This window comes from Mucilaginibacter sp. PAMB04274 (genome assembly GCF_039634385.2).
Lineage (GTDB): Bacteria > Bacteroidota > Bacteroidia > Sphingobacteriales > Sphingobacteriaceae > Mucilaginibacter.
On the sequence record NZ_CP155082.2, the window covers coordinates 1 to 55,529 of the forward strand.

At 38.2% G+C, this 55,529-nt stretch carries 66 protein-coding genes (1 of these 66 running past the window's edge); 46 read left to right on the forward strand and 20 right to left on the reverse strand.

The window, feature by feature from the left end; translation table 11 throughout:
• Positions 1–80: 80 nt before the first annotated feature.
• Positions 81–302 carry a hypothetical protein gene (locus ABDD95_RS23705; protein ID WP_345952164.1) on the reverse strand — a complete coding sequence of 74 codons (222 nt, stop codon included), beginning with the start codon at positions 300–302 and terminating at the stop codon, positions 81–83.
• A 175-nt stretch (positions 303–477) separates the two neighbouring features.
• Between ABDD95_RS23705 and ABDD95_RS23710 the strand changes: the two genes are divergently transcribed.
• The 9 genes from ABDD95_RS23710 (at position 478) to ABDD95_RS23750 (ending at position 5,177) form a co-directional block, all read left to right on the forward strand.
• A complete protein-coding gene (locus ABDD95_RS23710; RefSeq protein WP_345952165.1) occupies positions 478–726 on the forward strand; it encodes a hypothetical protein in 249 nt (82 codons plus the stop codon).
• 52 nt (positions 727–778) lie between these two features.
• Positions 779–1,039, forward strand: a complete 261-nt coding sequence (locus tag ABDD95_RS23715) for a hypothetical protein (RefSeq protein WP_345952166.1) — start codon at positions 779–781, stop codon at positions 1,037–1,039.
• 42 nt (positions 1,040–1,081) lie between these two features.
• Positions 1,082–1,276: a hypothetical protein gene (locus ABDD95_RS23720; protein ID WP_345952167.1), complete on the forward strand. Its 195-nt coding sequence runs from the start codon at positions 1,082–1,084 to the stop codon at positions 1,274–1,276.
• A 9-nt stretch (positions 1,277–1,285) separates the two neighbouring features.
• Complete coding sequence (locus tag ABDD95_RS23725; protein WP_345952168.1) at positions 1,286–1,459, forward strand: hypothetical protein; 174 nt, start codon at positions 1,286–1,288, stop codon at positions 1,457–1,459.
• Between the two features lie 245 nt (positions 1,460–1,704).
• Entirely contained in the window at positions 1,705–1,944 is a 240-nt protein-coding gene (locus tag ABDD95_RS23730; protein ID WP_345952169.1) for a hypothetical protein, read from the forward strand.
• A gap of 26 nt (positions 1,945–1,970) precedes the next feature.
• Positions 1,971–2,768, forward strand: coding sequence for a Fic family protein (locus tag ABDD95_RS23735; protein WP_345952170.1), 798 nt, complete (start codon positions 1,971–1,973; stop codon positions 2,766–2,768).
• A 145-nt stretch (positions 2,769–2,913) separates the two neighbouring features.
• Positions 2,914–3,606 (forward strand): hypothetical protein, encoded by a 693-nt coding sequence (locus ABDD95_RS23740; RefSeq protein ID WP_345952171.1) that lies wholly within the window; start codon positions 2,914–2,916, stop codon positions 3,604–3,606.
• Between the two features lie 25 nt (positions 3,607–3,631).
• Entirely contained in the window at positions 3,632–4,213 is a 582-nt protein-coding gene (locus tag ABDD95_RS23745) for a hypothetical protein (protein WP_345952172.1), read from the forward strand.
• 190 nt (positions 4,214–4,403) lie between these two features.
• On the forward strand, positions 4,404–5,177 hold the full coding sequence (locus ABDD95_RS23750) for a hypothetical protein (RefSeq protein ID WP_345952173.1): 774 nt from the start codon (positions 4,404–4,406) through the stop codon (positions 5,175–5,177).
• A 46-nt stretch (positions 5,178–5,223) separates the two neighbouring features.
• On the opposite strand, the gene ABDD95_RS23755 is transcribed toward ABDD95_RS23750, so the two are convergent.
• From ABDD95_RS23755 to ABDD95_RS23805, 11 genes are all read right to left on the reverse strand, one after another.
• Positions 5,224–5,583, reverse strand: a complete 360-nt coding sequence (locus ABDD95_RS23755; RefSeq protein WP_345952174.1) for a response regulator — start codon at positions 5,581–5,583, stop codon at positions 5,224–5,226.
• Positions 5,584–5,723: 140 nt separating this feature from the next.
• Complete coding sequence (locus ABDD95_RS23760) at positions 5,724–7,250, reverse strand: FAD-dependent oxidoreductase (protein WP_345952175.1); 1,527 nt, start codon at positions 7,248–7,250, stop codon at positions 5,724–5,726.
• Between the two features lie 84 nt (positions 7,251–7,334).
• On the reverse strand, positions 7,335–8,177 hold the full coding sequence (locus ABDD95_RS23765) for a phospholipase A (protein WP_345952176.1): 843 nt from the start codon (positions 8,175–8,177) through the stop codon (positions 7,335–7,337).
• A gap of 2 nt (positions 8,178–8,179) precedes the next feature.
• A complete protein-coding gene (locus ABDD95_RS23770) occupies positions 8,180–9,301 on the reverse strand; it encodes an ABC transporter permease (protein ID WP_345952177.1) in 1,122 nt (373 codons plus the stop codon).
• A complete protein-coding gene (locus ABDD95_RS23775; RefSeq protein ID WP_345952178.1) occupies positions 9,298–10,404 on the reverse strand; it encodes an ABC transporter permease in 1,107 nt (368 codons plus the stop codon). Before ABDD95_RS23775 ends, ABDD95_RS23770 begins: the two co-directional genes overlap by 4 nt.
• A complete protein-coding gene (locus tag ABDD95_RS23780; RefSeq protein ID WP_345952179.1) occupies positions 10,405–11,148 on the reverse strand; it encodes an ABC transporter ATP-binding protein in 744 nt (247 codons plus the stop codon).
• Positions 11,129–12,097: an ABC transporter ATP-binding protein gene (locus ABDD95_RS23785; protein WP_345952180.1), complete on the reverse strand. Its 969-nt coding sequence runs from the start codon at positions 12,095–12,097 to the stop codon at positions 11,129–11,131. The genes ABDD95_RS23780 and ABDD95_RS23785 overlap by 20 nt, the downstream gene beginning before the upstream one ends.
• A 5-nt stretch (positions 12,098–12,102) precedes the next feature.
• Positions 12,103–12,699: a glutathione peroxidase gene (locus ABDD95_RS23790; protein WP_345952181.1), complete on the reverse strand. Its 597-nt coding sequence runs from the start codon at positions 12,697–12,699 to the stop codon at positions 12,103–12,105.
• A gap of 18 nt (positions 12,700–12,717) precedes the next feature.
• Positions 12,718–13,650: an HlyD family efflux transporter periplasmic adaptor subunit gene (locus ABDD95_RS23795; RefSeq protein WP_345952182.1), complete on the reverse strand. Its 933-nt coding sequence runs from the start codon at positions 13,648–13,650 to the stop codon at positions 12,718–12,720.
• A gap of 18 nt (positions 13,651–13,668) precedes the next feature.
• Positions 13,669–14,982, reverse strand: a complete 1,314-nt coding sequence (locus ABDD95_RS23800) for a TolC family protein (protein WP_345952183.1) — start codon at positions 14,980–14,982, stop codon at positions 13,669–13,671.
• A 55-nt stretch (positions 14,983–15,037) separates the two neighbouring features.
• Entirely contained in the window at positions 15,038–15,670 is a 633-nt protein-coding gene (locus tag ABDD95_RS23805; protein WP_345952184.1) for a TetR family transcriptional regulator, read from the reverse strand.
• Between the two features lie 275 nt (positions 15,671–15,945).
• Between ABDD95_RS23805 and ABDD95_RS23810 the strand changes: the two genes are divergently transcribed.
• From ABDD95_RS23810 to ABDD95_RS23825, 4 genes are all read left to right on the forward strand, one after another.
• Positions 15,946–16,443, forward strand: coding sequence for a helix-turn-helix domain-containing protein (locus ABDD95_RS23810; RefSeq protein ID WP_345952185.1), 498 nt, complete (start codon positions 15,946–15,948; stop codon positions 16,441–16,443).
• Complete coding sequence (gene dapB, locus ABDD95_RS23815) at positions 16,440–17,246, forward strand: 4-hydroxy-tetrahydrodipicolinate reductase (RefSeq protein ID WP_345952186.1); 807 nt, start codon at positions 16,440–16,442, stop codon at positions 17,244–17,246. The genes ABDD95_RS23810 and dapB overlap by 4 nt, the downstream gene beginning before the upstream one ends.
• A 35-nt stretch (positions 17,247–17,281) precedes the next feature.
• Positions 17,282–18,181: a DMT family transporter gene (locus ABDD95_RS23820; RefSeq protein WP_345952187.1), complete on the forward strand. Its 900-nt coding sequence runs from the start codon at positions 17,282–17,284 to the stop codon at positions 18,179–18,181.
• Between the two features lie 293 nt (positions 18,182–18,474).
• Positions 18,475–18,876 (forward strand): helix-turn-helix domain-containing protein, encoded by a 402-nt coding sequence (locus ABDD95_RS23825; RefSeq protein WP_345952188.1) that lies wholly within the window; start codon positions 18,475–18,477, stop codon positions 18,874–18,876.
• Between the two features lie 39 nt (positions 18,877–18,915).
• Here the strand turns inward: ABDD95_RS23825 and ABDD95_RS23830 are convergent, their stop codons facing one another.
• The 3 genes from ABDD95_RS23830 to ABDD95_RS23840 are packed head-to-tail and all read right to left on the reverse strand — an operon-like array spanning position 18,916 to position 20,983.
• Positions 18,916–19,959, reverse strand: a complete 1,044-nt coding sequence (locus ABDD95_RS23830) for an aldo/keto reductase (protein ID WP_345952189.1) — start codon at positions 19,957–19,959, stop codon at positions 18,916–18,918.
• A 50-nt stretch (positions 19,960–20,009) separates the two neighbouring features.
• Positions 20,010–20,450, reverse strand: a complete 441-nt coding sequence (locus tag ABDD95_RS23835) for a nuclear transport factor 2 family protein (protein WP_345952190.1) — start codon at positions 20,448–20,450, stop codon at positions 20,010–20,012.
• 41 nt (positions 20,451–20,491) lie between these two features.
• The gene (locus tag ABDD95_RS23840) at positions 20,492–20,983 is read right to left on the reverse strand and encodes a hypothetical protein (protein ID WP_345952191.1); all 492 of its coding nucleotides are present in this window, start codon (positions 20,981–20,983) and stop codon (positions 20,492–20,494) included.
• 563 nt (positions 20,984–21,546) lie between these two features.
• Between ABDD95_RS23840 and ABDD95_RS23845 the strand changes: the two genes are divergently transcribed.
• The 9 genes from ABDD95_RS23845 to ABDD95_RS23885 all read left to right on the forward strand — a co-directional run bounded on the left by ABDD95_RS23845 (position 21,547) and on the right by ABDD95_RS23885 (position 30,125).
• Positions 21,547–22,482: a toprim domain-containing protein gene (locus tag ABDD95_RS23845; RefSeq protein ID WP_345952192.1), complete on the forward strand. Its 936-nt coding sequence runs from the start codon at positions 21,547–21,549 to the stop codon at positions 22,480–22,482.
• 10 nt (positions 22,483–22,492) lie between these two features.
• Positions 22,493–22,774 (forward strand): hypothetical protein, encoded by a 282-nt coding sequence (locus ABDD95_RS23850; protein WP_345952193.1) that lies wholly within the window; start codon positions 22,493–22,495, stop codon positions 22,772–22,774.
• Between the two features lie 17 nt (positions 22,775–22,791).
• A complete protein-coding gene (locus ABDD95_RS23855; protein ID WP_345952194.1) occupies positions 22,792–23,349 on the forward strand; it encodes a recombinase family protein in 558 nt (185 codons plus the stop codon).
• A 275-nt stretch (positions 23,350–23,624) separates the two neighbouring features.
• A complete protein-coding gene (gene umuD / locus ABDD95_RS23860; RefSeq protein ID WP_345952195.1) occupies positions 23,625–24,107 on the forward strand; it encodes a translesion error-prone DNA polymerase V autoproteolytic subunit in 483 nt (160 codons plus the stop codon).
• Positions 24,104–25,360 (forward strand): Y-family DNA polymerase, encoded by a 1,257-nt coding sequence (locus ABDD95_RS23865; RefSeq protein ID WP_345952196.1) that lies wholly within the window; start codon positions 24,104–24,106, stop codon positions 25,358–25,360. The genes umuD and ABDD95_RS23865 overlap by 4 nt, the downstream gene beginning before the upstream one ends.
• Positions 25,361–25,535: 175 nt before the next feature.
• The gene (locus ABDD95_RS23870) at positions 25,536–26,048 is read left to right on the forward strand and encodes a hypothetical protein (protein ID WP_345952197.1); all 513 of its coding nucleotides are present in this window, start codon (positions 25,536–25,538) and stop codon (positions 26,046–26,048) included.
• A 53-nt stretch (positions 26,049–26,101) separates the two neighbouring features.
• Positions 26,102–27,196, forward strand: a complete 1,095-nt coding sequence (locus ABDD95_RS23875; RefSeq protein ID WP_345952198.1) for a DNA cytosine methyltransferase — start codon at positions 26,102–26,104, stop codon at positions 27,194–27,196.
• The gene (locus tag ABDD95_RS23880) at positions 27,196–28,230 is read left to right on the forward strand and encodes a restriction endonuclease PLD domain-containing protein (protein WP_345952199.1); all 1,035 of its coding nucleotides are present in this window, start codon (positions 27,196–27,198) and stop codon (positions 28,228–28,230) included. The genes ABDD95_RS23875 and ABDD95_RS23880 overlap by 1 nt, the downstream gene beginning before the upstream one ends.
• Positions 28,227–30,125, forward strand: coding sequence for a Z1 domain-containing protein (locus ABDD95_RS23885; protein WP_345952200.1), 1,899 nt, complete (start codon positions 28,227–28,229; stop codon positions 30,123–30,125). Before ABDD95_RS23880 ends, ABDD95_RS23885 begins: the two co-directional genes overlap by 4 nt.
• Positions 30,126–30,154: 29 nt before the next feature.
• Here the strand turns inward: ABDD95_RS23885 and ABDD95_RS23890 are convergent, their stop codons facing one another.
• The 5 genes from ABDD95_RS23890 to ABDD95_RS23910 form a co-directional block, all read right to left on the reverse strand.
• Complete coding sequence (locus ABDD95_RS23890) at positions 30,155–30,841, reverse strand: hypothetical protein (protein WP_345952201.1); 687 nt, start codon at positions 30,839–30,841, stop codon at positions 30,155–30,157.
• Positions 30,842–30,888: 47 nt separating this feature from the next.
• Complete coding sequence (locus ABDD95_RS23895; RefSeq protein ID WP_345952202.1) at positions 30,889–32,730, reverse strand: DUF262 domain-containing protein; 1,842 nt, start codon at positions 32,728–32,730, stop codon at positions 30,889–30,891.
• Positions 32,731–32,797: 67 nt separating this feature from the next.
• Positions 32,798–33,061 (reverse strand): hypothetical protein, encoded by a 264-nt coding sequence (locus ABDD95_RS23900; RefSeq protein ID WP_345952203.1) that lies wholly within the window; start codon positions 33,059–33,061, stop codon positions 32,798–32,800.
• A 5-nt stretch (positions 33,062–33,066) separates the two neighbouring features.
• The gene (locus ABDD95_RS23905) at positions 33,067–33,810 is read right to left on the reverse strand and encodes a ParA family protein (protein WP_345952204.1); all 744 of its coding nucleotides are present in this window, start codon (positions 33,808–33,810) and stop codon (positions 33,067–33,069) included.
• Positions 33,811–33,876: 66 nt separating this feature from the next.
• A complete protein-coding gene (locus ABDD95_RS23910) occupies positions 33,877–34,290 on the reverse strand; it encodes a helix-turn-helix transcriptional regulator (RefSeq protein ID WP_345952129.1) in 414 nt (137 codons plus the stop codon).
• A gap of 224 nt (positions 34,291–34,514) precedes the next feature.
• Here ABDD95_RS23910 and ABDD95_RS23915 point away from each other — a divergent pair, with 224 nt between their 5' ends.
• From ABDD95_RS23915 to ABDD95_RS24030, 24 genes are all read left to right on the forward strand, one after another.
• Positions 34,515–35,102, forward strand: a complete 588-nt coding sequence (locus tag ABDD95_RS23915) for a GNAT family N-acetyltransferase (protein ID WP_345952130.1) — start codon at positions 34,515–34,517, stop codon at positions 35,100–35,102.
• On the forward strand, positions 35,099–36,043 hold the full coding sequence (locus ABDD95_RS23920; protein ID WP_345952131.1) for a helix-turn-helix transcriptional regulator: 945 nt from the start codon (positions 35,099–35,101) through the stop codon (positions 36,041–36,043). The genes ABDD95_RS23915 and ABDD95_RS23920 overlap by 4 nt, the downstream gene beginning before the upstream one ends.
• Before the next feature lie 1,185 nt (positions 36,044–37,228).
• Positions 37,229–37,627, forward strand: coding sequence for a plasmid mobilization relaxosome protein MobC (gene mobC, locus ABDD95_RS23925; RefSeq protein ID WP_345952132.1), 399 nt, complete (start codon positions 37,229–37,231; stop codon positions 37,625–37,627).
• A 64-nt stretch (positions 37,628–37,691) separates the two neighbouring features.
• Positions 37,692–39,461 carry a relaxase/mobilization nuclease domain-containing protein gene (locus ABDD95_RS23930; RefSeq protein WP_345952133.1) on the forward strand — a complete coding sequence of 590 codons (1,770 nt, stop codon included), beginning with the start codon at positions 37,692–37,694 and terminating at the stop codon, positions 39,459–39,461.
• An 11-nt stretch (positions 39,462–39,472) separates the two neighbouring features.
• Positions 39,473–40,123 (forward strand): ParA family protein, encoded by a 651-nt coding sequence (locus ABDD95_RS23935; RefSeq protein ID WP_090504188.1) that lies wholly within the window; start codon positions 39,473–39,475, stop codon positions 40,121–40,123.
• Entirely contained in the window at positions 40,105–40,530 is a 426-nt protein-coding gene (locus tag ABDD95_RS23940) for a hypothetical protein (RefSeq protein WP_345952134.1), read from the forward strand. Before ABDD95_RS23935 ends, ABDD95_RS23940 begins: the two co-directional genes overlap by 19 nt.
• 2 nt (positions 40,531–40,532) lie before the next feature.
• Positions 40,533–40,913 carry a hypothetical protein gene (locus tag ABDD95_RS23945; protein WP_345952135.1) on the forward strand — a complete coding sequence of 127 codons (381 nt, stop codon included), beginning with the start codon at positions 40,533–40,535 and terminating at the stop codon, positions 40,911–40,913.
• A gap of 1 nt (position 40,914) precedes the next feature.
• Complete coding sequence (locus tag ABDD95_RS23950; protein WP_090504196.1) at positions 40,915–41,238, forward strand: DUF4134 family protein; 324 nt, start codon at positions 40,915–40,917, stop codon at positions 41,236–41,238.
• Between the two features lie 245 nt (positions 41,239–41,483).
• Positions 41,484–41,792 (forward strand): DUF4134 domain-containing protein, encoded by a 309-nt coding sequence (locus ABDD95_RS23955; RefSeq protein ID WP_345952205.1) that lies wholly within the window; start codon positions 41,484–41,486, stop codon positions 41,790–41,792.
• On the forward strand, positions 41,792–42,091 hold the full coding sequence (locus ABDD95_RS23960; RefSeq protein ID WP_345952136.1) for a plasmid transfer protein: 300 nt from the start codon (positions 41,792–41,794) through the stop codon (positions 42,089–42,091). The genes ABDD95_RS23955 and ABDD95_RS23960 overlap by 1 nt, the downstream gene beginning before the upstream one ends.
• Complete coding sequence (locus tag ABDD95_RS23965; protein ID WP_345952137.1) at positions 42,075–44,909, forward strand: TraG family conjugative transposon ATPase; 2,835 nt, start codon at positions 42,075–42,077, stop codon at positions 44,907–44,909. The genes ABDD95_RS23960 and ABDD95_RS23965 overlap by 17 nt, the downstream gene beginning before the upstream one ends.
• Before the next feature lie 19 nt (positions 44,910–44,928).
• Positions 44,929–45,597 (forward strand): hypothetical protein, encoded by a 669-nt coding sequence (locus tag ABDD95_RS23970; protein WP_345952138.1) that lies wholly within the window; start codon positions 44,929–44,931, stop codon positions 45,595–45,597.
• Between the two features lie 5 nt (positions 45,598–45,602).
• The gene (locus ABDD95_RS23975) at positions 45,603–46,253 is read left to right on the forward strand and encodes a hypothetical protein (RefSeq protein ID WP_345952139.1); all 651 of its coding nucleotides are present in this window, start codon (positions 45,603–45,605) and stop codon (positions 46,251–46,253) included.
• On the forward strand, positions 46,250–46,915 hold the full coding sequence (locus ABDD95_RS23980; protein WP_345952140.1) for a hypothetical protein: 666 nt from the start codon (positions 46,250–46,252) through the stop codon (positions 46,913–46,915). The genes ABDD95_RS23975 and ABDD95_RS23980 overlap by 4 nt, the downstream gene beginning before the upstream one ends.
• Positions 46,916–46,918: 3 nt before the next feature.
• The gene (locus ABDD95_RS23985) at positions 46,919–47,710 is read left to right on the forward strand and encodes a hypothetical protein (protein WP_345952141.1); all 792 of its coding nucleotides are present in this window, start codon (positions 46,919–46,921) and stop codon (positions 47,708–47,710) included.
• Positions 47,707–48,873, forward strand: coding sequence for a plasmid transfer protein (locus ABDD95_RS23990; RefSeq protein ID WP_345952142.1), 1,167 nt, complete (start codon positions 47,707–47,709; stop codon positions 48,871–48,873). Before ABDD95_RS23985 ends, ABDD95_RS23990 begins: the two co-directional genes overlap by 4 nt.
• A gap of 68 nt (positions 48,874–48,941) precedes the next feature.
• Positions 48,942–49,556, forward strand: coding sequence for a conjugative transposon protein TraK (gene traK / locus ABDD95_RS23995; protein WP_345952143.1), 615 nt, complete (start codon positions 48,942–48,944; stop codon positions 49,554–49,556).
• Entirely contained in the window at positions 49,534–49,980 is a 447-nt protein-coding gene (locus ABDD95_RS24000) for a hypothetical protein (protein ID WP_345952144.1), read from the forward strand. The genes traK and ABDD95_RS24000 overlap by 23 nt, the downstream gene beginning before the upstream one ends.
• Positions 49,977–51,227 (forward strand): conjugative transposon protein TraM, encoded by a 1,251-nt coding sequence (gene traM, locus ABDD95_RS24005; RefSeq protein ID WP_345952145.1) that lies wholly within the window; start codon positions 49,977–49,979, stop codon positions 51,225–51,227. Before ABDD95_RS24000 ends, traM begins: the two co-directional genes overlap by 4 nt.
• A gap of 11 nt (positions 51,228–51,238) precedes the next feature.
• On the forward strand, positions 51,239–52,087 hold the full coding sequence (gene traN / locus ABDD95_RS24010) for a conjugative transposon protein TraN (protein WP_345952146.1): 849 nt from the start codon (positions 51,239–51,241) through the stop codon (positions 52,085–52,087).
• Positions 52,087–52,557 (forward strand): hypothetical protein, encoded by a 471-nt coding sequence (locus tag ABDD95_RS24015; RefSeq protein ID WP_345952147.1) that lies wholly within the window; start codon positions 52,087–52,089, stop codon positions 52,555–52,557. Before traN ends, ABDD95_RS24015 begins: the two co-directional genes overlap by 1 nt.
• A gap of 10 nt (positions 52,558–52,567) precedes the next feature.
• On the forward strand, positions 52,568–52,906 hold the full coding sequence (locus ABDD95_RS24020; protein ID WP_345952148.1) for a hypothetical protein: 339 nt from the start codon (positions 52,568–52,570) through the stop codon (positions 52,904–52,906).
• Positions 52,907–52,981: 75 nt separating this feature from the next.
• Positions 52,982–54,958 carry a type IV secretion system DNA-binding domain-containing protein gene (locus ABDD95_RS24025; protein WP_345952149.1) on the forward strand — a complete coding sequence of 659 codons (1,977 nt, stop codon included), beginning with the start codon at positions 52,982–52,984 and terminating at the stop codon, positions 54,956–54,958.
• Between the two features lie 245 nt (positions 54,959–55,203).
• Positions 55,204–55,529 carry the start of a M23 family metallopeptidase gene (locus tag ABDD95_RS24030; protein WP_345952150.1) on the forward strand. It continues 331 nt past the right edge of the window, so 326 of the gene's 657 nt are visible here — the first part of the coding sequence; the start codon lies at positions 55,204–55,206; its stop codon lies off the right edge, out of view.

The window sequence follows — 55,529 nt, forward strand, 5'->3', positions numbered from 1 at the left end:
ATGAATTTTATGCACCCTTATTGAAAAATAGGCTGTAAACTGGTAAATATGGCTTCTCTGCCTTACCGGATTGATTATTATTAAAATTTATCTTTCGATTTTATAAATGAATTAAACAGCTTTATCTGTTCTTCTCTTTCCCGGTTCCTTTTGGAAGAACCTGAACCGATAGACCAGGCAAATATTATCCATACCAACAATGCAAGCGCAATTAAAAAGGTAGGATGATCTGAACCTAAAGCACCTATCATCAAAAAGAAGCTAACTATTGTAGCCACTAAGAATTTTCCGAACCCAGTCATAACCTATTGCTTTAAGTGAATAAATAGTGATATAATTATATCAAAGTATCTTTATATAAAGTTACAAAAGATATGCCAGTTAAACAAGAAAAAGGATAATATTTTTATATAAAGATATCAATATATCAAGATATATTTATATCTTTGGTTGACGTTAACCACTAATCTAATTATCATGAGCGTATTAACAGTAAGAACAACAGAAAGTGACGATCAATTAATCGAAGAACTTAAGAAAAAGTACGATATACCAGTCGCAACCAAAGCATTATTATTTGCTGCCCAAAAATGCCTTGCATTGGAAAAAGAGGTTGCAGAACTAAAGCAGGAACGCCAGCAGCTTAGGCAGAAAACCGCAGATTACAGGTCTGCCAGTTTGGATATTCTTAGCGGATTATCGCAGCTTACCAAATTAACAAGTTGATATAATTACATATTGATACATAGATATCAATATATCATTTAAATTTTATTTTATGAAAGAACATGAATTGCAAAACCATCCACTTTACAAAAAGGCCAAAAGGAGTTATTATTTCGAGCGTTGGAAATGGGTAGCCTGGAATGCTTTTATATCTCTTGCCCTATTCTATAAACTACGGCAACATTATGACACTTTTGAAATGGTACTTTTCGTTCTCACGTTACTTGCTACCATTTTTTTATTAGCTGTAATGCCGAAAACCAAGTTCGAAAATTCAAGGGAATGCCAAGAGTTAAAGGAAATATTAAAGTGATATACTGATATCATTATATATAAATATCAAAATACAAAGATCATGGACGACGAAAAATATGTATTTGAAGTAGAGCATTTCGGTAGGTTGGAAATGAAAGGAGAAAACGTATACAAGGCGTTAGAAATTCTCAAAGGCGAGTTAAGTCCCGATATTCAATTTAAGATTTTAAAAGCGCATGTTATTAAGAATAATGATTTTTTGATTGATATATCTGAATTTGTTGCAACCATTTAAATAAACAGAATGAATAAAGAAATTATCGAGGTAGCGTTTACTGATATTGAAATTGGAGATTACCTAATTAACCTGGGTGAAGTACTTGAGATTGACGACTTGAATAGTTCTTCAACATTAGTGATTAGTAGGTTTGACCAAAAATATGTATTTAAATCGACCCTTCCAAACCAATTTATTTGATTAAGAAAGTAAGTACTTTGCTATCATAGTAAGACCGGAGCATCCGCAGATCAGGGAAGCGCCCCCAGTTAAATGATAGCATTTTTTTAAGCCGGCTCGAAGATCCTCAGCTGATTTTGATAGCATTTCATTTGGCTGCAGCGAACCTGGTTAAACCAAACTGATAGTAAAAAGGAGTTATTGGTTACCTTTTTGCCTGATGAAGTATTAATGGATACCTTTGTTATATACTAAAATCTATTATTATGAAAACATCGCTTATCGCCTTACTATCAGCAATCATACTTTTAGCTTCTTGCAGCAATGATCAAAAAGCAGCAGGAGAAAACGGTACAGATACAGTTTCATCGGTTGATACATCAATCAAGGTAGATACTGTTAAAAAGGATACCGTTGCAGTAAAGAAATCTAATAGGGAAACCGAAGAGCAACGAGATCAGAAAATCATGGATGATATCCTTAAGAAAAGAAAAACAATGAAATAATGGTTTAATAATTATATTTAGAACTCATGGACTTAGTAAAATTAATAGATAAATATAATGCATTAGGCATAGCCGATGTTGTAGACCATGAGAAATTCAACCTAATTTCCATTGTTCACCACTCCACTAAAATTGAGGGTTCTACCTTAACAGAACTTGAAACAAGGGTTTTACTGGAAGATGGTTTGACACCAAACAATAAAGCTCTACATGATACCCTCATGGCTACCGACCATTATGCAGCTTTGTTATTTACCTTAAAAGAGGCCAGAGAGAAAAGGCCGATATCCTTAGAATTATTAAAAGAAATTAATTCGCTTGTCATAAGAAACACTGGTCAAGTTTACAATACCATGTTGGGCACAGTGGATGCAACAAAAGGTGAATTACGGTTGGGTAATGTTCAGGCGGGAAGCACTTACTTTCCTAACTATAATAAGGTAGTTCCCCTGTTAGACGATATGATTGGTAAAATGAGGGATTTAATGAAAAAGCCTTTAAAACAATCCGAGCAGATCAATCTTTCTTTTGATGCTCATTATAATCTTGTAAACATTCACCCTTGGTATGATGGTAATGGTAGAACATCGAGATTACTAATGAACTATGTACAGGCTTTTTATGGTTTGCCTCTTGCAGTTGTACATAATGAATCGAAGCCCAGTTACATTACTGCCCTAAACGAATCGCTCGAGAAAAAGGATATCAAATTTTTTAGGGATTTTATGAGCAAGGAATATGCAAAACTGCTAGAAACTGAGATCAGCAGGTTTGAAGAAATTGATAAGCCAAAAAAGGGCAGGGGATTTACACTTATGTTTTAAATGATATCAAAATATAATGATATGAAAATATAATGATATTAAAATATCATTATATCAAACTATCCCCTAAAAACAAATAAAAAAACTTACCTTTTGATATCAAAATATAAAGATATCTTTGTATCTTTATATAAAATATTACAATATGGTACAGTTAGCAGTTGAACCCATACAATTACCGAACCTTACGGCGCAGGACTTAATTGAAGAATTTACCTATAATCTTGGTAGGTATTCCTGGGCAGACCTATTTAGCGTTTTAGACTACGAAATAACCCCTATAGTAAAGGTTATTGTTCGTGCTGCCATCCATTCAAAGGAAAGTGAAAAGCCTTTCAAATTAACCTTAGAACGTGCTATAAGCCGTGTTAACCAAATCCAATATACTAAGCGTAAAAACTTTGTTCGCAGGACATTTAAGAAGTGGGGCTTATTCAGTATGCAGGAAATTTTAAAGCAATATCCTGAATATCTCGAGGCCATGCTACCCGTAGATTTAGTTATCAAAAGAAAAAAAGTTAAAGAGAAAAAGACTAAACCAAGGAACGATTTTAGGGGAAGGCAATTGGCAAAGTACGACATAGCTTATCATACCACCGACAGCAGCAGCAAAGAGTTTAATAAGATTTGTGAGCGGATTGCCTCATTGACCTCTGCCGATCTAAAGAGAGCACCAATACTTTTAACGGTTACATTGAGCGGAGAAAAATATCAATATCCTTTTCAGTGGAATACTGATGAAAGAGAAATTAAAGAATTTCATGCGCTTGCAAATATACCAGGCATTACACATGCACAATTGCGTGAGTATAGAACAAATGCGTTAATTAAATTCTAAATTTATAAACCTTAACATATAAATCATGGGAACTACAAATTTTCGGTGCAGGGATATATTCAGCTTTTCCAATCAGGAAATAGTTGAGTTGGTTGATTTCCTTTTTAATGATACCAACTTAGATAGATTAGCAGGGCATCTTTATGAAGAACGGCCATCACTAACCCGGACATTCAATTATCGTAAAATTGAAGTGTGTTCCTCTTTTTACGACTGGGCTTACATCGTGAAGTTGACTTATCAATTTGAAGGGTTAGACAGGGAGGTCACAACAGGTTTTTTAATTGGCATGGAAGGTGGCCCAGGTGACGAGCAAATGTACAGCAGAGATATTTATATCCAGTCAGTCGCAGGTTTTTTTAAAACAATGGAAGGTTATATTTGGGAAAAGGGTGTAGCAGATGATTTTGCTATAGAAGTAGATTATTCAGTTTTTCAGGTTTACGTAAGAAAGCTTCAAGATTTTTTAAACGATACGCTGAAAGTTTGGAATGATCAGTTAGCCGATGATAAATATCAATGGAACCCACAGCTTAAGGATATGTTTAAAGACAACCCAGTAAGAACCTTTATCGTTGACGAAGTTACCATTTCTGAAAGTGTTTAGATGCCAGCTTATTATTAAAGACAAATTCACCATTATAACATTTCGACCGTATGCTGTTAATGGGATGCTTTTAAAAACAAAAGTCAAAGCTACGATCAGTATAATGCTTATAAATTTAACAATGATTAAATTTTAAAAATATCGATGGCAATAACCTATTATAGTATTTCGACCGCTAAACAATCATCACATGCATACAGAAAAAATATTTGACGAAAATGGACAGGGCTTTACTCGTGTTTTTTCAACTGATAAAGTAGAGAAAGTCAATCCAATTGAATTTTATAAATCCGCTGAACTCGAAAAAAGAGCTATTGTTTTGCATGACTTATTAAGTGCTAAAGACCCATTTTTAGCATCAATGGTGAGCAGAGATTTTTATATAAAGAATGCTAAAGTGGGTTTGGAAGAGCTTTTTGAAGCATTTGAAAAGACAGAGGTGGATGGTAGTTTATTAGTGCTACTAAAGACAAGTCGCAAAAAAGACCAAATAAGATTATTAAAAGGTATCAAATTTAATCCAGACGAACTCATGTCGCTCATTTTTAAATCGTATTCTGATTTCGGATTACTATACAGTAAGTATTTATTTGAAAATTTACCGGCAGGATTGGAAGGGAAGAAACTGCCAAAAATGTTTCGGATGAAAGAAGACGGTTCTATTGATAAGGTAGGCGAAACAGATCTTAGTGATGGCGAACTAAAAAATGTTATTGAGCATCGAAAGGTGATCGTTTCCCATTTCTTTGAAAATGATGATCTATGGCACTGCTTTTTTATAACATATAATAGTATTGGCGGAAAAGAAAATTGGAAGGATGGCCAAGCGCATTTTCATTATATCTCCAGTGCGTTCGGCATATCTAAAGAAGATTTTATAGAAAGTATGAAATCAGGAAAATATAAGTCAACCTCAGTCCATATAGATTTATTAGATTATGGAAGTCAAACCAAAATAGATTAATAGGATTCATTTATACTCTGGTTCCGTCTGTTTCACCTGTAGTACTTTAAGAAAGAATGATCGTTTCCCTAATTAATAATAAAAAGTCTTCAATGTCAAATGGTTTTTGTATGTGAGCCTCAGCGAAGCTTTCTTCCGCTATTTGAGGTAAGTCATTACGAGTTGAACTCATGATAATTGGAACGTGCTTCGTGTCAAGGTTACCTTTGATTGACTTGCAAATTAGCGAACCCTCATTGTTCAAGCCATTATGTAATAAAATAAGTGCAGGTTGATAATCTTTGACTTCTTGAAGATCAAAAGGCTTTTGAGAAACTAAGAAATCATAACCTTCATCTTTTAGCATAAAAGTGATTACATCGATAATTGCAGGGTCTTTATCAATCACTAACACTTTTTTTTTCATAGATAAGCTTTTTGGGTGTAAATGTAACTCAGGAATTGAATAAAATATTATTTATAATACCAATTTGGATAAAGCAAAGGCAGTATTGTATACCTGCCTTTGCTTAGTAGAACAACGCTCTTTAAAGTCTTTGAATTGGTTTATACATTCAAAGTAATTTCGCGCTCTCTAAAATATTTATCAAGAACCTCCACTGATCCCAACGAATCTGCCAAAGCAACATAAGTATCTGGTCGAAGCAAGTAAATTGCGTTTTTTTCCAGACCAGCTTTGTGATGTAAATCATCCCAGGCAAAGATATGAAGTGGAATGTTTCTTTGATCACACCAAGCTTTTAGATCGGAATTTGCCTCTCCATAAATATGCACCTGCCAGCAGATTTGTTTAAGAGACTCATAATTGTCTGCGCCTGAAACTGGTGCCCATGGAAGCCGATCACCGCCCTGAACGTTACCCGCTTTTCCAGAACTTAAGCGGCTTTCATGATAACTGAGGGTGGTCTGCGAAACGATTCGAAACATATATTCACGTACGTTTTCAATTCTATAGGCTACACTGATAAAAATGGGCGCAATACGATTTCTCACAAAATCTGCGAAACCACCTTCGGCAGTAGCAAAAGTAAATAAACGATCTGTCGTCTCCACCAATTTATGAGCGAATGCCTGACGTTCCTGTTCATAACTGTCAAGCAAACTCTCGGCTGCTTCTCCTTTTAAAACAGCTGTAAGTTTCCACGCAAGGTTAATCGCATCCATGATCCCGGTATTCATACCCTGGCCGCCTGCAGGACTGTGTACGTGCGCTGCATCGCCAAGCAAAAATGCACGACCACTACGGAAATGATCTGTGACGCGATGATGAACCCTATAAGTAGAAAACCAGTTTACCTTTTCGATGTTAATATGTAAACCGTCAATTGCTTCATGTCCTACATCTTCGAATGTCAAGTTTTCAGGATGCTCTGCACGTTCATCACGGACTATACCGATTATCCGGTATTGATTGGTTGATGTATAAGGCATCAATAGAACAAATTCAGACTTATCAAAGGCAATCTGGGCTTCGCCCGCAGGTTCAACCCCGCTGGCTGTAACATCTGCAACATAAAATAATTGCTTATATGTGCCACCTTCAAAGCCACTGCCGATCTGATGACGGATCGGTGAACGTGCGCCATCACACGCTGCAAGATATTTAGCTTTGCAGGTTTCTTCCTGACCATCTTTATGCTTCAAAACAGCGGTAACATGATCTCCTTTATCTTCAAATGACATGAATTCTATCTGCCGCTCGACTTCAACTCCGAGAGACTTTAGTCGCTCCACCAGTGTCTTTTCGTGGCGATCCTGAGGATAGACAAGTACGAAGGGGTAAGGTGAAATATCACCTCCGGCATCCAGCAATTTAATCTGGGCCTGACGTTTTCCACGTGCCCACATATTCATCGCCGGGGTTTTATACCCGGCCTCAACCACTTCATCAGCCATGTCAAGCTGACGATAAAACTCCAAAGTGCGTGCCTGAACTGCCATGGCACGAGAGGTTTCACCAGGTCCGCTGCTTTTATCGATTATCCGCACCTTTGTGCCTTGTTTGGTTAACCATATTGCAAGCGCCAGGCCTGTTGGCCCTGCGCCGATTATCAAAACTTCTGTTTGTGCCATATCTATTTATTTAAGTTGATTATTATTATTGTTTACTCAAAACCAAATGATGTCTTAATATCTTGCATGTTGGTCAGATGAATTTTAATAAAAGCGAAGGAGTGTAGGTTTGATCACAATACCAAAGCGGAGCATGCTTCGGCTAATTCTATAATCGATTAAGCTTTCTGCATATCCCTGCCACCATTGGAGCATAAGATATTGGTTTGCATTTTTACGAGGTTTAAAGCTTATACCGGTCATCAGACTTCCTTTTGTATCCCACCTGGAACCCTTCCTCCCCAGAACGTCCAATAGAAGTTTATCCTTTTTAATTGTCCAGCTAAATTGGGCTTCCGTATAACCGACATAACGGGCGATATCCGGATTATCATCAATTGCAAATGGTAGAATAACTTTTAATGAACCTGTGACATAAGGTGAAAAGATATGCGCATAAGTTAGGCCTGCATAATTCCAACTCCGCGAGTTGATACTATCACGGCCATTAGATTCATGTTCAAGACTTAAAGAGAAAACACCGATAAAAGAACTATTTTTAAAAATAGGCCGAATTAATTGCAGAGCGGGATTATAATTTGTTTCCTCAAATGGGCTGGATGATCGGTAGATATCCCAAAATGATTTTTGGGTATAGGTTAGATAAAAGTAGGCTCCTGCGACCAGCGGTTTGTTTAAAAGCCTTTGTTTGAAGCTAAATTGAAACTTCACATCTGAATTATATTTCGAAGGTTTTTCATTTAAAGCTGTTCCTGTAAGTAGGTAATTGTCTTTGTAAATGGAAAATGCAGGTGATTTGCTTAAGATAAGTGTTACAGAATCTTTGGTTATCAAAGATTGGGCATCCGCTCCAAATGAAACACACATTACGAAAATTACGAGCGTCAGCCGAGATAGCTGTATGTAAATTAAATGAATACGATTCATACCTAATTTGTCTTTTTGTAGTTCAAAATTGCCAGGGAATTCAGTCCAATAGCAAATGCGATCAAATACAGAAACTCCCACTTAACCTCTGCCATTCCGCTACCTTTAAGAACAATCAGCCTTACAACTGTAATAAAATGTGTGACCGGCGTGAAGTTGGACAACTGCTTTGCCCAGCCAGGCATACTATCGGTACTGGTGAAAAGGCCACTCATCAGCATAAAGACCATCATGAAAAAAAATGCGATAAACATTGCCTGTAACTGGGTATCGGCAAAAGTGGAGATCAGTAGTCCCAAACCGAGCAGGGCAATCAGGTATACTGCTGCAAACAGATATAATACCAGTAAACTGCCTGCTGGGAAGATGCCATAGACCACATACATCACGATCAATCCCAGCGTAAATACAATCATGCCCACTATCCAGAATGGCACCAATTTACCTACAATAAATTCCCACTTTTTAATAGGTGTCACATTGATCTGTTCAATGGTGCCGATCTCTTTCTCCCGTACAATGTTAAGAGCAGTTATAAAACCGCCAATTAGGGTTAGTAGGAGCACTAATATGCCTGGCACCATATAATATTTATATTCTGCACGCGGATTAAACCAGTTCTTGCTTGTTACAGTAATAGTTTGCATAGGAGCTATTGTACCGCTGGGCGTTTTGATATTTACATCAAGGCTGGTATTAAAGTCCGCGATCACCGCCAGTAGGTAACCGCCTCCAATAGCTGATTTGGTACCATTAATTGCATCGACTGAAAGGTTCACTTTCTGACTGCCTTCCCTGACGAGGTTCCGCTCAAAGTCTGCGGGAATTTCCAGCACTACGTCCGCAGTACCATCTTCAATCAAATTTAAACCACTTTGATAAGATAAAGGTGCATCTATGATACGGAAGTAACCCGAAGAGGCTACCTTATTTATGAGTTCACGTGAATAGCTGCTATGGTCGTGATCGACATAAGCTACATTGATGTTCTTTACCTCAAAATTAGCTGCTAAGGGCATAATGATAAGCTGAAAGACAGGCATAAAAAACATCATTGCCAGTATGGTCTTGTCCCGGGAGATTTGCCTAAATTCTTTTTGCAGGATAAATCTTAATGTCTTCATGATAAGCGGATCTTAAAGTTTTTTAAAGCGAGACCTAACAGAGCGCCTGTCATCCCGATCAGGATCAGTGTTTCCTTCCACACGTAACTGAAGCCAAGCCCTTTTAGCATAACAGCCTTTATAATAATATAATAATACCTTGATGGTATTATACGCGATACTGCCTGGAAGATCCAGGGCATATTCTCTAAGGGGAACATAAAACCGGTAAGCAACATCGTAGGAAGCATCAATCCCATCATTGAAATAAGCATGGCCGTTTGCTGGGAGTTAGTGACATTGGATATTAAAAGTCCAAGTGATAAACAGGTAATAATGAATAATATACTTTCTGCGAATAGCAGTATGAGGCTACCTTTGATCTGTACATCCAACAAGAAAACCGACATTAATAAAATTATAACCAGATTTATCAATGATAAGGCAAGGTAGGGTACTGCCTTTGCGACAAGAACCATAATAGGCTTGAACGGTGATACAAGTAGGATTTCCATAGTACCCAGTTCTTTTTCACGTACAACAGCCACTGATGTTAAGGCAGTACTTACGATCATAAAAATCAACGCGATTACCCCTGGTATAAAATTTAGTGAGCCATTTTGTTCTTCATTGTAAAGCTGGCGAATTTCGGGAATGATCTGGTAGGGAACATTTGCACCTGGATTTAATTGTTGCTGGTAGTTCCCTATAATAGCAGTTAGATAATTGGTAACGGTTGTTGCAGTATTAGGGTCGGCTGCGTCAGCTATAATCTGTACCTGGCCTTTTCCGGTATGATATAGGTTGGAACCAAAATTGGGAGGGAAAATCAAAGCGCATCTAACGCTGCCTTCTTTAAACATCCGTTCGATATCTGTATAGCTACGGGCAGGTGCCTGCATTTTAAAGTAACTGCTTGTAATCACCTTGTTTACGATCTGCTCTGAATTGATATCATGCGCATTGTCGAGTACCGTGATACCAATATTCTTTACTTCACTACTCAATGCAAAACCGAACAGCAAAATTTGCGCAACCGGCATCCCAAACAGGATCAACAGTGTACGGCGGTCGCGGAATACATGGTAGAATTCCTTTCTTATAAATACCAGTAATTGTTTCATCTAATCTCCTGATCTTTTGGCACGTCGTGCCAGTTCGTAAAAAACGTCGTCCATGGAATTGGTGTGAAATTGTGCTTTTAGCTTTGTAGGGGTATCCAGAGCTTCGACCTTTCCATCGACCATAACCGTAATGCGGTTGCAGTATTCTGCCTCATCCATATAATGCGTAGTCACAAATATGGTTATTCCCGTTGCCGCGGCAGCGTAGATCATATCCCAAAATTGTCGCCGGGTAACCGGATCGACCCCACCTGTAGGTTCATCCAGAAAAACTATCTTAGGCCGGTGGAAGATTGCAACTGAAAATGCCAGTTTTTGCTTCCAGCCAAGCGGCAGTTCACCCACCAGCTTTTTTGCCTCTTTTTCAAGTCCCAGGGTAGCCACAAGTTCATTGCTTCGGATTTTGATGTCAGGCCGGGATACCCCGTAAACCCCACCATAGAACTCAATATTTTCCAGGATCGTGAGGTTATCATATAGTGAGAATTTTTGGCTCATATAGCCAATATTTTTTTTGATCTGTTCCTGCTGCTTGTACACGTCAAACCCTGCTACCCGAGCCTCACCTGATGTCGGATAGGACAGGCCACATAGCATACGCATCGCAGTGGTTTTGCCAGCTCCGTTTGCGCCGAGAAAACCAAATATTTCACCCTGATCAACATCAAAGGTGATCTGGTCCACGGCTTTAAAATCCCCGAACTGTTTGCTCAGTTCTTTGCACTCAATTGCCTTTTCGCTCATCTGCTACAGGTTTAATCGTATCTTCAACACCATGTTGTTCTCTCATCATGCGGATAAAACTATCTTCAATGGTTGGTATAATTTGTTTTACTTCCAAGCCGTCACTCTCATACTGCGCGGCAATCTTTTTCACGCTTTCCAGCTCGCTTCCATCGCTTATAAGGGTGACGTGCATAAACTCGCCAAAGGCATAGCAACTCTCTACCTGGGGATCATTCCTTAGTCCCTGCAATAAAGCGTAGATGTTATCTGCTTTGACCGCAAACAGAATTTTGGGAAAGCTTTTTACGATATTTTCCGGCTTGTCAACGGACATCAGTTTTCCGTCTTGGATCAGCGCGATTCGGTCGCAAAGTTTGGCTTCGTCCATATAGGGAGTTGATACCAGAATGCTAATGTTCTGCTGCTTTAATTTGGCCAGCATTTCCCAGAATTCCTTACGGGATACTACATCTACACCCGTTGTCGGTTCATCTAGGAACAGCACGGTAGGCTTATGGATGAGCGCGCAGCACAGAGCCAGCTTTTGCTTCATACCACCAGAAAGCTTGCCTGCCCGCCTGTCGCTGAAAGGCTTGATCTGATCGTAAATGTCTTTGATCAAGTCATAATTTGCCTCAATGGTTGTTCCAAACAGCGTAGCGAAAAAATTAAGGTTTTCTTGCACGGTCAGATCCTGGTACAATGAAAAGCGACCTGGCATGTAGCCTACCTTATTCCTGATGTGCTGGTAGTCCTTAACGACATCTGAACCTTCAACGGATGCCGATCCGCTGTCAGCCAGCAGCAATGTCGTAAGAATGCGAAAAATTGATGTCTTGCCAGCACCATCAGGGCCGATCAGGCCAAACAGTTCACCTTGTTGTACCTCAAAAGAAACATCGTTTACCGCTTTCACTTCGCCCTTATTGTAGGTAATGCTGATATTTTTTAATTCGATACTAGCCATTCCATTTATTTTTTTAGGTCAATTGCATTTACAAAAACATGATCTAAGGGAGAAATTGAAGGGCCAAAATAGTGGGTCAAATTTCCCTTATCATCGATCAGATATTTACCAAAGTTCCAGTCAGGTGCATGATCATTCCAGCCATTTAATGTACTCTTGGTAAGCCATTCGTAGACTGGATGCTGACCATTATTTTTTATTACCGTAGTTTTTTTTACTATTGGGAAAGTAACTCCATAATTAATCTGGCAGAACTGGGCAATTTCCTGATCATTTGCCTTTTCCTGTTCTTTAAAATCATTGGAAGGAAAACCAACGATGACAAGATTTTGGCTAAATTTTTCATGTAAGGTCTGCAGCTCGGCATATTGTCCCGTATAGCCACAGTTTGAAGCTGTATTGACAATCAGGATCATTTTCCCAGAATAGGATAGGATGTCTGGTTTGCTACCGTTAATCAATGTTACCTGATCTAAGGGAAATGGTTTTTTTGCCGGTATTTTTCTTTCATTAATTAGAACTGTTCCGTTTTTTCCATTTCGTCCAAGTCTTAGAATCAGGGGATATAGATACCGTGCTATTTTTTGTTTGAATGATCCCATATGCTTTATATATATGCACTATTTAAATAGAAGTTCTCCGTACATGCCTATTTTCAGATAACCATCATTTTTGACCCGTACTTTAATAGCATAAACCAGGTTGGCCCGCTCATCTTTTGTCTGGATGGTTTTTGGGGAAAATTCCGATTTATCAGAGATCCAGGTTATCCTGCCTTCATAGTTTTTATAATTCTTTTCACCCTGGTCGATGCGCACGGTTACATGCTGCCCATTTTTGATAACTGGTAACTGTGTGCCGGTAACGTAAGCCCTTAACGTAAGTGTGTCTGTATTAGCGATTTTATAAAGGGGTTTACCTATTGTCTCTATCTCTCCAGGCAAGGCATATTTAACAAGTACCACACCGGTAAGCGGATTGATAACTTGACCTTTGTTGATCTGTTCCTGATATTGTGCTGCTGATTTCTCCAATGGTGCTTTCTCGCTCAGGACACTACGATTTTGGGTTGAAATGTTGGAGGTGTTTAATTTAAGTTGCTGGCGGGTCACACTGATATTTCTGCGTAATTGATCTACTGCGGAATTCGCATCATCCAACTGTTTGCGGGTGGCAGCATCCGCTTTTACTAGGTTAGCTGTACGTTCACGCTCCCGTAATTGTTGATCAAGTTGTGCCTCCTGCACAGCAAGTTGTCGCCTGACCAGTTCGGCCTGATCTTGGGGATTGGTGGTTTTTTCTTTTAATGCAGCAATGGATGCTTCGGTTTGTTCTTTTTGAAGCACAGCAGTCTTCACGTCAATCTGGCCTACTTTATCACCGGCTTTCAGCATTTTGCCTTCTTCTGCAATAAAGGATAGCAACTGCCCGTTCTGCTGAGCAGAAACAATCACTTCATCCGCTTCAAAATTACCAGAAGCGTCAAAGTCGTCTTTATGACTGCACGAACTTAAAAGTATAGCCGCGGAAACAAGTAATGTTAATGATTTCATATCTGTTTGATTCTGATTTTAATTTCCTGATTTAGTTTTTCTAGTATATTGTGCCTGTAATAGCTGGATGCGGTGCATCAGCAAATTTTCTTTTGCCGCGTTTTCTGCATTAACTTGCTGGATATATTCATGTGTAGTGATCACGCCATTTGCCAGTTGTGCCTGTGCAGACCTGGTAACAGATTCCCTAAGTGCTACCGCTTTTTCGTCTTCACGGATCAGCTCGGTATACTTATTCACCTGCTCATCCTGCTGAGTGATATCAAGCTTAGTATTTAGCAAAAACGTTTGCTGATCCGCCTCAACCGACCGGCGATTTAGACCTAAAACTTTCTTTTGATTACCTAAGGTATAAAGACTTCCAAGCGACCAGCTCATGCGCAGGCCGGTAACGTACCAGGAGCCAAATTGATTTTCAATAATATTTAGGGTTGGTCTGCCATAGGCGCCCTGAAAAAAAGCACTAAATTGGGGCAGATAGGATGACCTCAATTGTTTTTCCTGTGCGTCATAAACGGACTTTTGTAGCTCATATGCTTTTAGTTCTGGACGATTGATTTCACCTGGTGTCATTACCGATGTTGGCATTACCAGTTGCTGTGAAGAAGTTATTTCTTTGCCAATAAGTAGTGACAACATTTTTAGATAGGCTGTTCTATTTGCAGCAAATTCGATGCTGCTCATATCGCTGCTAGAGACTTCGGCGTTCAACTCATCTACGTTGCTTTTGAATGCTACCCCATTGTTATAAGATGCTTGGGTTTTTTGCGCCTGAGTTCGCAGATTAGCTCTACTGAGCTCATTTTGTTTTAGTTGAGCATCAATCAACAAAATGGAAAAGAAAATACTATTAATCCTATCCTTTAATGCATACAAACTAATTTCTACATTCTGTTTTTGAAGTTCTGCATTTGCCTTGGTAACCTCTTTTTCATAATGGATGGTGCCGCCGTCAAATATGGTCTGATTGATGTCACCTTGGATCTTATATTGGTCCTTACTGATTGTAGGGAATGTTGAACTTGGATTGGCACTTAACGCTTGCGGAAAGCTGATTGTCTGAGACTGATAAGATGCCTGTCCGGAGAAAGATACCTGGGGGAGATAACGTTTATTTGCGTTCTCTAACGTGAATTGCGCAGATTTGCTGATTAGATCCAGCTTTTGAACGGCAGGGTAATTTGATCTCGAAAGTTGGTAGCAATCCTCCAAAGTTAATTTTTCCTGCGCTTCTCCTTTAAAATGTGTAATTAAAATGATAAGTGGTATTAAAATATAGTTTCGCATACTGGTGAATTGTTTTTTTGTTTTAAAATGTTGTTCAATTTCCATCCGTGTGTTTATAAACTTGTTTTAAAAAGTTGTTCAACTTTAGGCCAAAAAAATTTTAGCTTGCTACAATAGCATTAAGCCATATAGGGATCATTTTTTTACGGTCTTCCATAATCTCTATAAATTCTTCTCTTTGGATGCCAAGTAGGGAAATAACATTCTGTACTTGAAATGGAAAAATAATTAGAGCTAATAAATTCATTAAAATATTTACCGGATGCACTGTTTTCTTGCTTTTTTCTACTAAGCTGAACATTTGTTTTACGAAGGATGAATTTAATACTTTTTCACGCTTTGAGACAATTGCAGGTATCTTATTTGAGCCGGACAAGAGTTCACTAACAATAAACTTAGGAAGATCAGGGTTTTCTAATAAAAGGGATATGTAATGCTCTGCAATAAAGGAAAATTTATCTTCCAGAGACGTTTTTTCATCATTTAGGACTGGAAAAACTTTGTCAAATAAGCTATTAATATTCTCAGTCATAATTTGCTCAAATAACTTTTCCTTACTTCGGAAATAATAATTGACTAGAGATAAATTGATATCAGCCTCAGCAGCGATATCTCTCAACTTGGTACCTTCGTATCCCCTTTGTGTAAAAATTTTCCTCGCTGCAATGAGGATTTTGTCTTCGGTAGAAGAGTCCTTCATTTTTTTGCCAACTTTTATGTCCGAGTTATTCATCTTCAGCAAAGGTAAAAACATTTTTTTAATATTTGAACAACTGTTTTAAACATTGTTCAAATTTTCCTTTTTAATATCTTTGCGTGAGGTGCAAAAGATTTAAGCGCAGTAAGGATTTAGGAATAATATGGATATCTCAGGAAAAGACCGTTTTTTAATAGGGCTCTCCAATGAATGCTTCTTCCCACTCATCAGAAAACTCTAAAAGTAAAGCAGTGAATATATAACTCGTTATACATTTATTTGTATATTTGTGTAATCAGTTATATATTTTTATGGTTAAAAACGACTTTTTATCGGAGATCAAATATGCAGGGTTAACCAGCAGACTGAAAAGACTTAGTGACGTGCTTTTATATAGCACTAAGGATTTCTATAAATCTGTAGGAGTAGATATTGAACCCAACTGGCACCTTGTTTTTTTACTGCTAAAAGAACATAAGGCATTGAATATTACAGAAATATCAGATCGTGTACAGTTATCACATCCTGCTATCATAAAAATCCTCAGTAATATGAAGCAGAAGGGATATGTAGTGGCTAAAACAGATGATATAGATTCCCGAAAACAGATTCTGACTCTTTCTGCCAAAGCATATGATGCATTTCCATTATTGGAAGAGTATTGGGAAGCATGTATTCAAACCATGAAAGAAGTTTTAGAAGACAGCCCCGAATTTTTAACTGCTTTGGGTAATATCGAGCAAAAGTTTAAAGAGAGTAGCTATAAAGATAGAACGTTAAAAAACTTGAAAACCAAAAAGACATCATGATTAAAGTATTCATAGCGGGAGGAACGGGCTGGGCCGGCTCCGAACTAAGCAAAGGGGTGGTTAACCACCCCGATATGGAATTAACAGGTGTGCTATCCCGTACACATGCAGGCAAGAATCTGGCAGAACTTCTTGATTTAGGCACAGGACATATCCCTATTTTTGATAATATTGAGACAGCTCTTAGTGAGATCGAGTTTGATGTTCTTGTAGAGTATACCAAACCGAAGGCGGCTAAAATCAATATAGCAGCAGCTATAAAAAAAGGAAAAAGCGTAGTTATAGGAACGTCAGGATTGATTGCTGATGACTACTTAGAAATTGCAAAAGCCACTAAAGAAAATAATGCTTCTGTATTAGCTGTAGGAAATTTTGCAATTACTGTTGTCCTGCTGCAAAAATTTGCGGAGATCGCAGCCAATTATATCCCGAATTTCGAAATTCTTGACTATGCTCATGAAGACAAAATCGATTCTCCAAGCGGTACGGCGAGAGAATTAGCACATCGTTTATCTGAAAAACAAAGACCGAATGTTCATGTTTCCGAAGACGAATTGGTTGGAGAGACAGCAAGTCGAGGCGCTGATCTGGACGGAGTGCAAGTGCATTCCATCAGACTTCCAGGACATGTTATATCCATTGAAGCCATTTTTGGATTGAAGGATGAAAAATTGACCATAAGACATGATTCTGGTGCGAGTGCAGAGCCTTACGTGAGAGGCGCACTAATTGCGATTGAGAAAGTAAGCTCTTTCAAAGGCTTTAAAAGAGGGCTTGATTCAGTAATGGATTTAAAATTATAAAATACGATTAAACCATTCTAGCTAAGGGGCTATATATGAATAAATATACATTAATGGTTTTGGGTGGAGCCATGAGCTTTGGTATACTCACATCCTTTGTAAAGCTAGCTTACAATCGTGGGTTTAATGCCGCTGAGATTTCTTTCATCCAGGCATTTTTTGGAGCAATTGTTCTATGGGTAATTGTCTGTCTTTCAAAAAAAAACAGTGTTAAAAAGATTGAACTTCCTAAGTTGCTTTTTACTGGTGCTGCAATTGGTATTTCGACCTTTTTATATTATGTATCTGTCAAGTACATTCCGGCTTCCGTTTCTATTGTAATATTGATGCAGTTTACCTGGTTGAGTTTGCTTATTGAATGGGTCATTTTCAAAAAACGACCAACTGTATTAGAAGTTACCATAACCATTATTATTCTATTGGGAACAATGTTTGCGAGTGGGTTGGCAATTCAGCAGAATGTTACACTTCCTATATTAGGAATTTTATATGTTTCTGCAGCTTCTTTAATTTATGCCATATATATCGTTACTAATAGCAGGTTTGGAAAACAGATTAATTGGAAAAATAAAAGTGCCTGGGTCATGACAGGATCTGCAACTTCTATTTTATTGGTCAACTTCGGTACGTTGGTATCTGAAAACCATTTTGGAATGGAACTATTAGGATGGGGATTGTTCCTAGCACTTTTTGGTACAATCCTGCCACCCGTTTTATTTGCAATTGGCATGCCTAGGATTGGGGCACCGACAAGTGGACTTTTAATGACTGTTGAACTTCCGATAGCTATCCTAGCTGCCCATTTAATTTTAAGTGAGAACATTTCCACCAAGCAACTTGTAGGCATGACAGTAATGCTTTCGGCAATTATCTGGATGAACTTTGTAAAACAGAACAAATTGAAGAACAACTTACAGAATTCATCGTCATCCTGATTTAATAGTATAATTATTAAATCCTCTCCTTTAAAAGACGGTCCTGGTAGATCTGATCTTAATTAAAGCTTTACGGCAAAAAGATAAATTTTAGTTTTTGCGACAAATCTTGTATTCTCCATTATTCCACCGTTTTTTGATAAACAAGTGGTTATTATCTACTTTATCTAGAACTTCATTAAATCACAATAAAGTTCCTCCTTGTCCAATTCATTACTTAATAATAATAGTTAGATTTGCTTACAATTTGATACCTGTTTCCTAAAGGTTATTAGATAACTTAAAATCATTTTATGGAACATACCGAAGAGCACATAGTCAATAAAGAATTCACCGATGAATGCAACAAGGTTCTGAATGCAGTATCAGATGCATTATATGCCATTGGTGGCAAATGGAAGCTGATGATTATTATTGCTATGGCACGAGGAAATAACAGGTTTACTGAACTCCAAAAGCAAGTTACGGGTATTTCGGCAAGGGTATTGTCAAGCGAACTAAAGGAGCTGGAAATGAACGGATTTATAGTAAGAAAGGTCGATCCTGGATATCCGGTCACAATTGATTATCAGTTACATCCCTATAGCCGAACACTTGAAAAGGTCGTTGGCGCTATGACCGAATGGGGGATACAGCACAGGGAAAAGATCAAAAATGAAAGATCTTCAAGTCCTAATAAAAAACCAATAAAGTAGGTTAGCTTTAAATATACCTACTTTATTCGCTCTAATGGATTATCCAACTATGTGATTGGGTTTTTGAATCCTATCGCCCTTGCCACCAGTGAGGACATCCCTGTTTTCGACAGAAGCATTGAAATCATGGGGATAGCCTAATTTGAAAGCACCTGCATCATCCAATTTTTGCATGTGTTCACTTGTTAATTTTACCTCAGACACTTTCAGGTTATTTTCAAGCTGCTCAAATGTTCTTACTCCAAGCACTGGAACAACTCCCTTTTCACGCAGCCAGGCAATCGCTACGAGTTCAGGTTTACTATCTATACTATCTGCAACCGAAAAGAGTTCGTCTAAAAGAGCATCCGTTGTGGACTCTGCATGATAGGGGATACCCCCTGGTATAAGTGTAGCTCTCCCGCTCTCTCCCTTACGGTATTTTCCTGTTAGAAGACCGCCCGCTAAAGGTGACCATGCCAATACGCCTAGTCCCAAGGCATCTGCCATTGGCAATAATTCCCGTTCGGTGTCACGTTGTAACAGGCTATATTCCACCTCAATGGCTGCTATTGCAGACCAGCCACGGAGATCGGCCATGGTTGACGATGAAGATACCCGCCACGCGGGAAAGTTTGAAAGGCCGCCATACACGATTTTTCCAGCTCTTACAAGATCGTCTAAACCACGGACGATTTCTTCCATGGGTGTAAAGAAATCATCCTGGTGAACAAAGAAAAGATCTATTCTGTCCGTGTTGAGCCGCTTAAGGCTGGCCTCGACAGATTGTACCATATTCTTTCTGTGGTTTCCCAATGAACCCAAGCCTTGTCCCTGTAATACACCTCTAGTAAATTTCGTAGTTATCACAAGGTCATTCCTCTTTGATCCAATAACTTTGCCTAAAACAACTTCCGATTCACCGGACTGGTAAGTATCTGCGGTATCTAAGAGGTTGCCACCATGTTCGACAAATAAATCAATGATGCGACCTGCTTCTTTTGTTTGCGTTGCATAATCCCATGTTTCTCCGAACATGGCAGTGCCAAGTGCAAATTCTCCAATAGGCAAACCTGTATTCCGGCCTAAGAATTTATAGTTCATAGTTTTGATATTTAATAATAAAAAAAGAGATGTTCATTTCTTGGGTATTCCTATTTTCCAAGGGGTCTTTCCTCTACAATTATAAAGTAGCCGGTACGTTCCTTTATCAACCATTTTCCATTTTGGTGCACGTACTTGTCATCATATTTAACACTATAATCTGTCAGTATATCTTTGCCTTCGGTTTCCCTGATCATCTTAATCTGTGAAAAAGAAATGCCTGTCGCGGTGTCACCATCTATTTGTACTGTATGCTGACCATTCAGTGTAAAATACGTTTTGACCAAAGAGGCATGGCCATTGAATTCTTTTTCCATTGTTTCTCTGCCTGAAACATTTGCCGCCAGAAAGTCACCCATATAAACTTTATAGATGATATCCGGGGTGAAAAGGTCCATTACTTCTGAGATCTTTTTTTCATCGCTTAAATAAGCATACGCATCTATTAAGTCCCTTAGTTCCCCTTTGCTTGTTAAAATTTCTAATGTCATGATTTTATATGTTAAGATTCTGTGAGTTGCAACTTATTTAATTATGCTAGAAATGATGGGTCGATCTGGTAGATGTCGAATAATTGGTAAGCCTGAAGATTTTTCGTTCGAAGTCCAATGTTAGCATCTAAGATTGAAAGGTCTGTTTCTATGGGTATAATTTGTAGCCCCTTTTGCAGAGCCGTCTGGGCAACCAGTCCTATTGCAAGACTAGTCGTTTTATCTGCCCATTGATGAAATTTATGCTCATCGCAAATGACCTTGTTGTATTTTTCAAGAAAACCATTTTTCATGGCGGCATCAATAGTTTTATATTCCTTAGACTTTTTTACATAATCCAGAAGATCCTTTCCATTGAAGTCAGTCCGTATAAGCACAAGCAACTGGAACGGAGCGAATAAAGTTTTGTCCATCTTCAGGCCGAAAAATTTATTACGGTCTGTTTTGATCATTGTAAATGGCCATGCGCCTGAAGAAGGCATATGTGGGTAAATGTCTAATATTATTTCATCTATTATTTTATCAAGCTCCATGTATTACCTTTTTACAATCCTTTGAGATCTATTATTCTTTTCGTCAGCAAAACTAGAATATATTTAATTACAATTTGTTAGTCGTTACCTAAAGGTTATGAGGTAATAAATATGTAAGTAGCAGAAAGACAAAGCATTGATTAATGGACGATTTCGATATGTTAAGGAATATGCTTTCAGAAAGGACATATGAGTTTATACCTTGTCTGCTATTAAATGATCAGCACTTTATTATATCCCACCTTATCATTATTCCCTCATTACTTGATAGTCGATTCTGAGCAAATGCCGATGCCTTTAAGCAAAGTAAACCGTTCCAGATAACCATTAAATATCTCTTTTTCTTTTTGCTGATTATCATAAACCCATTCCATTATTCAAATCAGAATTTTCGTTTTTGATGATGAGTTTTTGATAATTTGGATTACAAAAAAACGAACGTTTTTGTGTAATTTAATGAGCCGAAATTTTTTCGGTTTTTTTTGCCGGAAATTGTTACAAAAAACTATTACACAAAACATATTACACCTAAGTTTTAATTTCATACCTTTAAATGTAATTATATGAGCAGTACCAACTACGCAGCATTAACAGCCGAAGCTGCCCGAATTAAGGCGGATGTATCTTTGCTTGACTACTTTTTCAAATTAGAAAGTAGCGGGATATTAAGATATGATGGAAAAAAGGGAAAAGAGTATTTTTTTGGGTTTGAACATCAAAAAACAGGTTCTATAAGCATTAAAGATCAGACTAATGTTTGGTATGATCATGCGAAAGGAGAGGGCGGCGATATCATTAAAGCTGTTCAATTATTTGAGAAAAAAACCTTCGTGGAAGCTATACAGCGACTTTCAAATAACTTAGATATCATTGCAAATGGATATCAGGCATTCTATAAAAAAAATGGTGAAACGGAATATGATATCGAAATCACCCGTATACTGGACACGGTGCAGCACCCAGCTTTAATAACGTATCTTCATAGCAGGGGCTTGGAGCTGTCGGACATTAATGATGTTGCTAAAGAGTTGCATTGGAAAAATGGTGGTGATAAGTTTTTCGCTATAGGTTTCCCAAACGTCAATAAAGGATATTCCGTCAGATCAAAGGTATATAAAGGCAATTTGATTGGTGGTGGAATATCTACTTTCACCATTGGTAGCAAGCCCGAAAGCTTGAAGCTGTTTGAGGGTAGTATGGATTTTGCAAGTTACCGGCATCTGAATCCTCACGAAAGCTTTAATGTAATCATTTTGAATGGGACTGGAAACCTGACGAAAAATCTTTGTGCTAAAGTAGCCGAAAAGTCAGCGGAAAAGAATCTACCAGTTCATATGTATTTTGATGGGGGGACAGGAGGTAGGGAGGCAACAGAAAAAGGTAAAACTCTTATTCCGGGTGCCCAAGATAAAAGCAAATTTTATACGGAACAGGGGTTTGATGATTTAAATGATTACCTCAGCAATACTGAAAAAATAAAAATAAAGAACATACGCTAAACTATATTTTATGCATACGTATCCGTCCAACTGGCTTGTTGAAGAAGAATATGAGGGTAATTTTGTCTTCATTAATGATAAAAAAAGTTTTTGCATTAATCTTGATTATACACCGGCATGTGAATACCCTTACTCTATAAACTTTGTTCAAATTAAAGGAGACTTCAATGTTATTGAAATTGAGGATGGCGCTTATTTAACTCACTCTAAATTACTTTCAGATGCATTTCATAAGGTTTCCGAAATGATGAATTTCATTAATTCGAAAACTCAAAATGCAATATTTAACTAAAGCTATTGTATCGGTCTATGACATTTGGATATATAAGGGTATCTAAGATTACTCAAAATTTAAGCCTGCAAGAAAACGCAATTATTGTATATTCTTGCGACCGCATATTCTACGAAAAAGAGAGTGCCGTTAAGTTTCGCGCAGAGTGGGAGAAATTAAATTCCCAACTTAGGGATGGTGACACCATTGTTATTTGGAAAATAGATAGGTTAGGACGAACTGCCTGGGAAATGATAAAATTAATGGAAGATTTAGGGAATAGGAATATTCGCTTTGTAAGTATCACCGAGGGCATTGATACGGCAACTCCGATGGGGAAGGTCTGGTTCCAGCTTAACTCTATTTTAGCCCAAAATGAACGCGCCGTGCTAATTGAACGAACTAAAGCAGGTTTGAAAGCCGCAAAAGAAAGAGGAAAAACCGGTGGAAGACCGAAAGGATTAACACCTGATAATGAGGTAAAAATGAAAGCAGTAAAAAAGATGTATGCTGCCAATGTGAGTATCTCTGAAATACGTAAAGCTCTAAAAATTTCAAGTAACGCCACGATCTATAAATACATCAATTATAAATAATGCTATCAAATAAATACCGGAGCGTTGACAGATCAGCACAGCGTCCCCAGTTAAATGATAGCAATTTTTTCTTTGGCCCCCAGGTGCAGTATGAAATTATGATAGCAGTATTATTCTCTGCAGATCTTCCAGGCATTACTTTTTGATAGTAAAATTCATTGCAGCACCACTGGCGCGATGATTTGATAGCATAAGGCTATCCCAATTTATACCACTATCAGGAGTGTTGAACATTTGTTTTGCTAATTACTTTAGTATTTCCTTACATTTGAAGGATGGAAGGTCATTTATTGGTGTCGAAAGAAAGCTTAGCTGAATATAAGGATAGTGAAATCAGCTATTTTATTGCACCAGGAATAGCATGTGGGTTTCCATCTCCCGCAACAGACAGCCTCGAAGTCCGGCTATCAATAACGGATTTTTTTACAAGTAATCCAACTGCTACATTTTTCGGCAGAGCAATTGGTTCTTCGTTAGAGGGCATTGGTATATTTGAGAACGATATACTTGTCATTGACAGATCACTTAGGCCAGTGAATAATGATATTATAGTTATGGCCTATGAAGGTGGCTTTACCGCTAAGAAGGTTTTAAAAGAGGGAAATCACGTGTTTCTTATATCGGAAAACCAGAATTACCCACCCGTAAAAGTTGCCGACCCGGATAACTTAATTGTTTGGGGCGTAGTAAGCAAAATCATTAAAGACCCACGATCTTCTGTAAAAAGCAGGCATGGCCCTATTAGAAAGGTGATATGATCGTGCATGCTGATTGTGACGCGTTTTATGTTTCGTCAGAGCGGGTTTTCAACCCCTCACTAATCGCCAAGCCTGTAGTTATCCTAAGCAATGGCGATCATACAGTTGTTGCCTTAAGTAAGGAAGCAAAAGCGCTGGGTATAAAAAGAGGTGATAATATCAAAGTGATAATGTCACTTTACGGCCATCATGGTTTAAAAGCCCTTTCTTCAAATTATACCTTGTATGGGGATATGAGCAGCCGCGTAATGGAAGTTTTCGGCCAGTATACTCCTGATATGGAATTTTACTCCATTGATGAAGCTTTCGCCAATCTTTATCGACACAAATACATTGACCTGGATAGCTACGTCATGGATGCCAAAAATAAGATACTTCAATATACTGGTATACCTGTAAGTGTGGGCATTGGCCAAACTAAGGCATTGGCAAAAACGGCAACGAAGTATGCCAAGAAGGAAACGCCTAACGGATTTTACAGAATTAAGGATAACGAAGATAGAATACGATTGTTAAAGTGGCTCCCAGTAGGGGATGTTTGGGGTATTGGCGGCAAGTATGAATCCAAACTATTGGCTATGGGTATTGAAACCGCTTACGACTTTTCTATAATGCCGGGGGAGAAAGTAAACGAGTTAATGACTATTGTAGGCTATCGTTTATGGTGTGAACTAAACGGGCACCAAAAGATTGATTTTGAATATGAAGTGCCGAACAAAAAAGGCATTGGCAGCGCAAAAGGTTTTGGTACTAAAGTAACGGAACTTACCCAATTGCAGGAAGCAATGGAAGTTTACTTGTCCAGATGTTGCGATAAGCTACGAGGTCAAAATTTAGCTTGCAAGCATTTATATATTTTTTTACATACAAATCCTTTTGCTACAGACGAACCTCAGTACTATAAAGGCATTGAGTTTGAATTGCCCGTTGCTACATACCATACCCACGTTTTAAAAGAAGAAGCAAATAAATTGTTAAAGAAAATTTATAGAAAAGGTTTTAGTTATAAAAGAGTAGGCATTTATCTGTCCCGTTTAGTCCCCGTTGGGGCAATACAGGCAGATTTTTTTCATAATCCAAACACTGAACGGAATGCTAAGCTTACCGAGGTTTTAGATACAATGAATAATCGTTATGGCCGGGATAAGTTACGGTTTGCATCTATGGGATATAAGCATGACTGGAAGGCCCGAGCAGAAAAGCTTTCACTACACTTCACCACAGATAAAGATGATATAATTAGAATTAAATAAGCGTACACTATCAATTCGTCTTTTATATTTGTATAATATGGGTGCAGCTTTGTACCCAGTGATAAGGTTTAGGTTGAGAAAAGCTGGTCGCAAGGGCTGGCTTTCTCTATTAATAGTGGCTACACGATCAATCGTACTAACAAAACTTGGCGGCTGCTATAAAACGTGATAATTAATGGATGTAGAAAGCAAAACCCCGTATAGGGTGAAAATTGAATACACTAAATATGAATGGCTGAAAAATTTAGCGTTAAAGAATTTAGGTATTAATAATATTAATCAGCTACGTGACCGGTTTGAAGGACAGGTTTATTTTAATAATTTTTTGGTTCGGTCATATGGGGAAATAGCCCTTGAACGGTTTTTAGGATCATCAATTATCGATTTGGGGCGAAAGGAAAACCAACGCAATTATGTGCCCAATATCAAAGTAAATTCGAAAACTTTAAACATTATAGCCTTCACCTTTGGAGAGAACCCAAAGATATTAAAGGGTGATCTTGATATCGCAGTATTTATTATGGTTAACCTTGAAAATCGGACATGTGATATTTTAGGTTTTTTACACTATGACAAGCTTGCCCAATTTGTTGATAGCAAGTTACTTTCACCTTTAGACGAGACACGGTATTTGGGAGTGTTTAAAACTTTTGAAGAACTATTACCAATTAATGAACTAAGTTTATAATGACTAAGTGTTTATTGTGCTAAAAATATTAGTACTTTTGATTAAAAATACATATGATAACACAAGAAAAACCAAAAATTATCTCGCTGTTTTCTGGTTGTGGTGGCCTCGACCTCGGCTTTCATAAAGCAGGTTATGAAACAGTTTGGGCGAACGACTTTGAACATTTTGCTTGTGAAACTTTCAGTTCATATTTTGGAAAAGGAATAATTGTAGAAGGTGATATAGAGCAAATCGATCCTTATAATGATAATACAATTCCTGATTGTGATTTAATTTTAGGCGGGTTCCCTTGTCAGGATTTTTCAATGATTTGGAAACAGCCAGGCTTGAATGGGAAGCGCGGAAATCTTTATAAAAGTTTTTTAAGATTTGTTGATGCAAAGAAACCAAAGGTTTTTATTGCAGAGAATGTTAAAGGACTGCTAACAGCAAATAATAAAAAGGCTATTGAGCAGATTATTAAAGATTTTGAAAGTATAATGCCAGGTTACATTGTTACGCCTAAGCTTTATAACTTTGCTGACTATGGAGTGCCACAATTTCGTGAACGGGTATTAATCGTAGGGGTACGAATTGATACTGGATTTAATTTTAGCCACCCAGCGCCCACCCACGGGCCAAAAGGACAATATCCCTATGTGACTTCCGGAGAAGCTATTGCAAATGCAAATGATATTCCTTTCAATAACGAACATATGAATATTGCAGAGCGCACCAAGGAATTATTAAAGCTAATTCCTGAAGGTGGTAATTTTACCAGTATTCCTAAAGATAATCCTCTTTACGTTAAGGGCATGATTAGCCATGTATATAGAAGGCTTAAATTAGATGAACCGGCCAAGACAATCATTGCTGCCGGTGGTGGCGGAACTCATGGTTACCATTTTCCCGAGCCAAGGGCGTTAACAAATCGTGAACGAGCGCGACTACAATCTTTTCCGGATGATTTTAAATTTAAAGGAAGCGTAGCAGATGTTAGAAAGCAAATAGGGAACGCAGTTCCACCAAATGGTGTTTTTGCTTTAGCTAAAACCTTGCTGCCGTTATTTACTGGTAATTACGTTCATGCTGACCTTGAAAAGAAAAGTGCTGAATTTCAACTCATGACATTAAAAGAACGACTTGACTTAAGTTTAGCGGTTTAATGGAATTACTGTTATCAAATTATCAGCCAGCGGTTTTTAATTGCAATACTCCTAAGAACTATATGGAGCAGGCGCTTAAAGTTTGTGAAACTTTAAAAATTGCGAGCGGGTATATCTCGTCGGATGCCTTAATTGATCTTAAAAGAATTATTGAGTTAAATCGTAGACCACGGCTTGAACTTTTGATAGGTATGCATTACTTTGACGGGTTTACTAAAAATCAATATGAAGCGGCACGTACTTTAAACTCCTTTCTTCAAAGCAATAATCTTGGTTTTGTTTATCTGGCTAACACACTAAAGTTTCATGGTAAAATGTATTCCTTTACTATGCAAGATGCCACCAAAACCGCGGTTGTCGGTTCGTCTAACCTTGGAAGCTTATACGATAAAGTTAGTCGGCAGTATGAGGCTGATATTCTGCTGACGGGCAGTGAATCTTTAACTGTTCATAGTTCAGTAGAAGAAATTATATCGAAGATTGGTTCACCTTTGGAGGATATCTCAATAACAAAATTTGTTGAGTTCAATCAACTGCTTGAAAATCACGAAAATGTTAAAAAGGTCGATAAGGAGCAAAAGGCAGACCTTCTAAGCAATCTAACTGGTATTACATTTGAAATTCCGATCAAATCAGAACCTAAAAGCAACCTTAATCCGTATTTTGGAAAGGGTCGGGAAAATAAACGGGGTTACATTGCACCGCGCCCTTGGTATGAAGTTGAATTGATTGTGGGAAAAAGCATTACCACTCAACCTGGTTATCCGGCTAATCAAACCTTTGACGTAGTTACAGACGATAACTGGGCTTTTAGATGTGAAACTAATGGGGACTATAGCAAAAACTTCCGTTCGAAAGACGACTTGAAGATACTTGGGAAATGGATAAAAGGCCGCATGGAAGAAAGTGGCGCTCTTAAAATGGGCACACCGGTTACCGATGAAGTCATATCGGCTTATGGAAGAAATACAATCAGTTTACATGCTACTAAAGACCCCAACATTTGGTATCTTGATTTTGACGCTTTCAAATGAACCATTTAGATTATTACCTAAACTTAGTTAAGCTCCAGTCCGTATCATTACGCGACACAGTGCAAGAAACAAGCACGGCTGTTTTTAATTTAATATCTGAAAAATTCGATTATAGATCCCATTTAACCGGTCTGCTTTTAGGCAATGTTCAAAGCGGTAAAACAGGTCAGTTACTTGGGGTAGTAAGCACCTTAGCAGATAATGGCTTTGAAATATTCATTCTTCTCACCACGGATAATGTTTACCTGCAAAAGCAAACTACTGAAAGAACTGCCGCATCCCTTGGTACATTTAACGTATATGGTGAAAGTGATGATCTGCCCTTTTTAACTAACAAGCTGTCAAAGCCAATCATAGTAGTCCTTAAAAAGAACACCAATGTACTTCGGAAATGGCGCAACCTATTATCATCATCTGATTATTGTACAGGAAGGCCAGTTGTAATTATTGATGATGAGGCAGACGCAGCAAGTCTTAATACTCTGGTTAACAAAGAAAGAATTAGTACGATTAATAAACACCTGACAGCAATTAAAGACCTTTCCACGAGCAGTCTGTATATAGAAGTAACGGCTACTCCGCAAGCGATTTTGCTTCAAAGTAATGTTTCCGGTTGGAAACCATCATTTATATATTATTTTAAACCTGGAAGCGATTACATAGGAGGCGATTTTATTTACGCTCAGCCAAAGCCATACTGTATAACGCTTACCGACGAAGATGAATTAAGCGCTATTAAAAATGAAGACGGTTATATTCCGGAAGGATTAAAAACCGCTTTATTAACTTATCTCATTGTTTGCGGCCACTACCGTATCCAGGGTACCGATACCTGCAATTTTCTCGTTCATCCCAGTGTTAGAATAGCCGATCATCTAACTTTCTCTACAGTACTGGGCGAGCATTTGAATGAATTTTTAATAGCCGTAACAGATGATGCCGAAAGCTTCATTAGGCCACAGCTTGAATTTATATGGAATGATCTTAAAACTACCAAGCCTGATATAGAAAGTTTTGAAGACGTATTTGAGGCTGTAGTTAATTTATTGGAAAACGAACTGGTTAGAGTTATGATGCTGAACTCGACAACCGACATTTCAGTTAATTACCAAACTGGTTATAATATCATTGTTGGTGGCAACAGCCTTGGCCGTGGGGTAACATTTCCAAAGTTGCAAACGGTTTATTATTGCAGGAAGGCCAAAACCCCCCAAGCTGATACTTTTTGGCAGCATGCCCGTGTATTTGGCTATGACCGTGATCGCGGTTTACTACGGATATTTTTACCCCCTTCATTGTATAATTTGTTTAGTGAACTCAATGTTTCGAACAAACTACTTATTAATCAAATCACAGCTGACAATATTACTGATATCCAGTTGTTCTATCCAAAAGGGATTAGCCCCACCCGTAAGAATGTACTTGACAATAAAGCAGTTAATTTGATTATGGGCGGCGTTAATTTCTTTGCCACAATGCCACGCCAAGACAATGTTTTAAATGTTGATGTACTGGTTGAGGATTATGATGAGGAAATTCAGTACCATACTGTTACGCCAACGATACTTGCGGATATTTTGCAATACGTGGGCGATGAAAATTGTGAGGACTGGAATAGCGAAAAATATATTAATACTGTAAATACATTAGCTACCAAACGACCTACAACCAAGTTCGCGCTAATTGTTCGTAAAGGCAGGGATATCGGAAAAGGAACAGGAACACTCCTTTCTCCTACAGACAGAAAAATAGGTGACGGGCTAAGGGATTGGGTTGTCCTAACCCTTTATAGAGTAAATGGCTCCGAAAGCAAAGGCTGGTTAGGCAGTCCCTTTTATATTCCTAATATAAAATTGCCTACAAATGTTTGTATATATGATACGATAGATATCTAATAACTAACGAAAGAGGTAATATTCCCGCATCACAATTGACTTGATGTGAGTTTAAGATCTTTCAATATTTCGTTTTTTAGCAGGTATTTAGATACATTTTCTAAATCAAGTTCTGTAAAATTCTTTATTCTTTTGGAGGTAATATGGTAAGGTATTCTTATAGTTTTGTTATATCCCATATCTAGTGGCATTAAATCTTTTAGCATATCTCGAAACGCTCTTTGCCTAGTGCGATTGTCTTGTTTATCACCAATTAGAAATTCAGGGAATAAGGTATCCGGTGATCTTAGCTTTGTAAAACCACCGGTTGAAGGGTTACTGATTTTATCGTTTAATTCTTTATAATATTGAATGTCATATCCAATCTTAATACCGCTATAGTAGTTTAGTGTCTTTAACCTAAACTGATTGAAATGCTGCTTTTCATCAAACTCTACGGCAAAATTATAAGGATTGTCTATCCAAATGTCAAATGACTGCTGCCCCGGTTTAAGTTTGGTAGCTATACCTTCAATCAAATCCAACTTATTATCTGTTAGTTCTGAATAGCATTCTTTCAAACGGGTACTATAGTTACCTAACATTTTATTTGTAGGAACACATGTTAGCCAATCAGGTTTATACTCAACTGCATAAGTCGCCTTTTCATTATACATTTTCTCGAGCAATGCAACAATACGCATTGCTATAGGGATTAGCTTAGAAACCTTTTCCAAAGTTTATAATTTCTATGACCTGATTGTAAATTATCAGCATTGCATGCCTACTTCCAGATTAGTTTACTGATATCAAATAATAACCGATGTCTTTCTTCCACCTCTTGCATTCCATAAACATCTAATGGGCGGAAATTTAATGAGTATGTAGAAATCATATCTTTAAAATCCAGTTTCTTAGTGTAAGTATCGGATCTTAATGTTTCATTCCAATAAAGCGTTCCTGCATAGGATTTCAGTTTTTTAACATATTTTTCATTATTGCTTGCAATGTTGTCCTTACCTTTAAGTAGCAGCAAAGCCCCTAATCTGTTTCGTTCTCTTTCAAATCGTTCCTCATCATTATCAAAGTTATCTAGATTTTCGTCGTTATAAGATAAGATGTGCTCAATGTGAAATCCGTTAACCGCACCTGTTTTTGTTACGAGATCACTTAAGCTATGTTTGAGATTAACACGTGTATTTACTGCAATAAATTCTTCTATACGTCCGAAAAAGTATCGTTTGAAACGCGGATTTAATCCGTTTCCTGTATCTTTAAAGTAAGAGTATGTAAAGGCGTCTTCTGTTTGCGTTGCTCGCTTTGAGTTTATTTCATTGATCAGGTATTTATCGAATATTGGTCTATAAGCCTCATGTGATTGATCTCGAATCTCCGAACTAATAAAGTATAGCATTTCATTGAATGAATTGCTATCATAAGCCCCCTGCAGCTGTAACAAACAAAAGATACGGTCAAATTCATAAGTTATTGTTTTAATTTTTATGGCCTCGTCTTTATCATTTATTGTACAGCCAGATAAGATTAAGATAAAAATACTATCCAATTCATTTAACCCGTTATAATGCGCAAATGGTTGCTCCGGATAATAACTCCTGTAGAAGAGAAGAAATCTCATGTAGAGATCAGTAAAATACTTAAAGTCATTTAATAGAAACCTCTTAACTTCTATCGGGTTGTTCTTAAGCTTAAGCACGACATCTATATCATCTTCGAACATTTCGCGATGATAGTTGTTGTCGAATCGCCTTCCTGCTGCTCTGCTACTAACAAATTTTGCTTTTAAATATTCTACGAAAAAATCATCAATTACGTCAGGGAAAATATCATTAAGCTGATTTACTTGTGTCTCCCATAACTCATTCAGATTAAATTTATCAAGTTCGATTTTGTCAATTTGACCCAGCAATTTACCCTTTAATATTTCATAGGGTTTTAGTTTTACACCTCGGTCATTAATAACCTCAAATACCATAGGGACATCTGTCTGCTCTACGTTTAGATTGATTAGTACCAATCGTAAATTAAAATAAAACGTAAAAGTTTCAAATCTATGAGCATCTATTAATTGTTGGTCTAGCCAGTTGGAAATTGTCTCATAGTTTTTAACCATGTTTTGAGAAGTAATGCCTGGGGAGACATCAATTTCTTTAATTGAAACACCATCATATAAGGCATTCAAAGTAGGAATATGCTTTTCATGAAACATCCAGAACTCAGCTTCATATCCTGAATGCCCAACTATTTTATTGCTTATCCAACCCTGTAGTTTTGACTGGAATTTTGAGGCCAAGTGCTTAAGTTTAATTAATATTAAAGTTAAGGTTGTCAGACGTTGTTGTCCATCCACAAGGTACACCCTACCAGCTATAGAATTAGTAACATATGTATTAAGGTAGTACCAAGAATATTTTTCCGTTATTGTTTCTTTACGAGGCGTTAGATCTTTATTTTTAGCATATTCAGAGTTAAATTTATGGAATATGTCGTCCAGCAAGCGGTTTACAGGCTCGTCATTCCACTTATACTGCCTTTGGTAAAAGTCTATGTAAAATGTTGTTGACCCAAATAGTCTATCGACACTCTGGGTGTCAGGCGAAATATCCATAAAAATGAGTTGGTTTAAGTTTGGTTAACGCATTACATGATAATGCTTCTTTGCAGTAAAAATATAACTATAATTTATATTTGTCAGCCACTGCATTTAATATAAGGTCTTTTACTGATGTGCCCGTGTTTGCACTCATTATTTTAAGTTGCTTCAACCAACCTTTCTTCATTCTTAGGGGATAACCGGTAATTTCTTCTTCTTCTTCCAAATCAGCCTCATTTTTTCTTTTTGCTGTACTATCAGCTTTTGAGGGCACATTGAACAGGGCACCTACACCAGTCATGTTTTTGTTGTTTTCTTCCAAGTTTCCCAAATTTTTCTTTGCCATGACCTCTATATTTTTGTTAAAATTTCTTTTACTAAGTTTTCATAATCCGTAGCACCATTTGACGTGGGAGCATATTCAAATATATCTTTACCGTGAATGGGCGCTTCTGCTAACGATACATTAACCCTAATCTTACTATTTAGTAGTTTGTCGCCAAAATGTTTCTGTACACTTTCGGTAATATGTTCTGTCAATAATCTTTTAGGATTGCACTTGGTTATAAATACACCGCCAATAGTAAGTTTTTCATTATAGTGGTTTCTCACATCTGAAATTATCGATACCATTCTGTCAATACCCCTATATGCGTAATATTCCGCCTCTAAAGGAATTAGTACAGTATCAGCAGGAACAAGTGCATTAATGGTGAGCATACCTAAAGCCGGTGGACAATCAATAACGATATAATCGTAATTTGTTTTAAGCTTTTTTAGGAGATTTTTTAGAATGCTTTCCCGGGCCAACCTTGATACTAATTCAAGTTCGGCACCAACCAATTCTAACGATGATGGAACCAGGTCTAAATAGTCATTGATTTTTTCAATTGGCAAATCAATGCCGTCCCTTATGCTGTTGTAAATAGATACTTTAATATCCCGTTTTCCTAAACCTTCTGTCAGGTTGGTTTGCGGGTCAATGTCAATCAGGAGGGTTTTTTTCTTTTGTCGTGCAAGCCCTGCCCCGATGTTAAGTGCGGAGGTTGTTTTCCCCGTACCCCCCTTATGGTTTAGTATAGCAATGGTTTTCATATCGAATCAATGTTTATACAATGATACGTAAATATCTTTATATAATGATATCTTGATATAAATATATTATTTTTTTAATTGTCGCTCGAGCGCAGCAATTGTTTTGTCTTTTGACTGTAGGAGCTCAATATATAGGTCACGTTCTGAATTAAGCCGTTTGATATCGGCTTTGAGTAATTCGATCATTCTGTCTTTAGTGTCGGAAGCTGCATTGGGGTCAGATGTAGTATTTACAACTTCCGGTTGATCAGGAGGGGTTTCAATGAAGAACATTTCGCCTTGGTTCTTTTCCAAGTAATTTATGTTGATTTTATGAATGTTTATCAGCATAAGTTTGACCTTGCCTGATAACCCATTCTTTCCCCTTTCAATATCGGAATACCCACCTTGCGTAAGACCTATGGACTGGGCAAAGTCCAATTGGCTGTACCCCAAAGCTTTTCTGATAAGCTTTAAACGTTCATTCTCATTGTTACCCATAAACTTTATTCATACGTTCCTTTTTAATTATAGCAAAACTGTAATTAGGCTTTATTTTTGTGCTATTTGCTTTATCCCTGAAGCAAAGAAGTTTGTAAGCAGGGTGTAAAGATATAAAAGTAAATATTTTTTTTTGCGAAAAGGAGGTCACATAACCTAAAACAATTATTCACGTTATAATATATATTTAGCGAGTTAACTATTACTAAAAAGCTCATTGCCCTATGATTAAAGCCGATAAAAATCAAAAATCACATGTAATCGAAATCCTTACTAATTCTTTCGAGGATAACCAAAGCGTGAACTACATTGTAAAACAGGATAGTAAAAGGAAGGAGCGCATCCGTGCCCTGATGGACTACTCTTTTGAAATTTGCTATATGTTTGGTGCCGTGTACCTGTCAGATGATAAGAAAGGTTGCGCACTTGTATTATATCCTGATCAAAAAAAGTTCTCCATTAAATCAACCTTATTGGATGTGCAGCTACTTCTAAATGCTATCGGATTGACAAGAGCAGGTAAGGCCATGAGCCGGGAGAGCGCCATTAAAAGCAATTACCCAAATGAACCAATATATTATTTATGGTTTTTAGGGGTTTTTAATGCTGATCAAAATAATGGAGTAGGAAGCCAGCTATTAAAAGAGATCATACAAGATAGCCAAAAGCAGCAGAAGCCGATCTACTTAGAAACATCAACCATTAAGAATATACCTTGGTATCAAAAATTTGGTTTTTCTATCTACCAGGAGTTAGATTTTGGATATAAACTATTCATGCTTAGGAGGGGTATAGAAGCACCTACTATATGAAAGTATTTAACACGGACATGCACATTGTGACATTTATCTTTGTGATTTTTGAAGTAATTATGCTCTTGTATCAGTTCCTATTTTACTTACAAAGACCATTCGAAAAGAAACGCCTCTACTATATCATTTTATTAATTCTTTTTATCATTTATAATATATGTGGGGGGGTGTTTCCAGACCCGGCTTTGAAACGAATTTCTCTAACTGCCCAAAATATACTTGCCTGGGGAAGTGGTGTCGCTCTTGCCTGTTTTATGCCTTATTATTTTTATAAAGCTTACGACTTAGAAAGGTTGAGGTTTCATGCAAGGTACGGGGTTTTATTATTTCTGTTAACGCCATTTCTTATATTCTTTGGCATTGAATATCTGATACAAGGAAATATTGACAGAGCGGTAAAGCATGGGGTAATTATTCCATGCATTTATGCTGTCATTTGCGTAACAGCTATGTACCGATCCATCAAGTTAAAACAGGGCGAGGATAAAAAAATTGGCAAAGAAATGCTTTTAAGTTTGATTGCTATTGCGCCCTGGGTATCAATGCCTATTCTGTCATTTTTCAGAGTAAGTCAATTGCCAGAAGTTTTGGTCATGAATGGCGGTTTCCTTGTAATAACAGGGCTGTTTATTTGGCAAACGATAGAACAGAGCCGAGAGGAAAATCACCGTTTACAGGCGTTAATTTTAACCGTCGAAGATAGCGAGGTGAAGCAAGATGTATTTTTGGAAAATTGCGAAGCCTACAAATTAAGCCCAAGAGAAATTGAGGTAGCAGCTTTGATATCTGATGGCTTGAAGTATAAAGAAATTGCCGATCGTTTATTTATTCAAGAGCGAACAGTTACCACCCACGTTCAAAAAATGTTCCTTAAAACAGGAGTTAAGAATAAAGTTGAGCTTTTAAATATTTTAAAAGGAAAAGACCAACTATTCAGATAGCCGAATATACGTATAGTTGCATAGGCAATTATACGTATATTTCTATATTCCTAAAATCCAGTCATTTACGAGTGTATACGTATAATGACGTAGTATAAAAATACGTCATTTTTAGCCTCTAAATAGTAGTTTTAGCGTATTTACATCCGTCCGTATAACCGCCATATTTGTTTCAATCTATTTTAAAGAAACAAAATGAAGCCTTATGTACCAGTTGTGACAGTTATAGTCTACTATGCGATTTTAGCTGTCATTGCCTACCGAAAGGCATCAAAAAAAAGGTCAAAGCCTTAAACTATTTTTTTCTTGAATAGATATTAAAAGTTGTAACAGATAAAATTAATTATTTGGTTTACAAATGGTTGCGCCTAAAATATAGCAAAATATAAAAAATAGTTTGTAAAATATAGCGAAACCGTATATTTGTATATCCGAATAGCTGATTAGATAACTATTCAGATCGGTTAATAGGTCTTTGACATTGGGGGAAGAAGCATTTTTGGTGCAGAGCCAAAAATTATGAGCAGTTACACTCACTCTTTATTCATCGAGTAATGAATTATAAGACTGTTTTTGACGAACCATAGGCAGCCAGTTTTGGCAGGTATGTAGATACCGACGTGAGTATTCCCGAACGCATATACAGGCAGAGTTAATTAGTTAACTGTTGGTGTCGAAACCACTGCCTGTACAACGGGATTAATTTCCTTGCTTTTCTTTTTGCCGATTAACCTACGGCCAACCAATCACTTTTAAATTACAGAAATCAAATAGCTGAATAGACATGTATCTAGATAGCTGTATATCAGAATATCTATATATATAGATATCTAAATATCTGCATAAACAAATATCCCAATAGCCGCATATACGGCTATCTGCCTATAGAAATGGTTGTATATCTTTTATACAGGGTAGTGATCACATTAGCATTTCTTGCAACGGCATAGTTGAATATTCGCATATCGACATATGTGGCACTTGCAAATCAGGCGTTTTCAATGCCATATCGGAATGTTGTTTTTCCAACTGCAAGATGTGTTTTTGTGTATCGTAAACCCTTCTGGATTTACCCTACACAACACGTTCTTGCCCATTCTTAAAATTCATTCGTACCTCATAAATTTTAAAAATAGGGGCTAGGGAAAAATTCGCAACTCATTTTTCTAAACCAACCACATACCTATGAGCAAAAACAAAGGTGGAAGGCCACCCAAAAATGAAGGTCAAAAAATTAAGCAAGCACACTTAAGGTTGACCGAAGAACAGCATAAAAAGCTAATGGAATTAGAAGATCAGATCGGGTTAAACCGAACAGATCTTTTTATAAAGAGGGTCTTAGAAAATCAGGATTTCATAATAACCAAAGATGTACTTGTTCAGCTTGCCAAGGTGGGCGCTGAAATGGGGAAGGTGGGGAGCAATATAAATCAGTTGGCAAAACATGCAAACACCATTATCAAAAACCACCAGTTGCCACCTGAAATAGTTTCACAGTATAACGACCTATTGGGTCTGCACCTGGTACAAGAAAGGGAGTTATATAAAGTATTGAGGCAGATGTATAGGGTAATGAAGAATTAGTATGGTAGTAAAAATACTCAATAGCAACAGTTCCTTTAATGGTGTTAGCTACAACACAAACAAGATGGAGAAGGACAAAGGGGAGCTGATGAAAACAGAAAATTTCGGCTACCTGCAAAACATTCCGAACGTCATGCCGGAAGAATATAAAAATTTTCTCCGTGCCCATTCAAACACTAACTCTGTAGTCCAGAATAAACAGTTGCATCTGATATTATCAGGAGAGGGGAGGGAATACAATAAACACCAGTTAACCGATATGGCCGATGCCTTCATGAAAGAAATGGGGTATGGTGATAATCCCTATATGGTAGTTTTTCATAACGATACGGCCAATAACCATGTTCATATTGTAAGCAGCCGAATAAATTCAGAGGGTAAAAAGATTAACGACTCATTTGAGCATAAGCGAGCAATGTCAGCTATTCAAAAGATCGTTAACAACGATATCGGTTATTCAACCATACAACAGGTCAAAAATTCTTTCGATTATAGTATTTCGACCGTTGCGCAGTTTAAGCTTCTTTTCGAGCAACAAGGTTATTCCGTTTCTTACAACGATAAGGATATGACCTTGCGCAAGTACGACGATGTTCAGCAGGTAATTCCTATGGATAAGGTGAATGCCCTGATTGCTGATAGTAAAAAAGATAACAGCAGGATACTTCAATTAAAAAGCATCATCAACAAATACAATGGCCGTACCGACCCTTCGGTAAGGGTGGTTTATGAACCATCAAAATATAACGATGTAAAAAAGCCTATTGGCTACACTTCCGATTTAGCAAAGGTGCTAAAAGAAAAATTCGGGGTGGATATAGTCTACCACGGAAAAAAAGGATTACCGCCCTACGGCTATAGCATTATAGACCATTCACATAAAGCCATTTACAAAGGCGGTGAAATCATGCCCATTAAAGAGTTTATTGATAACAGCACCTTTAAAGGTCGAAAAATTCAGCATACAGCGCCAATACAACTTACCGTTGACGGATTTAAGGAAAAGGAAGCGTCAGCAAAAATATTTGGTGAGCGGTTGGGCAGGGTTTCATTTGCTACCATTTCCAAAGAAAAACTGGCACTAATAAATGTAGTTCTTAAGTCGGCCCTGCACGAGTTCAATTCAGTAAGTGAGGGCTTAAGCCGTCACAAGATTGAACTGCTTACAGATACTAAGGGCTTATTCGTGTTGGACAAAAGCAGCAATATTATGATTGATGCAAAACGGGTGTTAAGCCCTTCTGATTACGCTTTAATGGCACGGCGTTCAGGTCTGGAATTACCGCAAAAAGAAAAAGAGGTCATACTCAACACCGACAACAGCAAAGCCTATTCACTTAAGGGCATACTTAAAAATCATGGTGCAGCTAATTACCAGTTTGATAAAGAAGGTAAGCCAAGCTACTTCATTGAACTATTGAAACCCGATGGAACCTTAAAAATGGTTTGGGGTATCGACCTTGAAAGAGCGGTGGCCGAATCAGGGTATCAAGTTGGCGATATAGTTCAGCTTAATTATAAAGGATTTAATGAGGTGCAAATACAAGTTCCCGTTAAAGATGCCCAGAGTAATACCACCCATTATGAAGATAAGGTAGTCAAGCGCAACGACTGGGAGATTTCAGAACCGGACGAGCGGTCAAACTCAAACTCCTATCAAGGCAATACTTCCGAAGGTTCCGTTTCTCAACCAGTCATGAGCAGTCACGAGGAAACAGCGTTATTGGATGCTATCCAGAATTTTGAACTAAGCATTGCCGATGATATCGATGATGAACAGATCAACGGAAGGAACAGGCGCAGGGTTAGAAAATCACGAGTAAACACAAGATAAATCACAAGCATATGATTATACTATTCGCAAATCAAAAGGGGGGTGTTGGTAAATCTACCCTTGCCGTTTTATTCGCAAACTACCTTTCATTAGTACAGAATAAAGAGGTTGTTATATTTGATATGGACAACCAACGGTCTATTTATAATAAAGTCCAAGCTGCCCAGGTATTGGAGAATAAGCCTCTATATGAAGTAGAAGCTGCCGAGATGGAACAGTTCAGTACCATTAATGAAATAGTCAGAGAAAAGGAAGGACTGATTACAATATTGGATGTAGCGGGCAACATCGAAAACGATAGCCTTATACCCATATTTAAGGGTATTGATTTAATTATCTGCCCTTTCGCTTATGATGAATTTTCGGTAGGTGCGACCATCGACTTTTCAGAAGTGGTACGTACACTGAATGAAAAGGCAAACATTGTTTTTGTACCCAACCGCATCAAAACGAATGTTAAGTACGAAACGCTCGAGAGCGTCAACAAGGTGCTTTTAAATTTTGGGGCGGTCACACGGCCACTTCCTGAAAGGATAGACTTTCAAAGGATAACCACCTTTGAGACACCGCCCAGTATCATACAGGCAGTTTCCCCGGTATTCGATTTAATATTCAACGAGTTCATACATAAATATACTGGGTCATGGAAAGAGAAAGTATAAAGGCAATTACCGAACGTGTTCGTAAAGAGAGGGAGCAGGTAATTTTGAATGGAGGAACGGAAGCCGCAACCATACAACCAGAACCCCAAACTGTAAAACCGTTCGACGGTGAGGCATCGACCATTGCACCACCGATAAGCGTTAAACCGCCACCAGTTATTTTGACTGATGGACAGGATTTAGCAGAACTCATACAGCAGATCACTTCTGTAAAGGTATCAGGGCAAACAAAAATGTTGATCAGGTTTGACGACAAGCACATGCCTGTCTTGAATATGCTTCAACCAGCTTTGAAAATCAACGTTGTTCAGTTCGTCAATTTTTTGGTAGAACGTTTCTTTGAAACGAATCCTGATATCAAAACGCTAATGAAAAATTCACTTAAAAATTCACTTAAAGAGATATAATTATGAGTTGGTCAAAATTTACAATAGTGCTGATAGTTGCCTATGTGGTTTACTATTTATTCAACATCATCATGGATAGTTTGAAAAGCAAAAACGTAAGTGCTGCAACAAGCGGAGGGGATGTTTTAACATTTAGTGAGGAAGTCCAAACCACGCCTGTAGAGCATGAAGAAGAAAGGGCGGTGGTTCCGGTGACCGTTCTTGACGAATATGAAGAAGATAGCCAAAATGCGGTTTGGGAACGGGAGGACGAGGACACCGAGGAACTTAATATAATATCTCATAACATCAATACCTCAACAGGTGGCATTACCCAAATGTCAGAGGTTATAAAACTTGCGCAAAGCAACACGATAGATTATAAACGTTCAATCGTCTTTTAATATGAAAAACTACAAGAAGATACATTATATCAGGGCTGCTACATTGACAGCCCTTTTTTATTGCCTTATTTCGCCATCCTTCGGACAAGCACCCGGCATTCAGGAATTTGGGGATGCAACACGAATGGTCAAAAATCAATACCATGCTTTGACCTATACTGCATCTATACTGGGCGCTATTTTCGGTTTGGTTGGTGGGCTAAGAATTTATAACAATTGGCAATCAGGCAAGCATCATATTGATGCGCAGGTAATGGGTTGGTTAGGGGCTTTTATATTTCTTCAACTAATCGCAGTAATTATCGGTGCCATGTATGGAGTGTAATATTTGCTATCATAGTTAGGTCGGAGCATCCGCAGATCAGGGAAGCGCCACCAGTGAAATGATAGCATTTTTTTAAACCGGTTCGAAGATCCTCAGCTGCTTTTGATAGCATTTCACTTCTCTGCAGCGAACCAGGTTAAACCAACTGATAGTAAAACCTATCAGTAAACTTCCCAATCAGCAATTTTTAATCAATAGTTTTTTAATCAAATTTTTTTATCCATTAATTTTTATCTGTTATGAAAATGTCAAGCAAATTCAAAAAAGCGTTCGCAGTTGCAACTTTAATCGCAGTATCTGCAAGTCAATCAATGGCGCAAGATGGTATCACTGGTATCAATGCAGCCAACACTTCTTTACGCCAGTACGTTGACCCAGTTGCTACATTATGCCTTGCAATCGGGGCGGTTGTTGGTATTATCGGTGGTGTTCGTGTTTACATCAAATGGAACAGCGGAGATCAAGATATCAACAAAGAAATCATGGGATGGGGCGGTTCTTGCCTTTTCTTAGTACTGGTAGGCGTTATTATCAAAGCTTTCTTTGGTGTATAATGGCAAAGCAATTCAACATTTATAGGGGGCTTCAAAAGCCCCTTATTTATCGTGGTTTTCAAGGAAAATTCATCGGATGGGGCATAGCATCCCTTGTCATAAGCTTAGTTGCAGGTGGAGTTGTCGGCAGTTTAACAAGCATGGCATTAGGAGGGCTCATTTGTGTAGGTGGCTTTGTAGGTGGCCTGGTTTTCACGGCTCAACAGCAGAAAAAAGGATTGCACTTCAAAACAAGGCATACAGGCATATTCAGGTTTGGTACTGATTTTAGAAAATTAAGACATGGCACAAAAACGTAAAACAGAGTTCAATCTACCGTATTTCGGGATTGACGAAAGTGGGAAATACCCAACCATTTATAATTTAAAAGGGGATTATGGCGTAGTGATACAAATTAATAATCCAGTACTGCAATATTCAGCAGACCCGAGCGCCTATGATGGTTCGCACCAATTGTATGTAAACATCACTAAGATTTTAGGCGAGGGGTACGTAATCCAAAAGCAGGATGTTTTAACAAAGAAGATTTATAATAAAGCAGATAGCACCGAATACTTACAGCAGAAGTATGACGAGCATTTCAACGGTAGAGAATATACCGACCTCACTACTTATTTGGTAGTTACCCGAAAAGGAAAACGAGGTTCTTTTTATAGCTATAACAAAAAGAACTATATCGATTTTGAGCAAAACATCGGCAAGTTAGAAGACCTGCTAAAAAGAAATAGCTTGTCACCCAAAATTCTAACCCGAAATGAAATTGACCTTTACGTGAAGCGCATACTTAGTATGAATTTTAGTACTAATAACGTTTCGCTCAATAATATGCGTGCTACAGATGTAGAAATACAAATGGGCGATAAAGCGGTTCGCAGTATTCCGCTTGTTAATATTGATACTATTGATCTGCCGGAGAAAGTTTCCACCCACATCGAGCGGAACGATAAAGACACCCTTAAAGGTTTCCCCATTGATACAATGGGCTTTTTATATAACGTACCATTATACCAAACCATAATTTACAACCAGATCATAGATATACCTGCCCAAAACATGACACAGCGTAAGTTGGAGTTAAAAAGAAAAAGGCATTCAGGTATACCCGACCCTGCAAATTTGATGTGCGTTGAGGATATTGATAATTTACTGGTAGATGTAGCCAGGGAGAACCAAATGCTTGTTTATTGTCACTTCAATATTTTGGTTTGTGCACCTTTAGAGACTATTCAGCAAACCTGCAATTACATAGAAAGTTCTTTGTTCCAACAGAGCATTATACCTAATAAAAATGCCTACAACCAAATGGAACTTTTCAGAACGGCTATGCCCTGCAACACGGTCGAGTTAGCGGACTATGATTTGTTTTTGACCACCGCAGATGCAGCCCTTTGTTTTTTTTTTAAAGAAGCCCTAAGTAAAGATGAAGTGAGTGGCTTTCAAATTCGCTTTACTGATAGACAGGGCATACCTGTAGCAATTGACCCCGCAGATTTGCCAATGCAGACCAATAGGATTAATAACCGGAACAAGTTTGTTCTTGGCCCCAGTGGTTCGGGAAAGTCCTTTTTTATGAATGCCCTGATCGAACAATATTGCATGTACAATAAATCGGATAAGCCTAAATGGTTGATGGATGTTGTAATTGTGGATACGGGGCACTCTTATTCAGGGCTATGCTCGTATTATGGCGGTAAGTACATTACTTATTCGGAAGAAAAGCCCATTACCATGAACCCTTTTGCGATCAGTGAAAGTGAGTACAATATTGAGAAAAAGGATTTTTTAAAAACGCTCATTAGCTTATTGTGGAAGGGTGCCGATGGCACGGTCAATCAGGTAGAAAGTGACGTTATTTCCCAGGCGATTTCATCATACTATAGCAACTTTTTTGGGAAGCCCCTTTTCGTCGATATTACCGAGGAAGAAGAAAGGGAAATTTTAAAGGAAGCGGAAGCCGAGGCAGCCCAGTTGGACTATACCGAAGAAGCAAAGAAATCATTAGACCTGGACGGTTTGTTAGCGGAAGCCCAAGCACTCACTAATAGCTTTGAAGGAAGTTCAGACGAAAAGCTTACGTATTATGAACAGCAATATCAAAGGCTTTATGATGAGCAATTACAAGGAACGATTGAATGGCTTAAAGATGCACAGGCCGATGATCTGTACATCACCAAATTGACAGAAGCGAGAATAAAAAACAAGGAGGAATTTAAAAGGAAGAATGTTGTTGAACTTAATTTCAACTCTTTTTATGAATTTGCTTTGTATAAAATTCCCGAGATAAAAGAGCAGGAACGCATACCCTTCGATATTGACGAATTTCGTTTTGTTCTGAAAAAGTTTTATAAAGGTGGCGAGTTCCAAGCGATCTTAAACGAGGAAGCCGATAATTCAATGTTCACTGAATCCTTTGTGGTATTTGAAATAGATAGTATCAAGGAGCATAAAACATTATTTCCAATCGTAACGCTGATTATTATGGATGTTTTCATCCAAAAAATGCGTTTCCGTACTGAACAGCGTAAGGCACTAATCATTGAAGAAGCATGGAAGGCCATTGCTTCACCACTTATGGCCGGATACATCCTTTACCTGTACAAAACAGTTAGAAAGTTTTGGGGCGAAGCAATAGTGGTTACGCAGGAGTTGGGCGATATCATAGGTAATGCGGTAGTAAAAGACAGTATTATTAATAATTCCGATACCACCATGCTGTTAGATCAGTCGAAGTTTAAAGACAATTTTGATGAAATAGCCAAGCTGTTAGCGATCAACGCCCATGAGCGCAAGAAAATCCTTACCATTAACCAGTTGGACAACCACGAAAATAGAGGCCGATTTAAAGAGGTTTATATCAGAAGGGGAGCCACAGGCGAGGTTTACGGTGTTGAGGTTGCTCTCGAGCAATATTTAATATATACCACCGAGAAGCCGGAGAAAACCGCAGTTGAATGCTATAGCAACTTTTACGGCAGCTACAGGGCAGGTATAGACAATTTTGTGAAAGACCTTAAACGATCAGGATTAAAACTTCCCCAGTTTTTCAATAAGGTCAACAGTATGCGTAGGCCAATCTACGAAGAAGGCAAGGCCGAAATACTACAGTTAGTTAGTTAATCATCCCAAATCATTACTTATGAAAACACGATTTTTATTGTTGTTTGGCTTAGGCATTATGTTTATGCAAAAGGCCAACGCCCAATCTTTGTACATCGACCCTGTTACTTCCGCTGCACAAGCTGCACACGCAAGCGTGATCAATTCCCAGTTAAACGTCACCAAGGAAAAACTAACCCTGGTGGAGAGAGGGCAGTTAGCCGTAACTGGACAATTAGGCATTGTCAATGATATGCAAGCGAAGATCTACAGGGGGCTTTCGCAAGTTTCTTCCATTCTAACGAATCTCGCAGATGTGCAGGAAATATCAAGAATAACCATTGGTATGACGGATGATATTAATAAAGGCATGGCCGTTGCAGCAAAAAACCCAGTCCTTTTAGTTTTCGCCCAAGATCAGGCCAACTATTTCTATACAAGAGCCACAAAATTAGCTTTAGAAGTTAGCCAGTTCGCTTTAAAGGGCGGTGAAGGAAACCTAATGGATGCCGGAGAACGAGCCAAGCTAATTCATAAGGTAATGACTGAAATGTTAATCCTTCGCTCATTGACTTACGGCATGTATAGGGCAATGTATTATGCTCAAATGCGAGGTGTTTTAAGGTCGCTTAATCCATTCCAAGGATATATAAATATGGATGAACAGATCATGAATGATATCCTTCGTAAACGCAAGTATTTAAAGTAATGCTTATGAAAAAATTAATATTCACCCTGCTTGTAGGGTTTATGATCTTACAGGCTAACGCTCAGGTCAACGTTCCGTTATTGCACCAATTGGTAAATGATAGTAAATCAGAGAACAAAAAGCAGATAGACGCTAAAACCGAACAAAGAAATTCTACTGCCATTGAAGAAAGCAACAGGGGATTAATGAAGCAGGTTAAAACCAAGTACCGCACCCTGCAAGAGCGTTTCGCAAAAATGAGCATCGTATTTGATGCTGCAAATATTGGCATTAGTGCCACCCCTTTAGTCCGGGAGATCATCAAACAGCAACAGGTAATTGTAACCTATGCGCAGAGCGACCCCGTGTTATTGCCCGTTGCGCTTGACAGCGAAGTGATCTTTGTTAAACGGGCAAATTCCCTTGTTAACTATCTAATCGGCTTATGCGCAACCGTTGGTGATCTCAACCAAATGAAAGTCAGTGACCGAAGGATAATCTTTCAGCACATCATAGACGAATTAAAAGCCATTTCCTATTTATCGGGCGGGGTTGCAAGAACCTTACAGGCAGCCGTTATCAAAAGCCGGGGGACAGACCCCTTTTCAGACTATATCAACCGAGAAATGGGGGTAGTTGACGATATAATGAACAACGTTAAAATCCTAAAGCAATGAAGCGCCTATTTATACTTATAGCTTTTCTTTTTATAATAAAAGTCGGCTATGCTCAAAGAGTGGTGTTTGACCCAGGGCACTTAAATATAGTTAACTCAAATGCTGCCACAAGACTTGCAGGGGAATTTGCCTATCACGCCTCACTTGAACAAATCCGGAGAAATACAGATGATATTGCCGTTAACCTTACCAGTGTTTCCTTAGTGCAAACTATGATACATCGGTCTTTAACCGAAGTCAACGAAGCATTAAAAGATGCCATTCAGGTAAAGCAAATGGCTTATCTGATAGATGATATTTACAGATATAGCGGTGAGGCCATCGAATTAGCAAAAGGCAATCCTGAACTGATGTTGTTTGCCGAGGAATCAACCCAACAACTAAAATATAGGGGTATCAAAATATTAACGGAAGTTTCATCTGTAGTACTACAGCAAAAAGAAAACGTCCTGATGAATTACAATGTTCGGGACGAACTTATAAGAAAGGTTCTTGATGAACTACGAATCATGAATGCATTAATCTATGGAATCCGGCAAAATATGTACTGGGCGAAAACACGGGGGGTAATAAAGAGCCTAAACCCATATCGCCAATACATTGATAAAGACCTTGCTATCATGGATGATATCTTACGTAAACGCCAAATGATAAAACGATGAATTATGAAAACGACTTTTCTAATACTCATACTTACAGGTATGGGCTTTTCCTGCTTTTCGCAAAAGATAATTAACGACAAGGCCATCATCTACCAACAGGAAAGGATGGTATATAAACAATGGGATAAAGACAAGTTTATTCCTGAATTTAAATGGTACAACCCCGGCTCCTATGCTGCTTACGCCTTAACTTGGTTATTGCAGCCAGGTTATAAAAACGGGCCTGATATACGGCCACTTCGGGCGGGTGGCGAACAAACACAACGCCTTGCCTTGGCAGCAGCTATGCAGGTATCTTCCAACTATTATAAGAAGGAGGCAGATACTTTAAGAAATACCGCACTTGCAGAGTTTTATAATTATTCCGGCACAGTTTCCTCTACAGACCCCCTCTACAACCTTTATTATAAAAAAGAGCTTGCCCCACTGGATAACATTGAGGCTAATGCCTTTAAAAATGTACCTGCCAACGTGGTTTTGTATATGGCGGAAAGTGGTGCTTATAACTGGTATCTCACCGAAATGAACAGCTTACGAGAACGGTTCGAAAATGCGAAACGAGTTGATATCGATAGAGGTCAGCGCATTTTATTATACCATCGTATCATGTTAGAGCATCGAAAGTTAGCCGAGAACTGGAAATACAAATTAGCAATGTCTGAAATGATGCTTGCCTATAAAGAGAAGATGAAGAATAAAAATGAAAAAGGTAGTACCTATTTCAATGGCACCACCAAGAGCGAGGACGAGATCATGAATGATATTTTAAAAAACCGAAAAACACTTAAACCATGAATAAGAAATTAGTAGCACTACTTATCCTGATAGTCGGGATAATGTTCACCAGTTTGAGTGTAAACGCACAAACGCCAGTCGGAAACGACCAATATAAAGATGCAGTTAGCTTTTTGCAGGGCAACGGAGTTTACGACCGCCCAGTAATGAAGTTTTTTGAAGGCATGAGAGATTACGCCTTTGGCAACTTTGCTGCATTCATTTACGATGCGCAGGGTTTGGCCTGCATTTTCATGCTGATGTTTTTCTCCATTAAATCTTATGAAATGATGTCCGGTGATAAGCAATTGGAGGTGATGCCGCTGTTAAGGCCGTTTGGTTTAATGATGGTCATTATGTGGTGGGGCGTTTTTTGCAGGGTACTTGCCTATCCTACCGATCTTGTCGCTGCCAAGGCCGAGGCCATGTTTGGTGAACAGCAGGACGAAATAAATAATATGAGGTTTGAACGGGCTGCACTAATGATACAGGTTGCAGATCAACTAATGACTTTTCAGGCCAAGACCGAAATAGCGGCAGACGAGGCCAAAGAAACCAATCAGGGTGTAGGAAAACAGATCGTTGAAAGTGTAAAGGGGTTCTTTGCAGATAATATTTATAACCCCATTGTAGAAATGAAAATCAGAATGCAAACCAGTTTGCAATTACTGCTCACGCAAGCTTTGGAACTGATTTCCTTATGGATATTAAGAATTTGCGTTTATGTTGTTTTCATGCTTCAAATTATCTATTCAACCATCTTAGTCATACTTGGGCCGTTTTCGGTGGCGGTGAGCGTACTTCCTGCATATAGGGATGCTTTTAGCACATGGGTAGCACGGTTTGTTTCTGTAAACTTATACGTTGGAGTTGCTTATTTAATCCTTTACGTTGTTGGAATGCTTCAAAAATACGCCATGAGCGTTGAGATTGAAAAATACAAATCTTTAGTCAATGGTAGTGGGGACGCTATGGAGAAAATGGCATGGTTGGCAGGAAACGGAGTGTTGAGTTTTGGACTTGTAATTGTTGCCTTTTTTGTAGGCGCTATCGCTATTACTACAGTACCAAGTATAAGCACCTGGATAATCTCAACTTCTGGTATTTCTTCGGCAGCATCAACAGCAGCCCGTACAGGCTCACAGGTTGGAAGAATGGCATCAGCAGCCGTTTTCAAAAAATAACTTTTTCTTAATCACAATATGGAGGGCTTGGATTTTTTCAAGCCCTTTTTAATTAAACCGTATTTACCATGCTAATTAAAAATATAGAGAATAAAATAAGGTTAGCCTTATTTATCGCATTAGGAAGCTTTATCACATCTATTATTATAGTGGTGATAGTTTCTGTATCTGCATATAAACAGGTAAGCAGCGCACGGGAAAACATTTATATCCTCGATAATAATGTACCCATCTTAGCAAAGCAGACCAATATGCAGCTTAACAGACCCGCAGAATATCGGGCGCACATTGACCTTTTCCATTCTATCTTTTTTTCGTTAACCCCTGATGACAAGTATATAGAATACCAAATGAAACGGGCTATGTATTTGGTTGATGAAAGCGGAGCCTTACAGTATAATAACTTAAAGGAAAAAGGCTTTTTCAACTCTATCCTTTCTTCAAGTTCCGTGTTAACACTGCAAACCGACAGCATTCAGCTTGATATGGTTAATAAACGCTTTATCTACTACGGAAAGCAGATCATTGATAGGCGCAGCTCGACGGTGACACGCTCACTGATCACTACGGGCAACCTTAAGGATATACCAAGGAGCGATAATAATTCGCACGGAGTTTTAATAACCAATTGGAAAACACTTGAAAATAAAGACTTAAGCAATGTTCAAAAGAATCAGTTCTAAAGTTGACCCTGATGCAACAGTTGCAAAGGAGATACGCAAAGAGTTTGGAATGTACTTTGACCAGGCAACCAATAGCCGGAATAGGTTTTTAAGTGCATACCCTAAGCAAATTTTTATCGGTATGGTTGCCCTGATCATTATTTCGGGCATTGTCTGCTTTTTAGTTTTAACGCCCGATCAACGGCAGAAAGAAAAGATGCCTGATTTCTTCAAGGGTACTACCCATGTTGGCAATGAGGTTACAGACGGTGTGGGACAGATCATTGACCTGGGCACAAAAATATCGGATTTAAATACCCTACGAAAACAGGTTGAGGCAGTTTTAGCAAAGCCTAAATTAACTCATGCAGATACGCTTTTTTTAGAAAAGGCTATTCTGCAATTGGAACAGAGTAATAAACCACGTAATCAAAAGAAGCCATGAAAATAGATTTTAAAAAACCGAAGTATGTTATACCAATTATAATACTTCCCTTCCTTTTCCTGTTTTTTTATGCTTACAAATCATTTAGTAAGGATGAAGAAAAGACGGTCGAGAATAAGCCTGAATTACAATCGAACGTAGCAAGCGTTTCCGAGGATATTAAAAAACGGGAACTGGGGAACAAGCTTGATGCTTTTAAAGACCAGTACAAAGCAGGTGACGGTTATACCGCAGTAGGCGCTTTGGAAGAAGACCCCACAGCATCAGGAGTATTGGAGGGGCAATATAACGACCGTGAGAAATATGTTTTGGATAGTATCGATGCAGCATATAAAGCCCGGTTTGGAAAGTCTCCCAACGCCAAAGGCAGCAGCTATTCAGGCTCTGGCCGAAATGCCATTCCAAGAAGTATGTCAGCTTATGAAAACAGGGGAAGCACCAACAGCTTAAGCCGAGAAGATCAGGAGTTAGCAAATGCCCTATCCAACTTGAAAGGAACAGGTAATTCCGGCAGGTCGCAACAGAGCGGACAGAATCCAAAGGAAAAATACGAAGACCCAATGGCCTTGTTTCGCGATCAAATGAAGCTTATCGACAGCGTAGGTAAAGCGAACGACCCCGATTATAAAGCCCAAAAAGAAAAAGAATCATTATTAAATAAGGTTGATAACCAAGTAGCCAAACTACCGAAGCTGGATGTAGAGAAAGCTTCAAACATGAATGATGCTTTTAATACTGTTCAGGTGGCTAAGAAGAACGATTTTATTAAAGCTATTATAGATCAAACGGTCACAGGGTACGCAGGTTCAAGGGTTCGCATCCGCTTGTTAGAAGATATTAAAGCGGGGAAGCACCTAATTAAAAGAGGCACATATATCTATGCCCTGATATCAGGATTTGACCAACAACGGGTAAAGTTGACCGTAACGTCTGTTATGACGGATGATAAGATACTGCCAGTAAAGTTAGAGTTGTACGATCTGGATGGTATGCAAGGGCTGTTTGTTCCTGCATCTGCTTTTAGAGCCTTTACAAAGGAGGTAAGCGATTTGGGTTCAAGTGTTCAGATGCAGCAAGACCCTTCGAGCGCAAATCAGCTTTACATGAGCGCCTTATCTAAACTCTTTACCTCAACTTCTACGGCCATATCCAAACTTATCAGGCAAAATAAGGCAAAGTTAAAGTACAGCACTTTTGTGTACCTCATTGACCCGGACGAATTAAAAGAACAACAACAAAACTACTAAAGCATAGACCCATGAAAAAGATACTTATATTATTATCAATGGTTTTCCTTTTAGCATTCAATGGCTATTCGCAGGAAAAAATTAAAGACGGTACATTACAGAAAAGTAAGCTCGAGAAGATTTACATAACACAGGATGTATCACTACACTTTGTATCACCAGAGCCTATCCAATATGCTGATATCTCCACAAAAAGTATGTTGGGTGATCTGCCAGTTAAGAATGTTCTAAGAATCAAGTTCATTCCCGATAGCGCAAAGCAATACGGTTTCGTAAACCGAAGCCTGGGCATAGTTACTGTTGTTGGTGAGAAGTTTATCGCCCAGTATGATGTTTGGTATACTGAAAATGAAGAAAGTGTTCAAACGCAAATTGAAATCCTGCCTAAAAATACAAATCCTTTAAACGTTGGCAATATCCCAATGTCACAAAACGATCTTCATAATTATGCTTTACAGACATTAAAGAAAGGAACCAAGACCCACGCCATCCGCTCGTCAGCTTATGGAATGGATGCACAGGTCAATAATGTGTACACGGTTGATGATTATGTATTTATTGATGTGACCTACTCAAATAATACCAATCTTAAATATGACGTTGACGAGTTCCGCTTTAAAATCGATGATAAGCGGATTACAAAGGCCACAAACGTACAGTCTATTGAAGTCAAACCAGTTTATCAGCTTTATGATAAAGCTTCATTTAAAAAGACGTATAGGAACGTTTTTGCCTTTAAGAAGTTCACTTTTCCCGATAATAAGGTGTTAGCCATAGAACTTACTGAAAAACAGATATCGGGCCGAGTTATAACACTACAGCTTGATTATTCCGATGTACTTAACGCAGATACCCTATAATGAAAAAGGCACTTTTATTTGCCTTTATATTTATGGCAGCCATAAATGTTAGGGCGCAGAACGGAACCAAATTTTTCAGCTTAAGGGGTGGTTGGGTTGCAAAAAACGCTTTCACCGGAACATTAAGCTTTGATGTGAGTACGAGGTATTTTAACCAAAATGAAATCTACGCCGAATACTATCAAAACTATAAAAACCATGACCTTAAAACCATCATGGGTGGATTTGTCCTTAAGCCTGTTATGTTCCGAAGCGGTAATACCGCTTTGCGGTTCAGGTTAGGTGCAGGAATAGGCTCTACAACCCGAAGGTTCGTTGCAGCACCACAGCTTGGGTTGGAATACGCCCGAAGCATCGGAAAGGGTTTTGATCTTCTTATCATCAACCGTAATCAGGTGTTGTTTTGGGGTGATAAAGCCGACAAATGGCGCATAGGGATTGAAGCTGGTATCAGGATACCAATTAACTAAATCTATTGATATGGAACACATCATAAAACAACCCCCAATAATCAGGTCGCCACATCTTGGTTTAATCGCAATGGGTATCTTCCTTGTTATTTTATCCCTGATAGTTGAACCGTACATTACGGTTAACAGAACTGGCGTAATCGTATTTGCAATTGCTTTTGGGCTATTAATGGTCGAATGCACCTTGTTTACTGTCATTATCCGTTCGATGATTACCAAAAAGACCAGGTTAGAAAGTTGGTCAAAAAAAAATAAGATCATAGCCTCTATTGTTATTGTCGCAGCTTTTTCATGGACGCTTATGCTGTATGAAATCTGCAAGGTCGTTTATTATAACGTATTTGCTTAAAGGCTGAATAGCCGAATCATGAAGAAAGATGGTAAGCAATTGCCATCTTTTTTTTTACCCTAACTTTTATTTAAAATGGAAGAAAAAAAGGAATTACAAAAGCTGCATGGGATGCTGCAATTTGTAGTGTATCTGTTAATTTTCTTTGAGATCATAATATTTGTCTACGCAGACAGAATGTTTGTTTCAGGAAAGTTCGGTAATGGTTTAGCCCATATTTTCGAAAAGCTGTCGCACTTGGCGATCTATAAAAACATCTTTTATAGCAAGTTTACCACCTTGGTAATCATCTGCTTAGTTTCTATCGGCACCTTAAGCAAAAAGAAGCTTGAATTAGACCCGAAGAAACATATTGTCTACCCTTTAGTAATCGGCTTGTTGCTATTCTTTGGCAGTATATGGTTTTTGAATCAGCAAGGAAAAGATGCCTTCCCTTATACCTCATGGTACAATATCGGATTTATCGTTACTTCATTGGTTGGGGCGGTTCTTATTCATACCTCAATGGATAATATTTCAAAAATCATACACAGTGGATTTGGTAAAGATGAATGGAATATTGAGGGTGAAAGCTTCATGCAATCGGTTAAGGAGGACATTACCCCCTATTCAGTTAATATACCGATGCAGTTCTATTACAAAAAGAAAGTTCATAATGGCTTTATAAATGTAGTAAACCCGTTTCGGGGAACCATCCTGATAGGCACACCTGGTTCGGGAAAGTCATTTGGTGTAGTTAACCCCTTTATCCGGCAAATGATAGCCAAGGGTTATACGATGTGCCTGTATGACTTTAAATTTCCCGACCTGGGCCAAATCGCTTATTACCACTACCTATTAGCCAAGCAGAACAATAAGATTAAGGATTACCAGTTTAACGTTATCAATTTGGATAAAGTTGAAAAGAGCCGACGGATAAACCCATTACGGGCAGATTATATAGAAACACTTGCTGATGCATCCGAAACCGCAGAAGCCATTGTAGAGAGCCTACAGAAAAGCGATAGCAGCGGGGGAAGCGAAAAGTTCTTTACCCAGTCCGCAGTAAACTTTTTAGCATCCTGTATATATTTCGTTTCAAGGCATGACAACGGCAAGTACTCGACATTTGCCCACTTGTTGGCATTTTTAAACAGGACTTATGAAGAAATATTTACCTGTCTGAATACCTATCCCGTACTTGAAAGTTTGCTATCTCCTTTTGCTTCGGCCTTACAGAAAAAGGCATACGATCAGTTGGAAGGTCAGATAGGAACTTTAAAGATTTTTATTTCAAGGTTAAACACCGAGGAAACCGCCTGGGTGTTTTCAGCAGATGATTTTAATTTAAAGATCAGCGACCCCAAACACCCATCCATATTGATTTTGGCAAATAGCCCTGCAACTCAAAATATCAATTCAACATGTTATTCTGTAGTGGTCAACCGCCTAACAAGGCTGATCAATACCAAGGGTAATTTGCCTACGGCCATTATAGCGGATGAAGCACCTACCCTATTTATTCATAAAATTGAAAACCTGATATCAACAGCACGGAGTAATAAAGTAGCCGTGTTGTTAGGCTTGCAGGAGTTACCCCAGTTGAAGCAGCTACAGGGCAAAGACACCGCTACAACGATAACCGCAGTAATCGGCAATGTTATATCCGGTTCGGTTCGGAACAAAGAAACATTGGATTGGTTAGAACGCCTTTTTGGAAAGAAAAAACAAATTGGCGAGGGCTTAAGCATTGACCGTTCTAAAACATCGGTATCCCTGAATGAAAAATACGACCCTCTTATCCCTGCCGGGAAGATAGCCCAGTTAGGTACAGGTGAGTTAGTCGGCTTGATTGCAACGGATGTAAACAATGATTATACAGGCAAGTACACCACATCTAACGTTCACTGTAAAGTCAATCTTAATTTAGCAGATATACAGCGGGAGGAAAAAGGCTATCGGGAGTTACCAAACTTCTATGACTTTAAGGGCAACAAAGCAAAAATCTTAAACAGCAACTTCCTTAAAATCCGCAAGGATGTAGAAAACATCATTCAATATTATTCAAATTAATGCTATCATACCTAAGCCGGAGCATCCGCAGATCAGGGCAGCACCCGAAGTTAAATGATAGCAAATTTTTCTGCCGGCACTAAGATCCTCAGCTGATTTTGATAGCATTTCTAATTCCAGGAGATCTTCCGGAAGAAAGTTAATGATAGCAGTTTGGTTCTCTGCAGAGAACCTGGCACATCAAATTTGATAGTATAATTCATTGGTCGCCCGGTTGATCATTTACCTTTTTGATAGTAAAGCTTATGAAACACTTTAAAATTTCCTTTATCATCTTTTTTCTTTTTGCCGTAAATAGTTACGCCCAAGACTTCAATTCAATTATAAGCGTAGAGGAAGTTAACACCGTAGCAGTTAAAAAGAAAAGTATTGTCAAGGACACAGTTGTTAAACTGAAAATCATAAAAGACACCGTTTACACTTCTAATTACTTGCCCGAACGTGAACCCCTTGAATTGTCCTGTTTGCCTTTGGCAAATATTAAACTCACTTCTGGATTTGGGTACCGCATTCATCCTATACTGGGAAATCTCAAATTTCATAACGGAATAGACCTTTCCGCACGTCAGGC

What these genes read in the sequence shown, in the direction of transcription:
- ABDD95_RS23705 (WP_345952164.1), bottom strand. Translation starts at nt 302, where the DNA reads ATGACTGGGTTCGGAAAATTCTTAGTGGCTACAATAGTTAGCTTCTTT.
- ABDD95_RS23710 (WP_345952165.1), top strand. Translation starts at nt 478, where the DNA reads ATGAGCGTATTAACAGTAAGAACAACAGAAAGTGACGATCAATTAATC.
- ABDD95_RS23715 (WP_345952166.1), top strand. Translation starts at nt 779, where the DNA reads ATGAAAGAACATGAATTGCAAAACCATCCACTTTACAAAAAGGCCAAA.
- ABDD95_RS23720 (WP_345952167.1), top strand. Translation starts at nt 1,082, where the DNA reads ATGGACGACGAAAAATATGTATTTGAAGTAGAGCATTTCGGTAGGTTG.
- ABDD95_RS23725 (WP_345952168.1), top strand. Translation starts at nt 1,286, where the DNA reads ATGAATAAAGAAATTATCGAGGTAGCGTTTACTGATATTGAAATTGGA.
- ABDD95_RS23730 (WP_345952169.1), top strand. Translation starts at nt 1,705, where the DNA reads ATGAAAACATCGCTTATCGCCTTACTATCAGCAATCATACTTTTAGCT.
- ABDD95_RS23735 (WP_345952170.1), top strand. Translation starts at nt 1,971, where the DNA reads ATGGACTTAGTAAAATTAATAGATAAATATAATGCATTAGGCATAGCC.
- ABDD95_RS23740 (WP_345952171.1), top strand. Translation starts at nt 2,914, where the DNA reads ATGGTACAGTTAGCAGTTGAACCCATACAATTACCGAACCTTACGGCG.
- ABDD95_RS23745 (WP_345952172.1), top strand. Translation starts at nt 3,632, where the DNA reads ATGGGAACTACAAATTTTCGGTGCAGGGATATATTCAGCTTTTCCAAT.
- ABDD95_RS23750 (WP_345952173.1), top strand. Translation starts at nt 4,404, where the DNA reads ATGCATACAGAAAAAATATTTGACGAAAATGGACAGGGCTTTACTCGT.
- ABDD95_RS23755 (WP_345952174.1), bottom strand. Translation starts at nt 5,583, where the DNA reads ATGAAAAAAAAAGTGTTAGTGATTGATAAAGACCCTGCAATTATCGAT.
- ABDD95_RS23760 (WP_345952175.1), bottom strand. Translation starts at nt 7,250, where the DNA reads ATGGCACAAACAGAAGTTTTGATAATCGGCGCAGGGCCAACAGGCCTG.
- ABDD95_RS23765 (WP_345952176.1), bottom strand. Translation starts at nt 8,177, where the DNA reads ATGAATCGTATTCATTTAATTTACATACAGCTATCTCGGCTGACGCTC.
- ABDD95_RS23770 (WP_345952177.1), bottom strand. Translation starts at nt 9,301, where the DNA reads ATGAAGACATTAAGATTTATCCTGCAAAAAGAATTTAGGCAAATCTCC.
- ABDD95_RS23775 (WP_345952178.1), bottom strand. Translation starts at nt 10,404, where the DNA reads ATGAAACAATTACTGGTATTTATAAGAAAGGAATTCTACCATGTATTC.
- ABDD95_RS23780 (WP_345952179.1), bottom strand. Translation starts at nt 11,148, where the DNA reads ATGAGCGAAAAGGCAATTGAGTGCAAAGAACTGAGCAAACAGTTCGGG.
- ABDD95_RS23785 (WP_345952180.1), bottom strand. Translation starts at nt 12,097, where the DNA reads ATGGCTAGTATCGAATTAAAAAATATCAGCATTACCTACAATAAGGGC.
- ABDD95_RS23790 (WP_345952181.1), bottom strand. Translation starts at nt 12,699, where the DNA reads ATGGGATCATTCAAACAAAAAATAGCACGGTATCTATATCCCCTGATT.
- ABDD95_RS23795 (WP_345952182.1), bottom strand. Translation starts at nt 13,650, where the DNA reads ATGAAATCATTAACATTACTTGTTTCCGCGGCTATACTTTTAAGTTCG.
- ABDD95_RS23800 (WP_345952183.1), bottom strand. Translation starts at nt 14,982, where the DNA reads ATGGAAATTGAACAACATTTTAAAACAAAAAAACAATTCACCAGTATG.
- ABDD95_RS23805 (WP_345952184.1), bottom strand. Translation starts at nt 15,670, where the DNA reads ATGAATAACTCGGACATAAAAGTTGGCAAAAAAATGAAGGACTCTTCT.
- ABDD95_RS23810 (WP_345952185.1), top strand. Translation starts at nt 15,946, where the DNA reads ATGGTTAAAAACGACTTTTTATCGGAGATCAAATATGCAGGGTTAACC.
- dapB (WP_345952186.1), top strand. Translation starts at nt 16,440, where the DNA reads ATGATTAAAGTATTCATAGCGGGAGGAACGGGCTGGGCCGGCTCCGAA.
- ABDD95_RS23820 (WP_345952187.1), top strand. Translation starts at nt 17,282, where the DNA reads ATGAATAAATATACATTAATGGTTTTGGGTGGAGCCATGAGCTTTGGT.
- ABDD95_RS23825 (WP_345952188.1), top strand. Translation starts at nt 18,475, where the DNA reads ATGGAACATACCGAAGAGCACATAGTCAATAAAGAATTCACCGATGAA.
- ABDD95_RS23830 (WP_345952189.1), bottom strand. Translation starts at nt 19,959, where the DNA reads ATGAACTATAAATTCTTAGGCCGGAATACAGGTTTGCCTATTGGAGAA.
- ABDD95_RS23835 (WP_345952190.1), bottom strand. Translation starts at nt 20,450, where the DNA reads ATGACATTAGAAATTTTAACAAGCAAAGGGGAACTAAGGGACTTAATA.
- ABDD95_RS23840 (WP_345952191.1), bottom strand. Translation starts at nt 20,983, where the DNA reads ATGGAGCTTGATAAAATAATAGATGAAATAATATTAGACATTTACCCA.
- ABDD95_RS23845 (WP_345952192.1), top strand. Translation starts at nt 21,547, where the DNA reads ATGAGCAGTACCAACTACGCAGCATTAACAGCCGAAGCTGCCCGAATT.
- ABDD95_RS23850 (WP_345952193.1), top strand. Translation starts at nt 22,493, where the DNA reads ATGCATACGTATCCGTCCAACTGGCTTGTTGAAGAAGAATATGAGGGT.
- ABDD95_RS23855 (WP_345952194.1), top strand. Translation starts at nt 22,792, where the DNA reads ATGACATTTGGATATATAAGGGTATCTAAGATTACTCAAAATTTAAGC.
- umuD (WP_345952195.1), top strand. Translation starts at nt 23,625, where the DNA reads ATGGAAGGTCATTTATTGGTGTCGAAAGAAAGCTTAGCTGAATATAAG.
- ABDD95_RS23865 (WP_345952196.1), top strand. Translation starts at nt 24,104, where the DNA reads ATGATCGTGCATGCTGATTGTGACGCGTTTTATGTTTCGTCAGAGCGG.
- ABDD95_RS23870 (WP_345952197.1), top strand. Translation starts at nt 25,536, where the DNA reads ATGGATGTAGAAAGCAAAACCCCGTATAGGGTGAAAATTGAATACACT.
- ABDD95_RS23875 (WP_345952198.1), top strand. Translation starts at nt 26,102, where the DNA reads ATGATAACACAAGAAAAACCAAAAATTATCTCGCTGTTTTCTGGTTGT.
- ABDD95_RS23880 (WP_345952199.1), top strand. Translation starts at nt 27,196, where the DNA reads ATGGAATTACTGTTATCAAATTATCAGCCAGCGGTTTTTAATTGCAAT.
- ABDD95_RS23885 (WP_345952200.1), top strand. Translation starts at nt 28,227, where the DNA reads ATGAACCATTTAGATTATTACCTAAACTTAGTTAAGCTCCAGTCCGTA.
- ABDD95_RS23895 (WP_345952202.1), bottom strand. Translation starts at nt 32,730, where the DNA reads ATGGATATTTCGCCTGACACCCAGAGTGTCGATAGACTATTTGGGTCA.
- ABDD95_RS23900 (WP_345952203.1), bottom strand. Translation starts at nt 33,061, where the DNA reads ATGGCAAAGAAAAATTTGGGAAACTTGGAAGAAAACAACAAAAACATG.
- ABDD95_RS23905 (WP_345952204.1), bottom strand. Translation starts at nt 33,810, where the DNA reads ATGAAAACCATTGCTATACTAAACCATAAGGGGGGTACGGGGAAAACA.
- ABDD95_RS23910 (WP_345952129.1), bottom strand. Translation starts at nt 34,290, where the DNA reads ATGGGTAACAATGAGAATGAACGTTTAAAGCTTATCAGAAAAGCTTTG.
- ABDD95_RS23915 (WP_345952130.1), top strand. Translation starts at nt 34,515, where the DNA reads ATGATTAAAGCCGATAAAAATCAAAAATCACATGTAATCGAAATCCTT.
- ABDD95_RS23920 (WP_345952131.1), top strand. Translation starts at nt 35,099, where the DNA reads ATGAAAGTATTTAACACGGACATGCACATTGTGACATTTATCTTTGTG.
- mobC (WP_345952132.1), top strand. Translation starts at nt 37,229, where the DNA reads ATGAGCAAAAACAAAGGTGGAAGGCCACCCAAAAATGAAGGTCAAAAA.
- ABDD95_RS23930 (WP_345952133.1), top strand. Translation starts at nt 37,692, where the DNA reads ATGGAGAAGGACAAAGGGGAGCTGATGAAAACAGAAAATTTCGGCTAC.
- ABDD95_RS23935 (WP_090504188.1), top strand. Translation starts at nt 39,473, where the DNA reads ATGATTATACTATTCGCAAATCAAAAGGGGGGTGTTGGTAAATCTACC.
- ABDD95_RS23940 (WP_345952134.1), top strand. Translation starts at nt 40,105, where the DNA reads ATGGAAAGAGAAAGTATAAAGGCAATTACCGAACGTGTTCGTAAAGAG.
- ABDD95_RS23945 (WP_345952135.1), top strand. Translation starts at nt 40,533, where the DNA reads ATGAGTTGGTCAAAATTTACAATAGTGCTGATAGTTGCCTATGTGGTT.
- ABDD95_RS23950 (WP_090504196.1), top strand. Translation starts at nt 40,915, where the DNA reads ATGAAAAACTACAAGAAGATACATTATATCAGGGCTGCTACATTGACA.
- ABDD95_RS23955 (WP_345952205.1), top strand. Translation starts at nt 41,484, where the DNA reads ATGTCAAGCAAATTCAAAAAAGCGTTCGCAGTTGCAACTTTAATCGCA.
- ABDD95_RS23960 (WP_345952136.1), top strand. Translation starts at nt 41,792, where the DNA reads ATGGCAAAGCAATTCAACATTTATAGGGGGCTTCAAAAGCCCCTTATT.
- ABDD95_RS23965 (WP_345952137.1), top strand. Translation starts at nt 42,075, where the DNA reads ATGGCACAAAAACGTAAAACAGAGTTCAATCTACCGTATTTCGGGATT.
- ABDD95_RS23970 (WP_345952138.1), top strand. Translation starts at nt 44,929, where the DNA reads ATGAAAACACGATTTTTATTGTTGTTTGGCTTAGGCATTATGTTTATG.
- ABDD95_RS23975 (WP_345952139.1), top strand. Translation starts at nt 45,603, where the DNA reads ATGAAAAAATTAATATTCACCCTGCTTGTAGGGTTTATGATCTTACAG.
- ABDD95_RS23980 (WP_345952140.1), top strand. Translation starts at nt 46,250, where the DNA reads ATGAAGCGCCTATTTATACTTATAGCTTTTCTTTTTATAATAAAAGTC.
- ABDD95_RS23985 (WP_345952141.1), top strand. Translation starts at nt 46,919, where the DNA reads ATGAAAACGACTTTTCTAATACTCATACTTACAGGTATGGGCTTTTCC.
- ABDD95_RS23990 (WP_345952142.1), top strand. Translation starts at nt 47,707, where the DNA reads ATGAATAAGAAATTAGTAGCACTACTTATCCTGATAGTCGGGATAATG.
- traK (WP_345952143.1), top strand. Translation starts at nt 48,942, where the DNA reads ATGCTAATTAAAAATATAGAGAATAAAATAAGGTTAGCCTTATTTATC.
- ABDD95_RS24000 (WP_345952144.1), top strand. Translation starts at nt 49,534, where the DNA reads ATGTTCAAAAGAATCAGTTCTAAAGTTGACCCTGATGCAACAGTTGCA.
- traM (WP_345952145.1), top strand. Translation starts at nt 49,977, where the DNA reads ATGAAAATAGATTTTAAAAAACCGAAGTATGTTATACCAATTATAATA.
- traN (WP_345952146.1), top strand. Translation starts at nt 51,239, where the DNA reads ATGAAAAAGATACTTATATTATTATCAATGGTTTTCCTTTTAGCATTC.
- ABDD95_RS24015 (WP_345952147.1), top strand. Translation starts at nt 52,087, where the DNA reads ATGAAAAAGGCACTTTTATTTGCCTTTATATTTATGGCAGCCATAAAT.
- ABDD95_RS24020 (WP_345952148.1), top strand. Translation starts at nt 52,568, where the DNA reads ATGGAACACATCATAAAACAACCCCCAATAATCAGGTCGCCACATCTT.
- ABDD95_RS24025 (WP_345952149.1), top strand. Translation starts at nt 52,982, where the DNA reads ATGGAAGAAAAAAAGGAATTACAAAAGCTGCATGGGATGCTGCAATTT.